This is a genomic window from Micromonospora sp. NPDC002411, from assembly GCF_053592955.1.
This window is the reverse complement of record NZ_JBSFBM010000011.1, coordinates 1-44,702: the sequence shown is the minus strand read 5'-3', so window position 1 is coordinate 44,702 and position 44,702 is coordinate 1. Positions and strand designations below refer to the sequence as shown.

The window sequence follows — 44,702 nt, the reverse complement described above, 5'->3', positions numbered from 1 at the left end:
GTCGTTCCCGGCACGGTGGCGATCAGGGTCGAGGTGTACCAGCCGTCGAACCGGTAGACGTTGTATCCGAGGACGCCGACGTTGTCGGTCGACGGCGACCAGGACAGCGTGCCGGTCGAGGCGGTCACCTCGCCGACGGTCAGGCTCTGCGGGGCGCTCGGTGGCGTGGTGTCAGGGCCGGTGTCCGTCACCGGAGTGACCACGATCAGCGGGTCCGTCGAGCGGGAGCGGTGTCCGAGGCTGTCCCGAGCGGCCACCTGGAACGAGTACTGCCTGCCCGGCTGGACGTAGGTGGTGATCGTGGTGGTGGTGACGGCTCCGACGCTGGCGCTGTAGTAGACGTCGTTGAACACCTGGTAGTACGTGATGTCGTACCCGGTGATGGCGCAACAACCGGGCGTGGCGGCGGTCCAGGTGAGGGTAATCGACCCGGTCCTGACCTCGCTCGCGGTCAGGTTCGTGGGCGTACCCGGTGGGAAGGGTGAGGTGCCCGGCGTGCTCGGGGCCGTGGTCGGCGCGGCTGACGCGCTGCCGGCATCGGCCGCCGGTGCGGCGCTCAACACGGTGCCCAGCACCACCGTCGCCAGCACGGCGGCGGCCAGCGAAGCCAGCCCCATCCGGCGGACCAGCGAGAACGAGTGAACGCCTGTCATACCTCGACGATGCCGCCATGACATCGATGATCGCCAACGTGTCTCACCACCCGGTCAGCGCGGCACGTCCACGAATGCCTCGTCTAGCAATCCGGGACGGAGACGTGGGCGGTGACGATCCGCCAGCCGACGGGCAGGCGTACCCAGGTCTGGGTCTGCCGCCCGGTTGCGGCGGCGCCGGCGTACCCGAATCGGGTTGTCACGAACGCCAGGTCCGGGCCGAAGGTGGTGATGACGGGGTCCACCAGCCGGCGACCGGGCGGCAGTGGTGGCTGCGCGGCCCGCCACTTGCGCTGCTCGTCCAGCCCGTACTGATGGTCGGCGAGGCCGAACCGCACGGTCCGCTCGGAATCCCAGAAGTACCCGCAGATCCGGTCGGCATCGCCATCGGCCAGAGCCCGCTCGTAGTCGGCGAAGGCCGCCGTCACCTCGGCGACGACGTCGGCTCGGTCGATGTCCATGCCTCTCGTACCTCCGATCCGTCGTCCTCGTCAGGGTCGGGTTCACGGGGATCGGGGCGACCGAGCGCGAAGACCGCGCAGATCGCCGCGACGAAGAGGTAGCCGAGCGCCACCTGGCCGTTGGCGTTCCACTCGATCCGCTCGCCGTGGATCAGCCCGACGAACGACAGCAGCGCGCCCGAGCCGGCGAAGATGGCGGCTCGGACGAACCGCTTGTCGATGATGAAGACCACCACCGCGCCGAGCACCAGGCCGGCGAGGATCGCGCCCTGACCGAGCACCAGCAGCCCGTCGTAGACCACGCCGGCACCGTTGAGCGCCTCGTCGCCGACCGCGGCGGCCGTCGTACCGGCCGCTGCCAACGCGTTGTCGATCTGCCCGGTCGCCCAGGCCGCGATGTTCGGGATCAGCGCGGCGACCACCGCGGCGGCGTGCGCCCGGGGCGTCGCCTGGAACGCCTGTGCCCCGATCAGCAGGCCGATGTACAGCAGGATCGGCACGATGGCCGCCGTCGGGAAGATCGCGCCGAGCAGGCCGAACATGCCCAGGAAGCAGAGCACCGCGATCACCACGCCGGTCGCCATCGAGTAGCCGCTGCGCCCACCCGCCGCCTTCCAGCCCGGGTGTCCGACGTAGACCGCCGGTGGGAACGGCGAGCCGAGAGCCGCGCCGACCACCGCGCCCGCGCCGTCGGCGAGCAGCACGCTGCGCAGGTTGTAGTTGTCCCCCGCAGTGGCGGCGCTCTCCACGTTGGTCATGCCCTCGGTGAAGTTGTAGACGCCGAGCGGGATCGCCGTCGCCAACAGCGGCGCCATGTCGGCCAGCCCGGCGAGGAGCAGGTCGATCTTGAACGAGGGTACAGCGATGGCGATGTCCCGGGCTGCCGCCGTGACGTCCGGCACCGACATCGCTCCGCCGGCCCAGCCGATCGCGGTGCCGAGCAGCAGCGCGGCGAGCCCGATCGGAAAGTTGAACGGCAGCTTCACGTCGGTGAGCAGGCCGATCAGCAGCAGGGCGAAGACGGGCAGGGCGACCCAGGCCAGCCGCCACATCTGCCCGGCCGGGTTCATCGAGATGAACGTGATGGAGATCCCCGCGAGGGTGCCGAGCAGCGCGGCCCGGGGCGCGTACCGGCGGATGTAGGGCCCCACGAACGCGCCGATCAACACGATCACGCCGATGATGAAGGCCCACGCCAGCCCGGCCTCCCAGGCCCGCACGGGGTCCTGGGTACGCAGGTAGATCGGGAGCATGATGACGAAGATGACGATGAACATGTGCGGCACGCTCGGCCCGTACGGCAGGGCCGTCACATCGCTGCGGTTCTCCCGTCGGGCCAGCCGGCGGGCCAGGTAGGTGTAGTAGATGTTCCCGGCGACCAGGGCGATGCCGAGCGCCGGAAGGATGGTGCCGAACACCTCCCCCTCGGGGAGGTTCACCACGGCGAGGCAGAGCCCGGTCAGGGTGAGCACGTTGACCAGGACGTTGACGCCGAAGCCGAAGAACGCGTTGGTGTCGCCGCGTACCCAGTAGGGCAGCGGGGCGACTGAGGGTCTGGTGGAGGCCATGACTGCTCCCGGTCAGGAGGAGGGCTGCAACACGGGGGTGGTGGGCAGCGCGGCGCGCACCTGCGCCGAGTCGGCGACCCAGCCGAAGATCCCGCCCTGGGCGGCGATCATGTCGAGCCCGACCCGCTGGAACTCCGGGAAGTAGGACCCGACGCAGTCGGCGAGCACGAGGCACTCGTACCCGCGGTCGTTGGCCTCCCGGACGGTCGTGTGCACACACACTTCGGTGGTGACCCCGGTGACCAGGAGACTACGGATGCCCCGCTCGGCGAGCAGGGCGTCCAGGTCGGTGGCGTGGAAGGCGCCCTTGCCCGGCTTGTCGACCACCGGCTCGCCGGGCAGGGGCGTCAGCTCGTCGACGATGTCGTGGCCGTACTCGCCTCGGATCAGGATCCGACCGTTCGGCCCGGGGTCACCGATCCGTTTGCTGGGCGTACCGCGACTCAGCTTGGCCGGCGGGCAGTCGGACAGGTCCGGCAGGTGCCCCTCGCGGGTGTGCACGACAGTCAGGCCGGCGGCGCGGGCGTCGGCCAGCAGCGCCGTGAGGGGGGCGATGGTGCGGCGAAGCTGACCGACGTCGTTGCCCAGGCTCTCCCCGAACCCGCCGGGTTCCAGGAAGTCACGCTGCATGTCGATGACGAGCAACGCCGTGGTCGAGAGGTCGAAGGTGTACGGGGTGGGCCGCGCGGCGGCGATGGTCAGCATGGGCACCTCACGTGGTCGTGGCGGCGATGACGTCGTCGGAGGTGGTGACGCAACCGAAGACGCCGCCCTGCATGGTGACCATGTGCAGCGCCGCGTCGTGGTTGGCCTTGTCGGTGGCGCCGGTGCAGTCGGAGAGGATCAGGCACTCGTACCCCCGGTCGTTCGCCTCGCGCATGGTGGTGTGCACGCAGACGTCGGTGGTGATGCCGGTGAGGATCAGGTGGGTGATGCCCCGGGTACGCAGCACCAGGTCGAGGTTGGTGGCGTAGAAGGCGCCCTTGCCAGGCTTGTCGATGACCACCTCGCCGGGGGCCGGTGCGACCTCGGGCACGATCTCCCATCCCGGCTCGCCGCGAACCAGGATCCGACCGGCCGGCCCGGGCGCGCCGATCTCGGCACCGATGCGCGCCGACCGCCACCGCTTGTTCGCCGGAAGGTCGGACAACTCCGGGTCGTGTCCCTCCCGGGTGTGTACGACGAGCATCCCGAGTGAACGGGCGTGCTCCAACAGTCGGGCGGTGGCCGGTAGGCCGGCCCGGGTGAGGCCGATGTCGTAGCCCATCGCGTCCACGTAGCCGCCCGGTCCGCAGAAGTCGGTCTGCCAGTCGATGCAGAGCAGTGCGGTGTGCGCGGTGTCCGCCGTACCGTCGTACGGCCACGGGTAGGGGTTGGCCGGTACCGGCCCGATGCTGCCCATCTTCTCGCCTCCTGTCGTTCTCGCTGGTGCCTGCCGCCCTACCTCCCGGCGGCGGCCTGACGGTAGGCCCGCCACCCACCGGCGGCGCTGATGTCCACAGCCGGCGGGCCGGCGGCGTACGCCTCGCACAGAAAGCCGAGCACGTCCCGCCCGTCGTGCAGCCGGACCCAGCCGAGCGACAGCGGAGCCGGCACTCCGGCCAGCAGCTCACCGACGGTGGACGACGGCAGACTCCAGAGCTCGACGTCGATCGGCTGACCCTGCGGGTCGTCCGGCGTCACCCGGACCAGGCCGGGCAGCCCCTCACCGTCCGGAGTCTCCATCCGGTACAGCCGATACAGCGGTGCGGTCCGTGCCGCGCCGACGAGAGTGGCCCCACGTCCGGTGAGCTCACCGTTGCGGGACTCGCCGCTCAGATGCCGGCCCACGACGGCGATCAGCGTCTGGGCCGCTGCCGGCGGCGCGTCGCCCGCCGCCACCACCGGTGGCGCCTCAGCGCCGGCGGTGAGAGCGGCGGCGAGCCGGGCCAGGGTGAGGTCGCTGAACGCCGGGCCGAGCAGGGTCAGGCTCGCCGGTCGGCCGCCGTCGGTGAAACCATTGGGTACGGTCACCGCGGCCAGGTCGAGGAGGTTCGCGAACTGGGTGTAGCGGCCGAGCATGGCGTTGCGCCCGATGGGATCCTCGGCGATCTCGTCGAGAGTGAACGTGGTGCCGACGGTGGGCACCACCAGCACGTCGATCTCGCGCCAGAGCCGGTCGACCCGGGCGCGCAGTTCGCGCAGCCGATGCTGACCCCGGAAGGCGTCGACCGCGTCGTAGCGCCACCCGGTCTCCAGCACGGTCCGGGTGACCGGGAGCACTGAGTCGGGGTGTCCTCGCAGGAACTCGCCCAGTCCGACGAGCCGCTCGGCCACCCAGGGGCCCTGGTAGAGCAGGTCCCCCGCGGCGAAGAAGTCGTCGAGCGGCACTGGCAGCGCGGTGGCGACCAGCGTGGTCAGTCGTCGTACGCCGGCGTCGAACCGCTCGCTCTGCCCCTCGTCGCCGAAGAACTCGAGATCCTCGGCGCGAGGCACCCCGAGGCGTAGCGTCCCCGGTGCGCCACCGCTCGCGCGTTCGGCCGGCAGCGCGCGCCCCAACGGGTCGGCCGTCGAGACACCCCGGGCGGCGTGCAGCACCTCGACGGCATCCGCGACGTCGGTGGCGAAGACCGACACGCAGTCCAGCGAGCGGCAGGCCGGGACCACACCGGCCGTGCTGAGCAGGCCCCGGGTGGGTTTGAGGCCGACGATCCCGTTCAGCGCCGCCGGGACGCGACCGGAGCCGGCGGTGTCCGTACCCAGGGCGAAGCTGACCTGGCCCGAGGCCACGGCGACCGCCGAGCCGGAGCTGGACCCGCCGGAGACGAGCCCGCCGCCGAAGACGCTCTCGCAGCTGCCGTACGGCGAGCGGGCGCCGGTCAGGCCGGTGGCGAACTGGTCGAGGTTGGTCTTGCCGACGAGGAGAGCACCGGCGTCGAGAAGTCGGCGTACCACCGGAGCGTCCTCGGCGGCGCGATACGCGAAGTCGGGGCAGCCAGCCGTGGTGGCCATGCCGGCGACGTCGATGTTGTCCTTGACCGCGAAGGGGATCCCGTACAGCGGCAGGTCGGCGGGGTCGCGGTGGCGGGCGAGCCAGGCGGCGTGGGCCCGTAGGTCGTCGGCCGCGACGGTGCTGATCCAGACCGGCCCGCCGTCCCGGCCGGCCAGCTCGGCCATCACACGTTCGGCCTGCTCGACGGGGGTCGTCGCGCCGCTGAGGTACGCCGACCGCAGCGCCGAGAAGGGGCCACCTGGCTTTGACATACTGTCGATTGTCGACAGTTCTGTTACGAGCGACGGCGCGATTCGTAACGAGCCCATGTCGGGCCGCCCGTGGTGGCTACCCGAGGTACGAGCGCGCGCCGTGCGCGGAGAGCACTGTCAACACCTCCTCCGGGTCTCCCCCTGCGACGGCCTCGAACAGCCGCTCGTGCCGGTGGACGCCGTCCAGCGGCTGCGCCAACTCCGCCTCCCGACGCAGGTTGATCGCCATGTAGAGCTGCAACTTCACCAGAATCGAGTCGTACACCGCGGACAACTGACGGTTGTCGGCGAGCGCCACCAGCGCGACGTGGAACGCGCGGTGCGATTCGGCGACCGCCATCCGATCGCCGAGGCGGACCGCCTCCACCATCCGGTCCAGGGCCGCCCGCAGGCCGACCAGGTCGCTTTCCCGGCCCACCGGGATGCCCGCGCGCACTGCGAAACGCTCCAACACGTCCCGCAACTCGTACAGCTCCCGCACGTCCCGCTCGGAGAGCGTGGCGACGCGGACCCCCCGCCGTGGCACGTGCTCGACCAGCCCTCGCTGGGCCAGCAGCCGCAGCGCCTCGCGCAACGGTGCCCTACTGATCCCCAACCGCCGGGTCAGCTGCTCCTCCACCAGGCGTTCACCTGGGTCGCTCCTGCCGCTGAGGATCTCCCGGGTGAGCCGGGTGACGGCGAGGTCCACCAGGCTGACACTCTCCAGCTCACCATCCATCGGCGATGCGGCCACGTCGTTCACCCCGCCGAGTCTGCCACCTGCCCCACGACGACCGGCGTGGACGCGGTCCCCTCGGCCCGGCGCGGACGGGCCGCGCGGTCCCCGGTTCCCGTGACGCAGCCGGGGATCGCGCGGCGCCCGACCACCCCCGCCCTGTTGATCATGAGGTTATCGCGCCGACGCGCCGCCTGTGGCAACAACTTCATGATCGACGGGGGTCGCATCCGAGGTTGGCTGAACCGATTCCGGGTGGGGTCCGTGTGGATGCCGAACGGCCTCCGGACGTGCGGGGGCCGGGATAGGAACTGGGAGACCCCGAGATGATGCGCAAGTACGTAGTGCCCTTCGTTGCACTGATGACTGCCAGCGCGGTGGCGTTGACCGCGTGCAGTTCGACAGCGGAGGCACCCGCGCCGGCGAGGGCGTCCGCCCCGGCCGGCGGGGAGGCCACCGCGCCCACCGACGGCGCGGCGGGCGGCGACTTCGCGCTGCTCTCGGGCACCGCGAAGTCGAACAGGTCGGAGCCCAACACCGGAGACTGGGCGGTGCCGAACGGTGGCGTCGCGTCCGCGGCGGCCCGTCAGTCGTCGCAGCGGTGGGTCCAGTTGACCGCCAGCAAGGCCGGCGACCTCGATCCCGTGGTCGTGAACGGCGCGGGGCTGACGCTCTACCGCTTTGACAAGGACAGCAACAACCCGCCCACAGCGACCTGCAACGGCGAGTGCGCGCAGACCTGGCCGGCGGTCACCGTCGCGCCGCGCGGCAAGGTCTTCATCGCGGGGGTCAAGAAGTCGGCGGTCGGCACGGTCAAGCGCGCCGACGGCACCCTCCAGGTCACCATCGGCGGCTGGCCGGTGTACCGGTTCGCCAAGGACACCAAGCGGGGCGACACCCTGGGCCAGGGCGTCGGGGGTACGTGGTTCGGCGTGACCCCGACCGGCGGCAAGGCCGGCGCGCCGCAGGGTGGTCAGGACGACAACAACCCGGACACCGGTGACGCGACCGCTCCGCCCGCCACCAGTGCCGTCTTCTTCGACGAGGCCAACTTCAGCGACAACGGCGCCTCCCAGGGTGTGTCCGGCAGCGGTTGTCAGAACCTGCCCCGCCCGGGCGCACCCTCCTCGGTCGCGGCCCCCGGCTCGCTGAAGATCTGGGCGGGCGCGAACTGCACCGGCCGGGTGCAGGTCATCAACGGTGACGTGGCCGACCTCGCGACGATCGGTTTCGACAACGCCGTCGTCTCGGTCCGCTTCAGCTGACCGTCCGATCCCGACCAACGGGTGTGTCGGTCCGGCTTCCGCCGGGCCGACACACCCGTTTTCGTGTCGGCCGCGCTGTGGCCCGACACGCCCCGGTCGGCCTGCGCCGATCGGACGTCGACGCCGAGAAGGTGATGAATGACTACTCCCAACCGGCGGATGGCACCGACCGGACGGGCGCTGGCCGGCGGAGTGTTGGCCCTCGGGGTGGCGGCACTGCTCGGCGGCTGCGTCCGCCCCGTGGAGGGTGCCGGCGCCGCCGAACGCTGGAGCGCCACCCGGATCGCCGGTCTGGAGATCACCACGGGACCGAGCGGCCCCCGGGCGGATGTGACCGACGCACGCCTGGTCGTCGCCGGCGGTGACGGCGGCGAGGCGGACCGGCTCGCCCGCAACGCCGTGGACGACGTACAGAGGTACTGGGCGGATGAGCTGCCGGCCACCTTCGGCCGAGGGTTCGACCCGGTCGCGCGGCTCATGTCGTACGACTCCACCGGCCCGGGCGGCACCGTCTGCGGCAGCGACACGAGAGGGGCAGTGAACGCCTTCTACTGCCCGGCCGACGACACGGTCGCCTGGGACCGGGGGCGACTGCTCCCCATGCTCGACGACTCGTTCGGACCGATGGCGGTGGTGGCCGTCCTCGCCCACGAGGTGGGGCACGCCGTGCAGTTCCGCCTTCGCACTGTCGACGGACGCACCAGTTCGATCGTGAAGGAGCAGCAGGCCGACTGCTTCGCAGGTGCCTTCTTCCGGTGGGTGGCCGAGGGCAACGCCCCGCACTTTCAGCTGTCCACCGGCCCCGGCCTCAACCAGATCCTCGCCACGCTGTTCTTCATCCGCGACAGCACGGAGACCGGCTTCGAGGCGGAGGGCGCGCACGGCAACGCGTTCGACCGGGTGTCCGCGTTCCAGTTCGGCTTCGGCGACGGCCCGGTCCGGTGTGCCCGCATCGACGATGCGGAGGTACGGCGGCGGATCACGCAGCCAGCCGGCGGACGACGATCGGCCAGCGGGGAGGCGACCGGCAACCTACCGGTGATCGACCGGGGTGCCCTGGCCGCTCTGGAAGCGACGCTGCGTGCGGCCTTCGACCGTGGTGGCGTCACCCGGCCGACGATCGACCTGTCCCCGCCGGCCTGCCCGGAGGTGACCGTCACCGCGCCCGCCACCTACTGCCCGGCCACCAACACGATCGGACTCGACCTGGCTGAGCTGGCCCGCCTCGGGACCTCCCCGGAGCAGGGGCAGGGCGGCATCGGCGACTTCGGCGCGTTCGCGGAGGTCGCCTCCCGGTACGCGCTCGCGACGCAGCACGGAGCTGGCTTCCCGCTCACCGGGCTGGCCACGGCGCAGCGTACGGCGTGCCTCAGCGGGGTCTGGGCGGCGACTGTCCGGGCTGGGCGGGGCGCGGTCCTCCAGCTCTCCCCCGGCGATCTGGACGAGGCCGTCGCCGAGATGTTGGCGCCGCGGAGCCTCATCGCCGCCGACGTCAACGGGGCTGGTGTCCCCTCCGGGTTCGCCCGCGTCGAAGCGTTCCGGGACGGCTTCACCGCCGACACGCCGGCCCTCTGCCTGAGCAAGTATCGGTAGGAAGCCTGCCGCACCGACCAGGACGGCCGGTGCGGCGACGCCCTACAGCCTCGCGGTGACGAACACCTTGCCGTCGGTGTTCTCCACGCGGACCTCGCCGACCTGCGCGGGGTCGATCAGGGCACTGCCGTCCAGCGTGGTGCCGTCGGCCGCCCCGCGCTCGGACACCAGCCAACTGCCACTCAGCACGGCGTTGCCGTCCTTGCCGACGACCAGCAGACGGCAGCGCTCCCCCCGGGGGATCCCGGACACCGCCGCGTTGACCCGTACCCAGCCGGGGGCCGGGGTCACCGCGACGGTGAGCCGGGCACCAGTCCCCGGGTCGGTCGTGGTGGCGTTGCGGGTAGCCGGGTCGGCGGCGGTCACCGTGGTCGACGGAGCCGGCAGGGCGCGTGTGTCGGGTGCGTCGTCAGTGGTGCGACCCAGCAGGACACCGCCGGAGACGGCGGCGGCGAGAGCCACCACCGCGGCGGCGCTCAGGATCACCCGGCGGCGTTGGCGATGCCCGGACGATTCGCTGCGAACCTGGCGCAGGGTGCGCTGCAACAGCAGGTCGCCGCCCTCCGGAGGGCCGTCGAGCAACATCGCCTCGGGTACGGCCTCGAGCGCGTGCTTCCACTCCTGGAGTGACTCGACCTCGGTGCGGCACTCCGCACAACTCGCCAGGTGCTCCTCCACCCGTCGGAGCTGCTCCTGGTCGAGTTCGCCCATCAGATAGCCGCCGATGTCCACGTGGTCACCGGCCGGTACCGAGCTGTCCGATTTCATGAGGCAGACCGTTCCACTCGGTTCAGTGCGCCGCGATGTCGCGTAGCGCCCGGAGTGCGTAGTAGGAGCGTGACTTGACCGTTCCCGGCGGGATACCCAGGGCTTTCGCGGCTTCCGCGACTGTACTCCCGAGTAGATAGACCTGCTCAAGGACCTCGCGGTGCTCCTGCGAGAGGCGATTGAGGGCGTCCACCACCACCATCGAGTTGACCACCTGGTCGGCGTGGTCTCGCTCGACGGCGACGTCCGTCGGGCTCTCCGGCACCTCGGGCGGTCGCGCCATTCGGGCGCGCACCGTGTCGGTGATGAGGTTACGTACCACGGTGAGCAGCCACCCCCGCACCGATCCCTTGCCGTTGACCAGGCTGTCCGGGTGGCGCCAGGCGCGTACCAAGGCCTCCTGGACGATGTCCTCGGCGATGGCCCGGTCGCGGGTCAGTTGCGTCGCGTACGCGAGCATCGCGCGGCCGTGTTCCTCGTACAGGGATCGGATCAGGGCCTCGTCCGCTACGTTCTGCCGACGATCGGGCCGCAAACCCGCCATGAGTACCGTCCTCCGTTGACCCCGGCCCGGCGGTCGCCACCGGTGCATCCGGGTACCCAGGATGCCTGCCGCACTGCCGAATGCCGGCAATGCGGAACCAATGTGTTTGTAGGCTCACCTGGGTGAACTTTCGGGCTTTTGGCCGATCGGCGCTGCGGCTTTGCCTCCGTCCGGAGCGACCACGAACCAGAGCCCGTCGGCCCCCTGACCGGCGGCCTGGCCGGGCACCCGGTCGTCCACGAAGCGGTAGACCGGCCGCCCACCCACTGTCACCTGGCGGGTCCCGTCTGAGCGGGGCACCGCGCCGAGCCGGGAGGGATCAAGGTCCTTGAACTTGACCTTCTCGTTCACCAGGACCGGCAGCCACGCGGTCAGACACTGTTCCGTGCAGTTCGACTGCGGGGGCGCGGCGCTGTCCTGGTCGAACCGATAGAGCGTGAAGCCCTGCCCGTCGAGCACCACCGGGCCGAGTTCCGGGTGTTCTCCAAGCTGGACCGACGCGGGCCAGTAGCCCCCGTCCGGGCTGCGCTGCCCCAGGTCGTTCTGGGCATTGGCGGTGCCCGGCCGCTGCGGGGCACCCGTTCGCGTGTTGGCGGCGACGTCGGGGGCGGGCAACGCGACCGGGTCGCGCACCACTGTGGTGCACCCGCTGACGAGCAGCGCTCCGGCCAGCGTCAGTGCGCCGAGCAGTCGGTGGGGAACGGGCGCTTTCATCGGCACACCAATCGTTTGCGAGGTTCGGGCAGGAGGATCAGCGGCCGAGGGCCGGGATGAGCCGACCGCGCGGGGTGGGACGGTCGAGGTGCAGGCCGAGCACCCCGACGTCGAGGGCCCCGTTCGCGTCGATGTCGAACCGCCAGACGGTGTTCGGCGCGTCGCCGACGACCACCACGGCCGCCGTGCCGTCGGAGGCCGCCGCCAGCGCGCCGAGGCGCTCCCACTCCTCCGGCGGAAGCGGGGCGGTGACCACCACCAGGTGGTCGCGAAGCGCCGAGGACCCGTGGACGTCCTCGGCGTCGTCGCCGGGCAACGTCAGGACGGAACGCAGGTCGACGACGACCCGAACCCGTTCCGGGACCGGCCAGGGCGGCGGTGGTGGGCCGACGACACTGATCGCCACCGACGTCGCGGCGTAGCGGCTGATCTCGTCGAGGAACGCGCCCGCCAGGCGGTACGCGGCTGCCGGCTCCCCGGTGAGCGCGACGATTCCGGGCGCTCGTCCCAGGTTGACGACTGTCAGTTCACCGCCGACGGTGCCGACGGTGGCGAGCATCGGCAGCCCGCCGCCGTCAGCGGTCACCTGCTGGTCGAGGTCCCAACTCGGCGCCTCCCAGATCGCACCCTGCTGCCGTGCCCGCCACGGGGGCGGCGGGTCCGGCAGCGCCGGCGACAGCCGGAGCGACACCCGGTCCGCACCGACCATCGCCGCGTACACCGGGGGCTGGGATGCCGATGCGGCGATCTGCCGCAGGGCGCGGTCCAACGCTTGTCGTGAGCCCGGCGCGGGTCGCGGCGGCTCAGCCGCGCGGCGGCGTCGGACCAACCGGATCAGCACCGGTACGACGACCGCCAGCACCACCGCGCCGATGCCCAGCAGCGTCACAACGACCGGTCGGAGCCCGAAGGTCCCGCCGCCGCCGACCGGAGGAGCCGGGGGCGCCGCTGCCGGCCCTTGCTCCGGTTGGTCGACCGGCGGAGCTTCTGGTTGCTGGCCCAGGTCCGGCGTGGCCGACGGCGGCGGGCCGACGCGGATCTCACCGGAGGTCGCGCCCTCGGGGAGGACGAAGACCCAGCCGGCGCGGATCGGCTGCGCCGGATCCGTCAGCGTGCCGCCGTCCGGCTGGGTACGCCCCTGGTTCAGCTCGAAGATCTCCGGCCAGCGCCGGCTGTCGCCGAGCACCCGGTCGGCGACCCCGGGCAGCGTCAGCTCGCTCTCCGCGCCCGGTTGCCCGGGTACCACCCAGTACGGCACCGACGGTTCGACGGCGTCCGCCCCGGTCGGGGCCGCCAGCAGGAACGCGGTCACCACCGCCAGCACCAGTCCGGCGTACGCCCTGGTCAGGGACATCTCACTCGGCTCCGTCGGCGTCGACCGAGTCGCGCAGGGCGGTCGCCTGCAGGCGCATGGCCCGTGGCCCGCCCGGGTTGACCAGCACGTCGAGCCCGTCCGGGAGCAGCTCCAGCAGTTCGGTCAGACCGACCTGCCGCCACTGTGGCGCGTCGACGCGCGCCTGGTCGAGAGCGCCGGAGGCGACCACCACGCAGGCCACCCCGTCCGGGGCGGACGTCACGGCCGCCTCGCCCGCCTCGTCGAGCGCCACCGCCACCAGGCTGTCCCGCAGCGTCCGCAGCACCAGGCCGACGTCGGCCCGGTCGGTGGCGACCAGCTTCGCCGCCGCGTCCACGGCGCTGGTCGGTGAGTCGGCGTTGCGCGGCTGGTACAGCGGGTTCGCCTCGAACCGTCCGATGGTCCCGTCGTCCTCGACCAGCCAACCGCCGACGATCGTCTCCACCGGAGGAGCCTCGGTCGGCTCCTCGTCGTCGCTGTCCAGCAGCAGCATCCAGTTGCGCTGCACGTCGGACTCGTCGTGCTCGTTCATCAAGCCCTTCCCCTCGGCGTCGGAGTGATCTTTCGGAATTCGCCCCTGCCGTCCTTCGGGTCGTCAGTGCTCTCCACGGCCAGGGACGCGATGGTCTCACCGGGATTGGTGAGCAGGCCGACTTCATCAACGCCCCGGGCCGCGTGCACGGTGTTGTTCGCCGCGAAGATCTGCCGCCTGTTGCCGAGGTCGCGCATGACGTCCGCGAACTGCTGCCCGGCCTCACCCTTGATGTTGGCGAAGTTGCAGGAGATCATGGCGATCGCGGCCTTCGGGTTGGCCTCGGCGAGCGCCTTGAAGTTCGAATCGTTGCTGAGGATCTTGGCCATGCTGGCGCCGGGGACGCTCACCACCTTGCCGCTGGACAGGGTCACCGCGGCGCTGTCCGGGCTGCCGTGGGCGAAGATGAACATCGGGTCGCTCCTCAGATTGCTCCACGGAGCCGGCAGGAACTGGTTGCCGGCGAGGGTGGGCTCATTGCCGGGCAGCTGTCGGATGACCTTCAGACCCTCGATGTCCATCGAACCGCCCAGGTTCTTACCGGTGGCGAGGTTGGCCTTCTGCGCTCCCCAGTCGGTGAAGTTGTCGACGTCGGTCGACCTGCTGGGGAAGATGACGCCGATCTGCTTGCCGTCGCTGTCGCGCAGGGGCACGGACTGGACGTCCTCGGGACGGAACGTCTTCAGGCGGCCCTTGTCGGTCATCCCGGCCAGGAGGCTGGGGTCGGCGGCGCGCCTCTCGTTGGAGATCCTGAGGTCGCGCGCGAAACGCATGTCATCGATCTTGTTGCCGATCGACGTGAACACGCCCTTGATGGTCTTGCCGAGGCCGACACTGGTGACTGCGGTGTCGATCCCCGCCCCCGGCGTGGGAGCCTTGCCCACGCTCCGGGTACTCCCCGGCGCGCCGCCGAGGCCCTTGATGCTGTTCTTGATCCCCTCCGAGACGCTGCCCGGCAGCTTGTTGCCAGCACTCCCGGCGATCTTGACGATGCGACTGACGAGCCGCCCGCCCGGCACCAGACCGAGCAGCAGGCCTCCGGCGGCCAACCCGATCGCGGCGGGATCACCGGTGAGCGCCGCCGCCGCGAGGTCGATCGCACCGGAGAGGAAGCCGATCGCCTGGCCCAACGGCGGGAAGATGAACGAAGCGATCACCGACAGCGCGTCCAGGATCAAGGTGATCCACTGGATGACCGTGCTGCGGAGGAAGTCGATGAACGCCTGGAACGCCTCGACGATCTTCTCCCAGAGCGAGCGCTGCGGCGCGTCCTTCGCCAACCCCCGCAACGTCTGCGCCGCCGTCCGGGCAGCCTGATCACGTAACGCCGTCGCCTGGCCCAGCAGCGCCTTCGCCTGGTCGAGCGCCTGCTGGGCGTCGGCCGCGCGGTTCTGTGCGGCGGCGTCGTCGTCACTGGCCTTGTCCTTGGCGGCCTGGTCCGCCGCCGGATCGCCGCCCAACGCGGTGATCGCCGCCTGCGCCGAAGCGACCGCCGCCTGCGCGGCGGCCTGGTCGCCGGACGCCTGTCGGGCCTGGTCGAGGGCCCGCAGCGACATCGCCTGCGCCTCCTCCAGCGACGGCAGGTACCGCACGTACGCGTCGGCCGCCGCGGCGTAGGAGTTCGCCATCCGATCCAGCCGCCCGGGCAGCTTGCCGATCAGGTCACGGAACGCCTCCATCGCCTTGCCCTGACCCAGCTGGACCTGGCCACCGGAGGCGAGCAGGTCGTGCGCCTCCCGCGTGGTGGTGGACAGCTCCTGGTAGGCCCGCGTGATCTCGTCGAAGGACTCCGGATCACCGGGTACCGGGTCGGAGTCCACCTGCAACACCGACCACTCGGCGTCTCCCGGACGCGTCATGACCAACCTCCCCCATCGCACCGACCGCTTCCCGCTCCGGCCAATGCCGTGAGCCGACTCGCACACGTAGCGATCGTGGAAACGGTTCAGCCGGACTGAACCGATCCGACCGGTCGTCCGTGTACGGCGCGGAGTCATTGACCGGACCGGGGAGGAGAGCGGGGATGGGCAAGCGGAGCAGGCTCGACGCCGGGGTGGCGCGATGAGCGTGATCGACGTACCCGGCACGGAGCTGATGCGGGTGCACGACCTGTTGCAGCGCACCAAGGAGCTGATGGACAGCTCACCGATCAGGTCGATGGGTCCGGTCGTCGACACGCTGGGGCAGCGTGAGTTGGAAGGGGCCGCCCGCGAGTTCGAGAAGCGCTGGGGCGACGGCCGGTACGTCGTGGCCAAGGACCTCGAAGGGGTCCGCGATGCCGCGAAGGCGGTGGCCGACGCGTTCCGGGAGACCGACGACCAGACGGCGGCCTCACTCGAGTCGGACGGAGCGACGAGTTGACCAGCGCAGGGGGCACTGCGGTAGCTGTCCCGACCGGATTCGAGCTGCGTACGCCGCACGACTGGGTCGACTTCTCGGTCGCCGACGAGGCGAGCGAGAACCGCGTCGCCGACGACGTGTGGACCCGGGCCCGCGATGGTGGGTTCACCGAGGAGCAGGCGGGACAGTACGCCGAGCAGCTGCGCCGGTCGGTGCGGCAGGCCCGCAACGCCGGCGCGGTGCACGCCGCCGGCACGTTCCAGGTGTACGAGGACGGCGCGCTCATCGCCACGGTGCTCGTCTCCGTGGTCGCCCCGCCCGCGACCGGGGACATCATCGGGGCGTTGACCGCGGTGGCGCAGCCCGCCCACGCCGACGGCACCTGGCGTCGGGTGAGCACCGCACAGATCCCGGCGATCGGCACCGTCGGTCGGGTGCACGGCATCCAGAACGTCAGCCAGGACGGCGTCACCATGCGCTGCGCCGTGATGCACACTGTCGTACCGCTGCCGGGGGCAACGAACGTGCTGGTGGTCACCGGTTCGAGCCCGAATCTCGCGGAGGCGGAGGAGATCTTCGAGCTCTTCGCCACGATCACCGCGACATTGACCTTCTCGTATGAGGGGGAGGCTTCCGCGCTCACGCCGCCGGCGGCCTCCCCGGGGGAGGTCGGCAGCTAGGGGTAACTGCCGACCTGCGTTGGGGGGACACCGTTGGGGGGTGTCCCCCCAACGTCGTTTGCGTACCCGGCGGGGTCTGGGCATTGTCGTGTCCGGCCCCCGAATGGGAGCCGGACTCCGTCGTCGCGGTCGTGCCTACCGGGCGTCGCCGGTCCCGGCCAGCAGCTCCCGCAGCCCGGCCGGTTCGGTGCGGGGCACCTGCACCAGGTGCAGCTTGCCGTCGCCGAAGTGGGCGTGCACCCGGCCCGGCCGACCGCCGCCGAGCTGGCTGCGGGACAGCTTCACGCCGATCAGCTCACCGTCGCCGAGGCCCTGCGGGCTGAGCAGCGCGCCCTGCCGGTTGCGGCGAGCGTCGACGTGCCAGCCGCCGAAGCCACCGGAGAGACCGTCGATGGAACCGCCCATGATCAACCCGAGGCCCTGCTCCGCCCCGACCCGGGCGATCTCACCGAGGTCGCTGCCGGCGTCGCACTTGAGCAGCTGCTCGGCGTCGTCCAGGACGACCACGGCGGGTCCGGAGCGCCCGGCGAGGGCCGCGGCGAGCCCGGCGGAGGTGAAGTTCTCGCTCGTCACCAGGTCGAGCACCCCGGGCACCCCGGCCAACTCCCGCAGCGGCGATCGGCGGGGTGCCGCGATCACCACGGGTGTCCCCTTCTCCAGCAGACCGGCGACCATCGTCAGCAGGGTGGTGCTCCGCCCCGATCGGGGCGGTCCCGCCAGGATGAAGGAGGGGTTGGTCTCGAGGTCCGGGCCGATGGCCGAGAGCTCGTCCCCGCCGACTCCGAGCATCGTCCACAGCGGACCGTTCGGCCGCGCCAGGACGCTCGCCTGCGCCAGGGTCAGCTCGTCCGGCAGCACGTCGATCCGGAACGGGCGCCCGGCGGTACCGACCGCGGCGTCCCGCAGCCGCGCCGCCTCGGCGATCGCGGCGAGCGCGCGGGCCTGACCCTGCCCGGAGCTGTCCTGCGTGAGCAGGGCGATCTGCGCCTCCGCGCCGTCGACCGCCCGGATCGCCCGGCCCGTGCCGATCTCGTCCGGCAGCTGCCGGTAGTTGATGCCGACCATGCTGTAGTCGCTGCGTTCGGTCAGTCGGAGCACCAGTTTGTCGTCGGTCGTCGACGAGATCCGGGTGGTGAACATGCTCCGGTCGCCGGCCATCACCACGTGGATTCCGGCCCCGGCGCCTTCGCGTAACAGGGTCAGCAGGGCCGCCATGACGCTGCCGTTGTCGTAGTCGGCGAACGTCTTGTCGAAGACCTCGAACCGGTCGAGCAGCACCAGGATGTGCGGCGGACGGTCGGACTCGGCCGCCCCGGCCCGGTACTCCACCATCCCGGCCGAACCGGTGGAGGCGAGCACCTGCTGGCGACGCCCCAGCTCCGCGACGAGGCGGGTGAACAGGCGACCGAGCCGTTCGGCCTCGGTCCGCTGCACCACAGCGCCGCAGTGCGGCAGCTCGGTGAGGGCGAGCAGGGCGCCGTTGCCGCAGTCCACGCCGTAGAGATGGACGTCGGCGGTCGAGTGCGCGCCGGCCACGGTGCCGGCGATCGTCCGCAACGCCTGTGAACGGCCGCTGCGCGACGAGCCGATGATGTGCAGGTGCCCCAGCGTCCCCAGGTCCAGCTCCAACGGCGCCTGCTCCTGCTCGGCCGGCAGGTCGACCAGGCCGTACGCCACCGGGGGCAGGTGGTAGCCGCTGCCGCGCGGCGCGGGAAGTTCGTCGACGGTGAGGGTGTCCGGGAGGGCCGGCAGCCACGGGCTGTGCGGCGGCTCGATGGCGAGCTGCTCACTGGCACCCCGGACGGCCTCCACCAGCACGGCGAGGTCGGTGAGTTCGGCCGATGGCGCGGCCTTCACACCCGGACGGCTGGGCCTGGGCCGACCCAGGTCCTTCCAGGAGACCGGCGCGAGCCAGGGTGCCTGCCGGGCCTCGGTGCGAGCGCCCGGACGGAACCCACCGACCCGCCCGGCCTGGAACGGCACCAACGACGACTGGGCGAGGCGTACGAAGGCCCGGCCCGGCGTCGACTTCAGGATCGAGGCGGCATCCGGGGCGTTCAACACGTCCTGGCTCTCGCTGGTGTCGGTCACCCGCAGAGCGATCCGCAGGTTGGTGTTCGCCCGGATCTCGGGTGACACCACTCCACCCGGACGTTGGGTGGCCAGCACCAGGTGGATGCCGAGCGACCGTCCCCGCTGCGCGATGTTCACCAGACCGGTCACGAAGTCCGGCAGGTCCCGGATCATCGACGCGAACTCGTCGATCACGATCAGCAGTCGTGGCATCGAGGTCCGGGTCGGCTCCCGACGCAGCAGGTCGACATAGTCGTCGATGTCCTTGGCACCCGCCTCGGCGAGGATGTGCTCCCGCCGCTTCAGCTCGGCCGTGAGCGAGGTCAACGCCCGACCCACCAGGTGGGTGTCGAGGTCGGTGACCATGCCGACGGTGTGCGGCAGCCGGACGCAGTCCTTGAACGCGCTGCCACCCTTGTAGTCCACCAGCACGAACGTCATCGCGTCCGGCCGGTTGGCGACGGCGAGCGAGGCGACCAGGGTCTGCAACAGCTCCGACTTGCCCGATCCGGTGGTGCCGGCGACCAGCGCGTGCGGACCGTCCCGCTTGAGGTCCAGGGCGAACGGCCCGTCCAGCGAGACACCGAGCACCGCCTCGGTGGTCCGGCCTCCGGTGGTCCACCTGGCCGCGACCGCGTCCGGCTCCGGCGGTTCCATGCCCAGCACGTCGAGCAGCCGACTCGCGTCCGGCAGTGCGGCGCCGTCGTCCGCGCCGCCGGTGTCGCGCAGCGGCGCGAGTGCACGCGCCACCGTCCGCAGCCACTGCGTCGAGAGCAGGTCCGGGTGCACAGCGGAGATCGGCGCGGCGAGCGTCCGGGTCACCAGCAGCGACCCGTCGGACTGCTCGGCGACGACGGCCTGGCACTCCTCCGGCAGCAGCTTCTCCTCGGCGTCGACGCAGATCGCGTACACCCCGACGGCGGGTCCTTCCCGCAGAATCTGCGTCACCCCGGGCAGGGACCGCAGCCGGCGTGCCCCGTCGAGCACCACGAGGATGTCGCGGAACGTCCCGTCGGTCCGCTCGGCGGAGCGGGCCGCGATCACCGCACTCAGTTCGGCCACGCGGCGGGCCATGGTCTGGGTGTCGGCACCAACGGTGGCGACGGTGTCCTGGCCGTCGCGCGGTGCCGCGTGCGGCAGCCAGCCGACCCACGACCAGCCCTCCTCGTCTCCCGCGCCGGCGAGCAGGTAGATCTGCAGGTCCTCGGGGCTGTGCAGGGTGGCGGCCTGCGCGACCATCCACCGGGCGGTCACCCGGGCGACGGCGACGCCGGCGATGCCGACCACTCCGTGCTTGCGCACCGACACGGTCGCCGGCACGTCGAGGGCACTCCACCGGACCTCCCGTCGATGCTCGTCCTGGCTCGGATCCCGGAGCACCACCTCGGACGGTAGGTCGGCGCTGCCGGCCCGCAGTTCGAGGAAGTCGGGGTCGGTGCGGCGCCGTTCCCAGAGGCGGCGCTCCGGTCCGACAGCGATCAGCCGTACGGCGGCGGGGTCGGGGAAGTTGTCACGCCGGGCCAGCCGCTCGGCGGTCAGCGCCGCCTGCGCCTCGGCGCTGATCCGCGTCCGTTTCGCCTCGTACTCGGCGAGGCGGGTGCGGTGGCTGGCCTTGCCCAGCCGTCGGGAGCTGATCTGACCGGCGATCAACGCCACGGGCGACAGGATGGCGAAGAGCAGGGTCAGCGGGTTGCCGGTGATGAGGTACGCGGCTCCGGAGACCACCAGCGGGGCCAGCACGGTGATCAGGACGAGCGGTCGTCGCTCCGGCGGGGACGGCGGCGACGGCAGAGTGAACTGGGTCAGGCGCACCTCCGGCAGCAGCCGTGGTGGACGGTTGTAGTCCAGCCCGGTGCGGTCCTCAGAGATCTGCAGCGCGGCCTCGGCCCGGACCGGAACGCGGAGTTCCAGCAGGGACGAGCCGACCGCGAGTTGTCCACCGGGGGGCCACGCCTGTTCCCCGTCGAGCTCGACCCGGTCGAGCAGGAGGCCCTGTTGCTCCGGCCGCACCCGGCATCTGCCGTCCGGAAGGACCCGGACCGACGCCATCACCGGGGCGAGCGAGGGGTCCGTGAGGCCGACCCGGCTGACGCTCGCGGTGCCGATGGTGTGCTCACCGAGGTCGAGCTGATAGGTCGCACCGGCGTCGGTGCCGCTGACCACCCGCACCTGCACCAGTCCCGGCGGCTGCGTCGGGGGCTCGGGCACGGGCCGATCCAGCCCGAGCACCGTGCCCTGGCGCAGCGGGGCCTCGGCGAGGGTGAGCAGTGGGTCCAGTGGTGCCCCGGCGACGAAGATGGCCGGTGGTGTGCCGGCGGGCTCCGGCCGACGCGCGGCGAGCGCCTCGGCGAGTTCCCCCACGGTGTTCTCGGGGGCCGCCTCGACCTGGTATTCGATGACGGCGGTGGACGGATCCGCAACGGTGAGCTGCAGGCGCACGAGGGTCTCCTGGTCGGGTGGTCCGTCGGGAAAGACGGGCGGGGCCGCGCGGTGATTCGCTCACCACGCGGCCCCGGCCCGTCCGGTCGTTCAGCGGCCGAGGCTGGCCCCGGTCTGGTTGTCCGTCTCGGAGAACGCGTCGCTGACCTGCGAGAGGTACTGGCTGATGCCCTCCATGCCGTTCAGGGTCTGGTCGACGCTGCCCTTGTACTCGTCGAAGTACGGGCCGAACTTCTGCTGGGCGGCCGGGGTGTTGTAGCCACCCTGGATCAGGGTGTCGATCTTGCTCTTGGCCTGGTTCATCCCGTCCAGCAGCGTCTGCATGTTCTGCTTCAGCCAGGTCGAAGACTCCTGCATGTCCTCGCTGACGATGTGGTAGGTGGCCACGTTCCGCTCCTTCAGGTCGTCGGTCGTTTCCGGCTCCGGGGGGCGGCCCCTCCTGGGTCGCCTTCCGCCGTCGCCGCCACCCACACGGACGGTTGCCCGAAACGGTTCAGCGCGAGATTCGACGTCGTGACCGGGGACTCGTCCGACCTCGACGGTGAACCAGTTCGCCGACCGCTTCGTGTGGATGCCGGACCGCGCGGATGGGCGTGGTCCTCCCCGAACACGAGGTGGAGCAGAGATGCTTGTGCACAGCCGGGTCGCGCTGAGCGCGATCGCACTGGCCAGCCTGGCGGCCCTGGGCGCGTGCGGCGACGAGGTGACCGGGCCGGCAGCGCCGGCCACGGCGGCCGCCCCGACGACGGCCCCCACGGCCGCGCAGCCGACGCCGAGTTCGACAGCCGAGGCCGGCACCCCGCCGGAGGTGATCGAGGCTCCGGCGACGCCGCTCGCCGCGCCGACGGTGGCGAAGACCCAGGGTCGCGTACGGATCTACAGCGGCCCGTCCGACGTCGCGCTCTCACCCGCGCCGGACACGGGACGGGGCAGCACCGTCGTCCAGCTCAACGGGACCGCGTCCGCCGAGATCGGCACGTACGTCGCCGACGGGCAGGGTCGGACGCTGTACCGGTTCGACAAGGACAGGGCCAAGCCGTCGACGTCGAACTGCAACGGTGAGTGCGCGACGATGTGGCCTCCGCTGCTCGTCAGGTCGCCGGGGCAGATCTACCCGAGCGGGATCAACCCGAAGCTCGTCGGTTACGTGGAGCGGGCCGACGGCACCTGCCAGGTGACCATCGGCGGCTGGCCGGTCTACCTGTTCGCGCAGGACGCCGCGCCGGGTGACGTCAAGGGTCAGGGGGTCGGAGGCACCTGGTTCGCGATCAGCCCGACCGGCGAGCGCACCAGGCCGCTGCCCGGTACCCCCACCACGGCCGCCAGCTGAGCCCGGAGGAGACGACGATGACGAACCCGTACGCGGGCGCCGACGGCGACTTCCCGACTCCCGCCCCTCGGTGGGCGCCGGCACCTCCGGCGCAGTGGGGGCCGGACTCCACCGGGTCACGCCCACCCGTCGAACGTCGACGGTGGGTCTCCCGGAGACTCCTGATCGCCGTCGTCGGCCCGGTGGTGGCCGTGGTGGCGCTGGTCGCGGTACTCGGACTGGTCTGGCCCGGCTTCTTCGTCACGAAGGTCTTCGACACGGCGGCCCTGCAGCAGGGGGTGCTGTCGGTGCTGCGCGACGACTACCAGCTCGACGCGGACCTCGTCGCCTGCCCACCGGGCCGGTCGGTCGAGGTGGGCAGCCGCTTCTCCTGCTCCGCCCAGGTGGCCGGCGTGCCAAAGACCGTCACCGTCACGGTGTTGTCCTCCGACGGCCGGTTCGAGGTCGGCCGGCCGCAGTGAGGTGTGCCCGGGTCAGTCCTGGCAGGTCCGTCCATTGTTGAGGCAGTCGACGACAGTCGCCATCAGCGGCTCCGGCATCAGGTTGACGAAGAATGCGTGATCGGTCAGCGGGCTGTTGCGCTGGCCGTCGAAGGCGTCGATCCGGAACGCGGCAGCCGGCGGAATGTCGTACCCGAGGGTCAGTCGGAGCCGGGGCACCGGGAAGGTGTTGCGCGGGCACGAGCCGTCCGGGGACGGGAAGACGAGGTGCGCACGGTGGCTCTCGCTGTCCGTCCGCAGGCCGTCCCAACAGCTCGGAAAGTCGTACATCCGCTGCACCCGGTCGCCGGCGGGGCATCGGGGGTACTCCGTGGTGCGCCGCTCCGCGGTGCTTGAGCACGTCCAGGTCGCCGCCACGTTCCGGCCCCCGTTGGTGATGGCCACGGCGTCCCCGACCGTGCCGGCCAGCTGCTGCGGCATCGGCACGACGGTTCCCCGGGGGTTGCCGGAGAAGGTGAGGGTCACCTCGACCGGCACCTGAATCGGGCCGTCGTGGCCGGTGTGGCCGGTGGTGCGCAGCACCGGCCAGAAGTACGTCGACAGGTCACCGTTGCGGCAGGTCGAGAGTGCCGCTGCGAGGGTCTGCGGCGTCGAGCCGACGGCGGTGGAGAGGTTGCCGACGTAGTCGTGTACGTGGTGCGGCTGCCCGGGAAAGCCGGGTGCCATCACGATGTTCGCGGTGTTGCGGTGGCCGTTCTCGTTTCGGCCACAGTCCCAGGTGTAAGTGCCGGTTGCCGCGCCCGGTGCGGCGGGGCCGGGCGGGACGAGGTTCATGTCGACGAGGTTGGTGGCCGTCGTCGGTCGCCTTCCGCCGCCAGTCTCGCTCTGCCATGCCAGGCCGCAGCCGAGCGCGACCAGCACCAGTTCCAGTGTCAGCGTCACGGTGAGGGCGCGCCGCCGCGCCGTCACGCGCTCGCCACCCGCTCGAACGTCCTGCGGCACAGTTCACACTCCCGTCGCCCAACTCGGTGGGCCGTGGTCAGGTTGGGCCAGTCGCTCCGCCGGACGCGCCCGGTTCAGCGGTCGACACGGTTGGCGAGGGGTTCTCCGGCGAGGTACCTGTCGACCTGGTCGCGCACCAGCCGGTACACGCGGTCGGTGAGCCCTTCGGTGATCGCGCCGACATGTGGGGTGATCAGAGCGTTCGCCTCCCGCCAGAGGGGGTGGCCGTCCGGAAGGGGCTCGGGATCGGTCACGTCGAGCGCGGCGCGCAGCCGGCCCGACGACAGTTCCCCGAGCAGCGCCGTGGTGTCCACCACCGGGCCACGCGAGGCGTTCACCAGAAGCGCCCCGTCAGGCAGGGCAGCCAGGAACTCGCTGTCGACCAGGTGCCGGGTCGCGGCGGTCAACGGCACCACGACGATCACCACATCGGCCCGGGGAAGCAGCACGGGCAGGTCGGCGACGCCGCGTACGCCCTCCGCCGGCCGCGCTGTCCGTGCCACGACGGTCAGGTCGACCTCGAAGGGTTCCAAGCGCCGGGCGACGGCTGCGCCCACCGAGCCCGCGCCGATCAGCAGTACGCGCCGGCCGCTCAGGTCGACACCCGGCTGCGGCTTCCAGACGCCGTCGAGCTGCGCCGAGTGCAGGGAGGGCAGGTGACGGAGCTGCGCCAGGGTGGCTGCCAGCACCCACTCGGCGGTCGCCGCGCTGTGCAGCCCACGGGCGTCGCAGATCACCGTTGTCGGTGGTGTCAGGTGGAGCCACCCGTCGGAGCCCGCGCTCGGCAGCTGCAGGACCTCCAGTGCGCGCATCCGTGGCACGACGTCGTGGAACTGCGGCTGGTCCAGCAGTGTCGGAACGAAGAAGGTGACCGTTTCGGGGTCCGAGGGCAGGGCGGCCGGGTCGTCCGCCACCTCGATCTCGACCTCCGCCGGCAGGTCGTGCAGGTAGGTCAGGCCGAGCTTGTGTGGGAGCCAAATCTTCACCGGGCGTCTCCGATCGTGCGGGTGGCCGCGCGCGTGTACCGCCGCTCATCAGGTACAACGTCATCCCGCAGCCCGTGTTCGACGCCGCGGCGCAGGTCACATCGGGCCGGGGACGGCTGGGGCGGATGAGGCGGTCGTGGCGGACCGGAGACGCTTTACTCCGAGGGCGCCTCGCACTCGAAGAGCGGATCCAGGCTGAGCCAATTGTCCCGGGCGGCCACTGCGGCTCGCTCCACCTCGTGGGCCTCACACAAATCGATGATGCGTTGGTGCTGTGCCACGGAATCGCGCCCGTGCACTGACGAGAAGCGGAGGCGTTCGAGCCGTCGCAGCATCGGCGTGAACTGCTCCAGCACGGAACGGATGGCCGAATTGGCGGCGGCCGTTACCGCGACGCCGTGGAATTCGTCGTCCGAGGCGATGGCGGCGTCGACATCGCCCGCCTGCAGAGCTGCCGCGAACCGTCGGTTGGCCGCCCGCATGGCTTCGATCTCGTCCGCGGACAGATTGGGCACCGCCTGGCGTACGGCCAGCTCGTGCATCGCTGCGGTGACCGACTGGGCAGCCCTCGCGGCCTGGACGTCCAACGGGGTGACCATGGTGTAACGGCCGGGTTTGGTCTGGACGAGGCTGGCCTCCTCGAGCCGGGCGAGCGCCTCGCGCACCGGAGTGCGGCTCACACCCAGCCACTGAGCCAGATCCGCGTCGTTGAGTCGTTCCCCCGGCGCCAGAGTGCCGTCGACAATTGCGTCACGGATCGACACGTATGCGTTTTCCCTCAACAGGGCTCGCGGGATGACACCCTGACGCTCGGGAATCGGCATGCAACATATTACACACCGCGTCGAAGCCACTGTCAACGAGTCACACGCCATACCCCACCGGGCACGATTGCACCCCTGTCACTCGTGCATCACACATATGTCAGTCAGCTCTACCAAGGTTCGGTGACGAGCCGCGCGAGTGGTTCGTCACCGACGGAGGGGAAAGCGCTGTTCCATGTCACCCACGGCGCAACCCGGCGACAGCGACGCGCAGATGCGGCACCTGGTGGCCACGCACTGCGCGCCGCTGACCCGTTTCGTGTCGAGGATGACCCTCGACGTCGACCAGAGCACCGAAGATCTGGTCCAGGAAACGATGATCCGGGCCTGGCGGAGCAACCCGACCGCCCTCACGGCGAACGAACAGACCGGCCGACGATGGTTGTTCACGGTGGCCCGGCACCTGGTCATCGACCACTACCGCCGCACGCGCGCACGACCCCTCGAAGCGACACCGTCAGCCGACGGCGTGACCGCGGACGACTCGACCGCCTCCGAGGCCCTCGCGAACGTCGCGCTGAGCGAGGCCGTGCAAAATCTCAGCCGGGAGCACCACGAAGTACTGATGGAGGTTCTCATCGAGAACCGTCCCGCCCCGGAGGTCGCCGCGCGTCTCGGGATACCAGTAGGAACGGTCCGCTCGCGGCTTCACTACGCCGTCCGATCCCTGCGGGAAGCGGTCCTCGACTGAGTGCTCATGACCGATCGTCCTGGTACAGCAGTCGAGCGACCTGGGCCGGGTGTTCCAGGTGTGGCAGGTGACCACCGGGCAGCACCGTGACGACGGCCGTCGGCAGGGCCGCGGTCAACCACTCGACATAGGGAGCTGGCGGCTGCGCGCCGGTCACCCACCGGTAACCGACGCCCCGGTCGGCGATCGTCCGCAGATCCGCCTCGCGATCGACGGCGATCTGCCCGTCGTCGCCGTGCAGAAGCTCGTTCCAGTAACCCAGCAGCAGATCGCGCCTCGGTGCGGTGGCGGTCTCCGCGAGGTGCCGCGCCTCGCCTCGTAGCGACTCGATCCCCATGCCGGCCACCATGCGCTCCCAGACGGCGCGCCATTCGGGGCCACGCAGCTCCGGCTCCGCCGCCCGTACGACGTCGCCGAAGGGGCCCGGCAGCAGGAACTGGTCCAGGTTGACGACGGCGCTCGTGGGATAGCGAGCGGCGTAGATCGTGGCGATCACACCGCCCACGGAGTGACCCACCACCGTCGGCGGCCGGGTCAGACCCGCCGAGGTGATCTGACTGTGCAGGAGCTCGGCAACCTCGCGCAGGTCGTACGACGCGCGGGGTGGCGCGTCGCCATGGCCCGGCAGGTCCAGGGCGAGGACCTTGCGGTCCGGTTGCAGGACCGCAAGTTCGCGACGCAGCGGGTCCCAGTGCCGCCGATCGAAGGTGAGTCCGTGAAGCAGAACGATTGGAGATGACATACCCGTTCGGCGTAACCACGCACTGAACGAATCGTGCGTGGCCCCGGTCACAGCTGCCAGCGCGCCGGCCCACCGGCTGCGGGCTGATAGCGGAAGTAGCTGCCGGTGTGTACCGACGCCCGCAGGTGCGCCGCCACGATGGGAGCGACCGGCTCCAGCCTGGTGAGCACCGCCCGCAGGGCACGTGTCGCGTTGACCCGGGCTCGTTCCGCTTCGGCGCTGTGCGAGCGGGTCCGACCCCCCAGGCCGGCAGCCCGCCGCAGTTCAGCCAGCAGCGCGCTCCTCTCCGCCGCGAACGTCGCGGCGAGTTCGACGTCGCCGGTGCGGTCTGCCACGTCCATCTGACGCGCGAGGTCGTCGAGCCGTTTGCGGTACGCCGCGCGGGCTGCGGTGTCGAGCACCGGTTCGGGCGCGGGCGCCACGAGGCCGGCGCCGCCGGCGGCCAGATCCAGCGCGGCGATCTCCTGGCCGGGTGCGGCCAGGAGGGCACGCAGGAAGTGCAGACCCCTGACGTCACGAAGGCGGGCATGCTCCGTACCGGCGTCGATGATCCAGTCGTCGCCGTCGCGTCCCAGTCTCCACACGTCGGCGCTCGGCTCGGCGTCGGCGGCCGGTGAGCCGTCCGCCGCCTTCGGGGGCGCTGTCTCGTCGGACAACCCCGGCGGGCCGGCGGGTACCGGCAGGCCGAGCCCTTCCGCTATCGATGCCGCCTGCGCCCGATCCCCACGGGCTGCGAGGGTGGCCGCCAGCCACGGCAGGGCACCGAGCCTCTCCTCCTGGGCGACAGCCCTGTCGAAGTGCGCCCGCGCTTGGTCGGACCGCCCGAGCCGGGCGGCCAGACGCCCCAGATAGTCGTCGACCGGCCCCGCGATCGTGTTTGCCCCGCCCCAGACCACCAGGCGACCGGCGTAGGGAAGGAGAGCATCGTAGAGGGCCTCAGCGGCAGTCGGCGCTGCGCCGAACGAGGCGACGAAGGCCAGGTCGGCCACCGCGCCGAGCCAGCGGGGACCCGCGCCCGCCAGCACCGACGGCAGCAGGCGATCCACTTCCAGCAGGGCCTCGGTGACCTCTCCTGACTCCGCCAGAGCACGGGCGGCGGTCACCTCGAAGAAGTGTCCGGGCAGTCGCCGCGCGAGCGCGCGCAACGTCTCGACCTCGCCTGCCGCGTCGCCGCGCAGAAGGGCCAGTCGACCCCGCACCGACGCGGTCAGCCGGTAGGCGTCTGCCAGGCCGACCCGCCGCCCCGTCTCGGTCACCTCGACGGCAAGCGCCTCCGCAAGCGCGAAGCGGCCCCGGACCAGCGCCAGAACGGCGTGCCGGGACAGGGCGATGACCGCGGCCTCGGGGTCGCCGTCCCGCTCCCCCGCCCGGGCGTACGCCACCAGAGCGGCTTCGGCCGCGTCCAGGTCGCCGAGTTCGGCCAGCGCGACGAAACGCCAGAACAGCCCTCGCCGTTCGAGGACGGCATCCCCGGCCCGGCGGGACAGGTCGATGATCTGGGACGCCGTGGACAGACGCTCGTCGGCGGCGGCCGGATCCCACAACGCGTGCAGTCGCCCGTCCAACACCTCGGCGAGGGTCCCCGGGTCGTCGGAGTCCCTGGCGAGCCGAACCGCCTCGTCGACGAGTTCCCGCCGTCGGGCCGGGGCGGACGGGTCGCCGAGCATCTCTCCGGCAAGCCGCGCCAGCACGCGAGCCCGGGTGGCCGGCGGCAGCGCACGCGACGCAGCGTCCTCAAGCAGCCGGATCAGCCCCGTGTCGAGGGCGAGGAACTGACCTCGCGAAGGCGAGGTGAGGGCAAACTCGACGACGGCGTCCTCGCCGGCTCCGGGCGGCACGGCCGCCGCGAGGTCGAGAGCCGGCCCGGGCCAGCCGGCGGTGAGCAACCAGACCGCGTGCACAGTGCCGATCGGCATCCCCGGCAGGGCGGCAGCCAGTTCCGCTTCGGTCAGTGGGGCGAGATACAGGTGCTGGCAGGGGTGCCTCGCCTCGACCGTGGTGGCCAGGACCGTGGTGGCCAGGACCGCTGCGCCGCCGCGTACCAACCGGTCGAGGTCGGCCTCCGTCGCGGTCTGGCCGAGGTCGTCCAGGATCACCAGCCGGGGGCCGGCTCCGTCGGCTGTCGCCGTCCGATCCACCGGCAGGCCACGCTGCCGGGCGAGCTCCGCCGCCGCGTCGCCGAGCGCGGTCTTTCCCGACCCCGGCGGTCCGACGACGATCAGGCACCCGCCCCTACCGGCGACCGCGCCGTCCAGCAGCCGTCGGACGGCGGCGAGCTCACGGCGACGACCGATCATCTCCTGAGGGTAGGTGCTGCTGCTGGGCCTGCCCTGTCGACTCTTCTCGCCACCAGACGACTGAGGCATCGGGACAAGGTCCGCAATCGGAGGATTGGACGTACGGTCGGCTTTCCGATTATGTTTGCAGCACATTCTCCACCGTCTTTGATATGGCAGGGAAGTAACTCCTCAAATTCGACGTAACTAGCAATGAAGTAGATTTCCACTCCCTCTCTGTACGCTCTGATCTGACCTGCTGGACTTCTACCGGGAAGAATCATGACCAGAGCGGCGAGCACCATTGGGCCCGAGCTTCGCACGCACGACGAATCTGCCACGCCACATCCGACCTGCCGCGTCGAGGAACATATGCGCGACATTCACCGGAACAACGGCAGCGCCCTGCTCTACTTTCTGCGCGGATTCGTGTCCCCCGGCGTCGGCCACACCGCCGAGGATCTGCTTCAGGAGACCATGCTGCGTGCCTGGCGCAAGCTCGACACGGTGCCGACCGAGCCCGAGTCGCAGCGGCGCTGGTTGTTCGCTGTGGCCCGGCGGCTGGCCATCGACGCGCACCGCAAGCGACAGGCCCGACCGGCCGAGGTGAGCCTCCTCGACACCGAACCCGCAGGCTTCGGGAGCGAGGCGGCGAACACGGCCATCGCCACGGTCACGATGCGACGCGCCATCGGTCGACTCAGCACCGACCACCGGTCCGTGCTCACGGAGTTGTACGTCAAGGGGCACACCCTCGATGAGACCGCCGCTCGGCTGCGCGTTCCGGTCGGCACCGTCAAGTCCCGCGCGCACTACGCCACGCAGTACCTTCGCAACGCCCTCATCAACGAGTGAGCCGGCTCGCCAGGGTGCGGGCACCCGGACGAGCCGGCGGACTACCAGGATGGCTCAGGAGCCCAGCGGGCGGTCGAACATGTACGCGCGGAACGACTGGTACTTCCCGGCCTTGAAGGTTCGGAACGTGCCGAGATTCCACTGGTCACCCGTGCAATTGGGACCGGTGAACGCGCTGACCTGTTCGATGGTGCGCTCGCCGGTGAGTGAGTCCGCCGTCGGCGGCATCGCCAGGCAACTACCGTCGGGTTCGGCCACGTAGAGGACCGAGCGAGCGAAGGTGCCCTCGAAAATGCTCAGCCCCGTTTCCGGTACGTCGACGGCCAGTGCCGGCTGAGCCTGCATTCCGACCATCGCCGCGACACTGGCCACGGTCAAACCCGCGACGACACGAATCCTCTTACCCATGGTGGCACCCTCCCGAGTTGAGTCCATGCGGGGAAACGGGGCCGAAAGCCCGTCCCGCACGCCACCAACAGCGTCACTCGCGGGGCCGTGGGGAACAACCATTCGATGCCGTGACTAGACAGACAGAAAATTACCGATGTCGGATTGAATTTCGGCGCGCCCCATCCGTAGCAGCTGTGGACCTGCGGTCAGGTCGCGGCGAGACGGTCGAGGGCACGTCGGGCGAGTTCGGCGAGGACGAATGACGCGTCGGCCAGGACCGAGTCGTCGAAGACGGCGTGTGGGCTGTGGTTGGTCGCGGCGGTCGCCGGGTCGGCGGCGGCGCTCGCTCCGAGGTGGAGGTAGCACCCCGGCACCTGGTTCAGCACGCGGGAGAAGTCCTCCGCAGCGGCGATGGGCGTGGCCATCGGCTGGAACCGGTCGGGGCCCAGCGCGTCCCGTACCACCGCGGCGGCAAACTCGTACTCGTCGGCGTCGTTCACCGTCACCGGGTACCCGTCCTCGTAGGCGGCCTCGGCTGTCGTCCCGTACGCCTGGGCCACCGACTCGCACAACCGGTTGAGTTCGGCTCTGACCCGCGCGCGGTTCGCTTCCGAGAACGTGCGGATCGTGCCGGTGAGCTCGGCCTGCTCGGGAATGATGTTCGACCCGGCGCTCGCCTGCATCGTCGTGATCGTGACGACGACCGGATCGAACGGGTCGAAGGTGCGGGTGAGCATCGCGGGGATGGACGTGATGATCTGCGCGGCCACCGGGATCGGATCGTTGGCCAGGTGCGGCATCGACGCGTGGCCGCCCTTTCCGTTCACCGTCACGGTGAGCGCGTCGACGCCGCCCATGAGGGTGCCTGGTCGGCTGCGGAAGACGCCCCGAGAGGTCCCGTAGGAGCGCACGTGCAGGCCGTATGCCGCCCGTACCCGGGAACCGGCGGCATCGAGCACCCCCTCGTCGATCATCCGGGCGGCGCCGTCCCACCCCTCCTCGCCGGGCTGGAACATGAACACGACGTCGCCGGCCAGCAGGTCGCGGTGCTCAGCGAGGGTGCGGGCCGCACCGACCAGGGCGGCGGTGTGCAGGTCGTGCCCGCACGCGTGCATCGTGCCGGGCGTGCGGCTCGCGTACTCCAGGCCGGTCGCCTCGGTCTGCGGCAGCGCGTCCATGTCCGCGCGCAGCAGGACCGCCGGGCCGGGTCGGCCGCCGCGCAGGACCGCCGTCACCGATGTCAGCCCGGCGCCGCGGGACACTTCCAGCCCCAGGCCGTCGATCGACTCGATGACGGCCGCCTGCGTACGCGGCAGGTGGAGACCGGTCTCGGGGTACGCGTGCAGGTCCCGTCGCAGACGGACCAGCTCTGGTTGGAGCCTGTGTGCGGTCTCGCGCAGGACGTTGACGTGGTCTTGGTTGGTCACGGCGGGTCGGTCTCCTGGTCGGTGGCCGGTGAGTCGGTCACTCAGCGGGTGTCTTCACGGGTTGAGGGCGTCGCGGGCGTACCGCGCGCTGCTCGGGGAACGTCCAGCCGAAGCGGACGGCGGCCAGACGGACGGACGTGGTCACGACCACGCAGACGAGACCCGCGACCAGAATCGGTGTGCCGAAGGCGGTGAGCAGGACGAGTGCACCGGCACCGGCCCCGGCGGCGACGGCATAGAGGGTGCCGACCTGGAGGAAGGAGATCGGCAGGCTCAGGATGACGTCGCGCAGCATGCCGCCCCCGATGGCTCCGATGACTCCCACGACCAGCGCCCCGGCTTCGCCGACGCCGAGAGACAACGCCTTCGAGGCCCCGATCGCGCCGAACAGCCCCATGACGACCGCGTCCAGCACGGTGATCAGCCAGTCGGCTCGCGCCAGCGCCGGCTGTGGCAGCATGCCCAGGACCGCCGAGGCCCCGGCCACCAGCAGGTACCAGTTCTTCCAGATCACGACGGGCGGCTGGTTGAGCACGACGTCACGCAGGAGGCTTCCTCCGAGCGCGACGGCGAGCCCGATGACGATGACGCCGAGCAGGTCGATGCGGCGATGCCTCTCTCCCGCGGCGAACAGGGCGCCCTGAAGGCCGCCGAGGCCCGCGGCGAGGAGTTCGATCCACAGTGCCACCTGGAACGTCGTGCTGGACATGCGGCGTCACGCTCCGGGTAGCTCGGGGGCCGGCTCGCGGTGGTGCGGTACGTGCGAGCCGGCCCTGGGTCAGGGGTGGTGGTGCGTCAGCGAGCGCCGCCGGCGTTCTGCGCGGCGGTGACGATCACGTCGGAGACGACGCCGGGCTGCGTCGCGAAGAGGGCGTGGCTGGCCGCGACGTTGGTGATCTTCGCCTTGATGCGCGTGGCCATGTGCTGCAGCATCGCCTGGTCGAAGGCCCGGTCGTCGGACGCGATGACGGCCCAGCTCGGCTTGTCGCGCCAGGCGGCGTTCTTCACCGGCGTCGAGAAGGCCGCCATGTTGACCGGCACCTGCGAGTCACGCAGGAAGGCGGCGTCGGTGTCGCTGGCGTCCGCGGCGAACCCGGCCTTGAACGTGTCGGGGTTGAGGAACCCGTATCCGTCCTCGGCGACGTCGATGACGAAGTCGGGTGTCGGGCCGAATCCCTCGTACTGCTGGGCGGTGGTCTCACCCGCGTCCGGTGCCAGCGCGGACACGTAGACCAGTCCAGCGACGTTCGGGTGAACTCCCGCCTCGGTGATGACCGTGCCGCCCCAGGAGTGGCCGACGAGAATCGTCGGGCCGTTCTGCCTGTCGAGCACCCTCGTGGTCGCCGCGACGTCGTCCTCCAGCGAGGTGAGCGGGTTCTGCACGATCGTGACCCGGTAGCCCAGGGTCGTCAGCTTGTCGTACACACCGCGCCAGCCCGAACCGTCGGCGAACGCGCCGTGCACCAGCACGACGTTCTCGATTCCTCGACCGTTGGTGCTCATGAGGTTTCCCCTTCCGTCGCCGCGCCGGCTCACCCCGGGCGGGGTCCTGTACGAACCGGCAACCACCGGCTCCAGTGTGCAGTATATTGCATGCGGAGTATCGCAACAAGGATGCTCGGACCTGTGATCGGCCGCTCGTTCGACCGAGTAACGGCTGAAAGCGCCAGCAAGACTCCGGCCCCTTCGCCTGGCGGCGTCGAATTGGAAGGTCAGGATGTCCGCCATGGGGAGGATCGTCCGGGTCATGCCGGTTGCCGGTGCCGTTCCGTTCCAGAACGACGGGAGTACGGCGATCCCCTGGTCGGAACGCAACGCCGCCACGTCCTCCCGCCACCGCGGCCACAACAGGCCGTCGTAGAAGTGCGGCAGTTCACCGGACACCGACCAGGTCAGCCACTCGCGGTGGGACAGCCTCATCCTGGTCCAGTCCAAGGACCGTGGATCGAAGTAGATGACCTCGCCGGGCACACCGGGCCGCCCTGCGGCCGGCCGTAGGCCGTTGAGGAAGAAGACGCCACCCAGCACGTCGTTCGCCACGATCAGACCCTCGGTCGGCGTCCACGTCCAGTCCACGTCGACCGGGAAGGCGTTGACCTGACCGATGCTGGGAAGGCTGACCTCCGCGGACGGTGAACCACCGAAGATGCCCAACCACCCGTCGTAGAGCAGGATGCCGCCGCGGGGTCGTCGAGGTCGAGTATCACCGGTCACCCCTTCCATCCATACCTCGAACGGAATCGCGGCCGTGAAGTTCAGCGCCGGACCAGGGCTCGGGCCGCCGTATCCGCATCAAGGCGGTCCAGGCGATCGCGGATGTCGGCCACCTGCGGCACGCTGAGATGGCGAACCAGATCGAGTGCCTCCTGCCACGCCTCGCGGGCGCCGACCCGGTCGTCCACTGCCAGCGCGACGTCGCCGAGGTGCACCAGACACCCGACCCTGTTCATGCGCGACCCGGCCTGCCGGTACACGGCAGCCGCGCGCTTCATGCCCACCAGCGCGCCCGACAGGTCACCTCCGACCCGGCGGCCGTGGGCCAGGGTCTCGTGACACAGCCCCTGGCCGTCGAGGTCACCGAGCGCCTCGGCGATCGACAGGGCCCGTCCGACCAGGTCCGCGCTGGCGTCGTGCCGACCGAGACCGGAGTAGGCGGTGGCGAGACAACACAAAACGGACACCTGGTTGGGCAAATCCTCCAACGACTCGACGAGGCGCAGAGCCCGCTCGTGGTAGGCCACGGCATCGCGGTAGTTCTCCTGCGTGGAGCTGACCTGACCGAGATCGCGGTACACCAGCGCCTGCTCCGACCGATACCCCAGCCCGTTGTAGAGGTCCAGCGCCTGCCGCAGGAGACGCGCCGCGGTGTCGTCGTCACCGAGCGCATGCTCGGCGCCGGCGAGGCTCCACACCATGTGCGCACGGCCGATGGCGTCACCGGCGGTGGTGACCGCCCGCAGACATGCCCGTGCGACAGTGACCCAGTCCTGCCACCAGCCCTCGCGCTGATAGAAAATCTGCAGGCTCATCGCCAACTGCCAGGCCGACGCCACATCCCCGTCTTCGATCTGGCGGTGGACCACTGCCTTGAGGACGTGTCGGTCGGCGTTCAGCCAGGCGACTGCCTCCGTGGCGCCGGCCAACTGTCCGACGGCCACCGTGTCCATCGCCTTCGGCGGGTCCAACGCCTGCCCGGGGGCCAGTAGCCGGCTGGCCGCGTACGCCGTCTGCTGGTAGTGCTGGACGAGCCGGCGCGATGCCTGCTCCCTGGCCTCGTCGTCCTCGTGCAGGTGGACCAGCTCTCGCGCGTAGGCCCAGACGAGGTCGTGCGTGGTGAAGCGGCCCGGTGTGTGTTCGACGATCAGCCCGGTCCCCACCAGTTCGCAGACGAGCAGCCGCGCCTCGCCCACTGGCACGCCGGCGAGACTGGCCATCGCGGGGACAGTGACGTCCGGAACGGGCTGGAGCGACAGCAGCCGGAACATGCGGGCCGCGCGGGCACCGAGCATCCGGTACGACCACGAGAAGATCGCCCGGATGTCGTCGCTCATGTCGGAGAAGCCGTCCAGGCTGCCCTGGGCGTCTCGTAGTTCCCGGGCGATGGCGGTCAGCGAGTGATCCGGATGGGACAGGGCCCGGCCGGCGACCACAGCGAGCGCCAGCGGGAGCCGCCCGCAGCGCTCGATGATCTCGTCCAGGGCCGGCAGGTCCGCAGATGTTCGCGCCGTCCCGATCCGAGCGGTCAGGAAGCTTCGCGCGTCCTCCTGCGACAGGACGTCGAGCGTCATCAGGTGGGCGCCGTGCGCCGTGGCCAGCCCGGTGAGGCGCTTACGGCTGGTGACGAGCACCAGGCAGCCGGGAGCGCCCGGCAGCAGGGAACGTACCTGCTCGACGCTGTGGGCGTTGTCCAGCACGACGAGGATTCGGCGGCTGGCCAGGACACTGCGATACAGGCCGGACCGGGCGTGCTGGCTCGCCGGCATGTCGGCGTCCGCGACGCCGAGGGCATTGAGGAAGCCCTGAAGGGCTTCGGCGGGATGCAGCAGGGACTGCTCGGGGTCGAAGCCCTGGAGATCGACGTACAACTGCCCATCCGGGTACGCGTCGGCCAACTGGTGGGCGAGGTGGATGGCGAGGGAGGTCTTCCCGATGCCGGGGATCCCGTCGATGGCGAGCACCGGCATCGACGCCTGCGTCAACACGTGACCATTGACCAGGCTGAGGGTGCGGCGCTGCGCGTCGTCCCGGCCGGTGAAGTGCGGAAGGTCGGCCGGCAACTGGGCGGGCAGCACTTCGGTGAGCGACGGCGCACGGGCGATCTGCACTCGGCCCGAGTGTGGGCTCGGGGACGAGGGCTCGTCGGCGACCGACGCAGTGGTTCCGGCGGCGTTCTGCCGCAGCACCACCTGGTACGCCTCGCGCAACTCCTCCCCCGGATCCACGCCCAACTCCTCGGCGAGTCGACGGCGGACATTCTGGAACAGCGCGATGGCCTCGGCCTGCTGCCCGTCGGCGGACAACGCGAGGAGGAGCTGGGCCTGCAGTGCCTCGTCCCACGGACGGTGGTCCGCCACGCAGCGCAACACGGGAAGGACTGATCGGGCTCGTTCCAGCCGCAGTGCCAGCGAGGTGGCCTCGCGGGCCAGGTCCGCGCACTCATGGTCGACGACGCTGAACGCGAGGTGATCGTTGGCGCCGAGCTTCGACGCCCCGCCGCACGGACCACGCCACAGGCCGAGCGCCTCCTCGTAGGCCGACATCGCCTCGGCGAACCGTCCGGCGCCCCCGTCCGACCTGGCTTGGTCGGCCAGGGAACGCAGTCTCAGCAGGTCCAGGTTGCCGGCGTCGACCTGCATCCGATATCCGGCGGCGTCGCCCAGCAGCCATCGTCCAGCGGATCTCGCCGGAAGACCGGGCTCGAACAGACGCCGCAGTGCGCCTACGTACCGGTGCACGACGTTCACGGCGCTCTGCGGCGGATGCTGCCCCCACACCACCTCGATGATCTCGCCGACGCTGACGGGTTGTCCGGCGTTGGCCAGCAGCAGACCCAGGATCAGACGTTGTTGGCGAGGACCGAGATCCACCTGCTCGCCCTTGCGCCAGACCCGCACGGGCCCGAGCACGCCGAAACACAGTGGTGTCTCGTCGTCATGGGTGACGGTCACGATCCCAACCCTCCTTCGTCCACCTGGGAACTGTCGTGAGATCTTCCGGTGCCGCCCGGCACACCGACGTCTGGCGTCGTTCGACGGTGCGCGCCCAGTCCGCCGTTCGGCGTGACACACATTCGGGAGGCGTAACCCCGGGCTGAACGGGCTGTTCATGGCGTGGGTCACATCGCGACGCGTCCCTGTCCGGGCCGCATCGCCCACTCCCTCTCCCCGGACCGGCTTCCCTTACCAAAATCCAGCCCGCATCGTGCAATATATTGCATAATGGCGTCGCCGCCAATCAGAAGCATCGCGGCTGTGGCCGTCACCACGGTCTTCCACGAACCGGTGTCGCGCGGACAGTCCTCGGCGAGGGCGACCAGGCCACACCAACACTGACGCTCGTCGATGTTGCCAGAACGCCTTCAGACGTGTTGGAATGGCTCATATCGCCGCAGCGCGGGGGCAACCGTGCTGGGAACGGCATGCACGGGAGCATCGCAGTGCCGGCAGCGCGCCGTTTGGGCAGGCGCTCGCTTGCCGCACCGCCGGGCCATCTCCACGACGACGGGCGTCCTGCCGGCTGGCGACCCCGCCCGTCGTCAGAACCCCCGGTACGTGTCCCCGGCGGCCGACGCGCTCGACGTCCGATCCGCCGGCCGCATCCGATTCGGCCTGCCAGCGCATCAGAACCGGCGACGAGGTGAGAAGCAGTCATGATTTCCCGACAGAGTTTCGCGGGGTGGTACCGACACCGCCTGGTGTGGGTGGCGGTGATCCTGTTGGCGACGTCGGCCGGCACGGCCGTACTGGTCAACCGCTCCGACTCGAAGGCGGAGCCGGCGGATCTGCAGGCGCAGATCGTGGCCCGGATGCGTACGACGCTCGAACGGGTGGACCCGGGGCAGCACAACCACGCCGGGCACAGCGCCCAGCAGGTGACCGCCGGGGAGGAGAAGCCGCCAGTGATCTGCGGCGTCCGCGTCTACGGCTACGAGCCGGCCGAGGTGACCACACTCGCCGACGTGCAGACGGTCTACGGCTTCCACCTCTGCGGGGTCGCCGAGCGGAAGCGCCCCTGGGACGTGGCCGTCAAACTGGCCGGTCCGGTGATCATGGACATGTCCTCCGACCCTCCGGGCATCCAGGTGGTCGAGGCGACCGAGGACGTCAGGTTCATCGACCGGCTGCGGCAGATGTTCCCGCCCAAGTACGCGACGGTGGCGCAGGAGGAGGCGCTGACGGCCGCGGAGATGGCCGACCAGCGTCGCCGGTACGACGCGGCAGCCGGACTCTGACCACGCCGCGCAGGGCGTCGCTCCCACACACGACCGGCCGCCGGGCGCGGAGCCGCCAAGCCGTGAGCTGACTTTCCGGGCACCGCGGTGGATGCCTGCGCGGGCGATGCCGCAGCTGCGGACCTCGTGCACAGACCCGCCATTGATCCGACGATTACGGACAGCTCGATCCACATCCGACTATAGGTAGATCAACATTGATATTTACATCTATTAATGCAACAGTGGCCTTGGGAGCGTTCCCACCCCCACCCCCCGCACCAACGAACGGAGGATGAACAGTGCGTTCACACCAGTTAGGTCAATCCGGCGGACCGTCCCGGTCAACCATCCGTCGGTCGCTCCAAGCGCTCGTCCTGCTGTTCGCGATGGTGGTCGGCACGCTGCCGTTCACCGGGGCCGCCCAGGCTCACGGCACGATCATCAACCCGGCGAGTCGGGCCTATCAGTGCTGGAAGACCTGGGGCAACCAGCACATGAACCCGGCCATGCAGCAGCAGGACCCGATGTGTTACCAGGCCTTCCAGTCCAACCCCGACACCATGTGGAACTGGATGAGCCAGCTGCGCGATGGCCTCGCCGGCCAGTTCCAGGCCCGCACCCCGGACGGACAGCTGTGCAGCAACGGCCTCTCCCGGAACAACTCCCTCAACCAGTTGGGAGCCTGGAAGGCGACGACCGTCAGCAGCAACTTCACTGTCCAGCTGTACGACCAGGCCAGCCACGGAGCTGACTACTTCCGGGTGTACGTCACCAAGCAGGGCTTCAACCCGGCCACGCAGCAGCTCGGCTGGGGCAACCTCGACCTGGTCGCGACGACCGGGCGGTACGCGCCGGCGCAGAACATCTCGTTCAACGTCTCGGCGTCCGGACGCAGCGGGAACCACATCCTGTTCGTGATCTGGAAGGCGTCCCACATGGACCAGACCTACATGTGGTGCAGCGACATCAGAATCGCCTGATCAGCGACGCGGCAACACTCCGGCCCAGGGCGTTTGGCGTCCTGGGCCGGAGCGCATCCGGCGTCGCAGCACCCGAGCAGGGCCGACGCCTGACCACATCTTGAGGTCAGGCGTCCTTGTCGTTGCGCGGCCAGAGATCCGCAGCCCAGCCGCCAGATCGCAACAGGCCCGAAACTACCGGTTGATATCCCTGGAATTTTCTGCCAGCCTGAAGGCCATCGATGAGTGTGAACGTTAACATGATCATTTTCCCGCTGGAGGTGCCACACCGACCACCGAGCCACCCACCGTCCCGTGGCAACACCCACCGTGCAGCCGCGCCCAGCGCCCGCCACCACATCGGCCAGGCGACCGGGCCCACCCATCGCAACCCTCTATCCGCTGGTCAGGTCGCTCCAACCGACTCAGCCAAGGTGAACGCCCGATGTCACGCCCAGCCCGGTCAGACGAGCTCGACATCGGCACCGCCACCGTCCGAAGAGGCCGTTCCACCCGACCAGCGACAGATGTTCCCCATCCCACCACTGGAGGATCACCATGGCTCCCCGGACCCGTCCCACCCGACGTTTCCGAGCAAGAACGCTCGTACTTTCCGGAACTGCTGCGATAGTTGCGGCCCTGGTCGTATCGCTGCTGCCCAACCTCGCCCAGGCCGCCGAGACCACCCTCGGAGCCGCCGCGGCCCAGTCCGGCCGGTACTTCGGTGCCGCCGTCGCCGCGAACAAGCTCAACGACAGCGCGTACACGACGATCCTGAATCGGGAGTTCAACAGCATCACTCCCGAGAACGAAATGAAGATCGACGCGACCGAGCCGCAGCAGAACAACTTCACCTTCGGCAACGCGGACCGGATCGTGAACCACGCGCTCTCCCGAGGCTGGAAGGTCCGCGGCCACACCCTGGCCTGGTATTCGCAGCAGCCCGGCTGGATGCAGAGCATGGAAGGCTCCGCGCTGCGCAGCGCGATGCTCAACCACGTCAGCCGCGTGGCCGGCTACTACAAGGGCAAGATCTACTCGTGGGACGTGGTGAACGAGGCGTTCGAGGACGGCAACAGCGGGGCCCGTCGTAACTCGAACCTCCAGCGCACCGGCAACGACTGGATCGAGGCGGCTTTCCGTGCCGCCGACGCGGCGGACCCGGACGCGAAGCTCTGCTACAACGACTACAACACCGACAACTGGACCTGGGCCAAGACCCAGGCCGTGTACAACATGGTGCGCGACTTCAAGTCGCGTGGCGTGCCGATCGACTGCGTCGGGTTCCAGTCGCACTTCAACGCCAACTCGCCGTACAACAGCAACTACCGCACGACGCTGTCGAGCTTCGCCGCCCTCGGGGTGGACGTGCAGATCACCGAGTTGGACATCGAGGGCTCGGGCACGACGCAGGCCAACACCTACCGCAGCGTGGTCAACGACTGTCTCGCCGTGGCTCGCTGCAACGGGCTCACGGTCTGGGGCGTGCGGGACTGCGACTCGTGGCGCTCCGGTGGCACCCCGCTGCTCTTCGAGTGCAACGGCAACAAAAAGGCCGCCTACACGGCCACCCTGGAGGCGCTGAACAGCGCGGGCCCCGGCACCACCCCCACGCCCACCACGCCGGGCCCCACCCCCACCGTCCCACCGGGCTCGGCCAGCGAGATCGTCGGCGCGCAGTCCGGCCGGTGCGTCGACGTGCCGAACGCGGCCACCACCAACGGCACCAGAGTGCAGCTCTACGACTGCAACAAGCAGACCAACCAGGCCTGGACCTACACCTCGGGCAAACAACTCCAGGTGTACGGCAACATGTGCCTCGACGCGGCAGGCACCGGCAACGGGGCAGCGGTGCAGATCTACAGCTGCCACAGCCAGACCAACCAACAGTGGAACGTCAACTCCAACGGCACCATCAGCAACGTGCAGTCCGGTCGATGCCTGGACGTCTGGAGCACGGCCAACGGCGCCCAGATCCAGCTCTACGACTGCCACAGCCAGACCAACCAGCAATTCCGGGTCACGCCTCTCGCATGACGACCATGCCGCGCCCGGCGAACGACGTGTCCGAGGGCGTGCAGGTCGGCACGTTCGAGGACGAGATCCCTGAACAGGCGCACTGAAGTGGGCGGGCTCGGCGTGAACGCCGGGTCCGCCCGCTCGTACCGCTGAACCACGGCTTCGACGGTGACCGCACTCTGCTTGACGCTCCGGTCGTCTGATCACCGCACGGCGTCGTCACGACCGCCCGCCGTCCTTGCGATCGACGAGGTGATCGAGAAGGGCACCTAGCCGGCGGTCGCGCGGGCGGCGGTGTCGATGAGGTCGGCGACCTGGCCTGGTTGAGAGACCGCCACGGCGTGGGACCCGTCGACCTCGATCGTGGTGGACCCGGCCCGGTCGGCCATGAACCGTTGCAGGTCCGGCGGAATGCCCTTGTCCTGCTTGCTGATCAGGGTCCACGACGGGATGGACTTCCAGGCAGTCTTGGTCACGGATCCCGTCTGGGCGCTCTGCGCGGCGGGCCGCTGCGTGACCGCCATCAGCGCAGCGAGGTCGGGGTCGACGTCGGCGGCGAACACCGCCGGGAACTTGTCCGTTTCGATGTACTGCTCCATGGACGTCGACCCGTCGGGAAGACGGAACGGAACCATCTTGATGGAGGTACCGAGTTCACTCCCGGGATACTTCGAGATCAGGTCGAGCACGCTTTCGCCGACGTCCGGGCTGACGCTGGCGACGTACACCAGAGCCTTCACGTTCGCGGCACCATCCGCAGCCTCGGTTATCACGATTCCGCCATAGGAATGAGCGACCATGACGACCGGACCCTCGATGCTGTCCACGACGGAACGAACATAGGCGGCGTCCTGCTGCACGTCACGCAGCGGGTTGGCGACGGCCATGGCCGGGTAGCCTCGACGCTTGAGGTTGGCGATCACCCCGTTCCAGCTCGACGAATCGGCGAACGCCCCATGGACGAACACAACAGTGGGCAGCCCTGCCTTCTGGCCGGGCGAGTCAGGTGCAGCGGTCATTCGGCATCACCTTTCGGAAGCCCCCTGCCGCTGACGTCACCACACGTGCGTAGGCGGCGTGGACGTTCGACGGGGTGTCTCACTCGCAGCCCCGTGACGGCCCGGGATCCGGGCCTCGGAGGGCGGTACAGCACCAATATCCAGCACGGATGAGACCTCTGTCAGCGAAATCCGAAAGCCGCTCGGCGGGCCGCTACCCAGGGGCGGAGAGCTAACCCTGCGACGAACCGTCGCCAGCGGTGGCGGCGCGCATCTCCTTGAGCACGTAGGTGGCGGCCTGCTCGACGACGCGGATGCCCTCCTTCTGACTGACGTGGTGGTCGGAGAGTACGGCGATCAGCCAGTCATGACGGGCCTCGACGATCCGTCCGATGCTGTTGACGAGCCAGCGACCACCGTCGACGTCAGCGGTGTCCCAACCGTTCTTGACGTACACGGAAGCACTGCCCGGCTCCCGCCCGGCGGTGACTCCCCATCGCTGCTCGGGGATCACCTTTTTCATGAGGCCCATGACGAAGGTACGGTCCTGCGGGGTCAACGGTCCCGTCGGCGATGTCAACGCGGTCAGCAGACGGAGCTGGTCGGCAGCCGTGGTCGTGGTGAGGCCCCAGTGTGAACTGGGCCTGGTCTCCCGCAGACCGAGTGCGCGGTTCGCGGCGGTGAGGCCGCGCGAGCCGTCGATCCGCTGCCACAGCGCCACCGCCGCATCGTTGTCACTGGACACGATCATGGCTTCGGCCAGTCGCCTGGTGTCGGAACTCAGGGCCTTGCCCGCCGGTTTCTGGCGCAGCAGCAGGGCCGCGAGGATGTCGACCTTGACGATGCTGGCCGTCTCGAACCGTTTGGCACCGACCGCCACCGCAGCCGTGCCCTGTCGATCCAGTGCCGCCACCGCCAGGTGACCGTCGTACCGCTCCACGTAGGCCTCGATACGCGTCCGCGCCTCGGCGACCCGGTCGATGGCCGGTGTCGTGGGGATCGGACTGGCCGGAGAAGGACCGTGCGACGGGCCGGCTCCCCCGCCGTCGCGAGCGCGTGTGGCACCGAAGGCAGCCGTCGCGACACCCGCCAGAGACATGGTGACCGCGGAGAGGACCCAACGGCGTGGCAGCTGCCGACCTCCCCGCTCAGCCAAGACGGGCCACCGCCTTCGCCGCGATCGAATCCAGCGCAGCCTGGCTCCCCAGCTCGGGCACCCGGACCGTCGAGACCGTCTCGCCTCGTCTCAGCATCACGACGTACGTGACGGTATTCGGCCTGCCGGCGCGCTCGATGCGGCCGCGGATGAGGATGCCGGCGTCCCCCAGATAGCGGGGATCGACGACCTCGAAGGAAACGCGCGCCCCTTGGACCAGGTAACTCGCGCACCGCTGCAGGACCCGACGAACGTCATCGACATTCCGCTCGGCCCACCCCGGTTCGTACGTCTCCACCACGTGGTGGGCCAACGACGAGCCGTCCGACGGCCGGTAGTAGCGCTCCGAGGCGGCGAGTCGGTGCGACTTCGCCGCGTAGTCGCTGCTCTGATAGTCGGGGCAGTCGTTCTGTTCCCACGGCCAGGGCGGCAGACCGGCACGAACGTCGTCCTCGTGCCAGTTCGAACCCAAATCCCCCGCCCCCAGCAGCATGCCCGGACCGCCCGGCTCAGCGCTCGCGGTGTGTCGCTCGTCGGGGTCGGCGCCGGGCTCCGACCGTTGACACCCGGTGGCCATCACCACCAACGCCGACAGGACCACCGGTACGACAGCGATCGAGCCGCGACCTCTGCCGCGACTCCGGCCTCGGCACGCCCCGCTGCTCGATACGGACACGGAACCTCCCCAACGCAGATAGTTGCCACCGCAGGTCACGCCTCGGACGGCGACGAGTGGCACGCTCGCCGCCGCTTCACCGAAGCGGCGGGTGCCGTTCGACCCCGGAGCCCTCGGAGCCGTCGCACCCCGGCCGCAGACGGGACCGGTCAATGGCGTTCCTCGGCGAACAACTCGGAACGGGTCTCGCCGAGCAACTGGCGCAGGCGGTCGAGGGAGCGCATGCTCTGGCTCTTGACGACGGCGGTGGAGACGCCCACCACCTCGGCAGTTGCCTCCACGCTCAGGTCGTCCCAGTAGCGCAGGACGATGATCGCCCGATCCCGTAACGGCAGGGTGGCGACCGCGTCCAGCAACGTCATACGCAGCTCGGCCGGATGTTCCTCGCCCCGATCCGGCGGCGCCGACATCGCCAACTCGCGGCTGGAACGACGCCGCTGCTGGTCGATCATGCAGCGCAGCAGTACCTTGCGGGCGTACGCGTGGGGGTCGTCGGCCCGGCGGACCCGGCTCCAGTTGGCGTACACCTTGGCCAGCGTCGTCTGGGTGAGGTCCT

Annotated in this window: 40 protein-coding genes; 11 read left to right on the top strand and 29 right to left on the bottom strand. The window is 70.4% G+C overall.

Going from position 1 to position 44,702, the window contains the following annotated elements:
• The 7 genes from ACWCO3_RS03050 to ACWCO3_RS03020 all read right to left on the bottom strand — a co-directional run.
• Positions 1-653, bottom strand: a 653-nt coding sequence (locus tag ACWCO3_RS03050) for a fibronectin type III domain-containing protein (RefSeq protein WP_450008216.1), incomplete at its 3' end; no start/stop codon positions are given.
• An 83-nt stretch (positions 654-736) separates the two neighbouring features.
• Complete coding sequence (locus tag ACWCO3_RS03045; RefSeq protein WP_450008214.1) at positions 737-1,114, bottom strand: AtzH-like domain-containing protein; 378 nt, start codon at positions 1,112-1,114, stop codon at positions 737-739.
• The gene (locus ACWCO3_RS03040; RefSeq protein WP_145780130.1) at positions 1,078-2,682 is read right to left on the bottom strand and encodes a SulP family inorganic anion transporter; all 1,605 of its coding nucleotides are present in this window, start codon (positions 2,680-2,682) and stop codon (positions 1,078-1,080) included. Before ACWCO3_RS03040 ends, ACWCO3_RS03045 begins: the two co-directional genes overlap by 37 nt.
• A gap of 12 nt (positions 2,683-2,694) precedes the next feature.
• A complete protein-coding gene (locus ACWCO3_RS03035) occupies positions 2,695-3,387 on the bottom strand; it encodes a cysteine hydrolase family protein (RefSeq protein WP_145780129.1) in 693 nt (230 codons plus the stop codon).
• 7 nt (positions 3,388-3,394) lie between these two features.
• Entirely contained in the window at positions 3,395-4,084 is a 690-nt protein-coding gene (gene biuH, locus ACWCO3_RS03030; protein ID WP_145780128.1) for a biuret amidohydrolase, read from the bottom strand.
• 38 nt (positions 4,085-4,122) lie between these two features.
• Positions 4,123-5,925, bottom strand: a complete 1,803-nt coding sequence (atzF, locus tag ACWCO3_RS03025) for an allophanate hydrolase (protein WP_450008211.1) — start codon at positions 5,923-5,925, stop codon at positions 4,123-4,125.
• Between the two features lie 76 nt (positions 5,926-6,001).
• Positions 6,002-6,667, bottom strand: a complete 666-nt coding sequence (locus ACWCO3_RS03020) for a GntR family transcriptional regulator (protein ID WP_145780126.1) — start codon at positions 6,665-6,667, stop codon at positions 6,002-6,004.
• Between the two features lie 335 nt (positions 6,668-7,002).
• On the opposite strand from ACWCO3_RS03020, the gene ACWCO3_RS03015 reads away from it, so the two are divergent.
• Both ACWCO3_RS03015 and ACWCO3_RS03010 read left to right on the top strand, forming a co-directional pair.
• The gene (locus tag ACWCO3_RS03015) at positions 7,003-7,905 is read left to right on the top strand and encodes a hypothetical protein (protein WP_450008209.1); all 903 of its coding nucleotides are present in this window, start codon (positions 7,003-7,005) and stop codon (positions 7,903-7,905) included.
• A 138-nt stretch (positions 7,906-8,043) separates the two neighbouring features.
• The gene (locus ACWCO3_RS03010) at positions 8,044-9,498 is read left to right on the top strand and encodes a neutral zinc metallopeptidase (protein ID WP_450008207.1); all 1,455 of its coding nucleotides are present in this window, start codon (positions 8,044-8,046) and stop codon (positions 9,496-9,498) included.
• A gap of 42 nt (positions 9,499-9,540) precedes the next feature.
• Here the strand turns inward: ACWCO3_RS03010 and ACWCO3_RS03005 are convergent, their stop codons facing one another.
• The 6 genes from ACWCO3_RS03005 to ACWCO3_RS02980 all read right to left on the bottom strand — a co-directional run bounded on the left by ACWCO3_RS03005 (position 9,541) and on the right by ACWCO3_RS02980 (position 15,269).
• Complete coding sequence (locus tag ACWCO3_RS03005) at positions 9,541-10,266, bottom strand: anti-sigma factor family protein (RefSeq protein WP_450008205.1); 726 nt, start codon at positions 10,264-10,266, stop codon at positions 9,541-9,543.
• A gap of 22 nt (positions 10,267-10,288) precedes the next feature.
• Complete coding sequence (locus ACWCO3_RS03000) at positions 10,289-10,810, bottom strand: sigma-70 family RNA polymerase sigma factor (protein ID WP_088988846.1); 522 nt, start codon at positions 10,808-10,810, stop codon at positions 10,289-10,291.
• A gap of 114 nt (positions 10,811-10,924) precedes the next feature.
• Entirely contained in the window at positions 10,925-11,524 is a 600-nt protein-coding gene (locus ACWCO3_RS02995; RefSeq protein WP_450008203.1) for a COG4315 family predicted lipoprotein, read from the bottom strand.
• Between the two features lie 37 nt (positions 11,525-11,561).
• Positions 11,562-12,878, bottom strand: a complete 1,317-nt coding sequence (locus tag ACWCO3_RS02990; protein WP_145780122.1) for a hypothetical protein — start codon at positions 12,876-12,878, stop codon at positions 11,562-11,564.
• Between the two features lies 1 nt (position 12,879).
• Complete coding sequence (locus tag ACWCO3_RS02985) at positions 12,880-13,410, bottom strand: type VII secretion system-associated protein (RefSeq protein ID WP_450008201.1); 531 nt, start codon at positions 13,408-13,410, stop codon at positions 12,880-12,882.
• Positions 13,410-15,269 (bottom strand): hypothetical protein, encoded by a 1,860-nt coding sequence (locus ACWCO3_RS02980; protein WP_450008199.1) that lies wholly within the window; start codon positions 15,267-15,269, stop codon positions 13,410-13,412. Before ACWCO3_RS02980 ends, ACWCO3_RS02985 begins: the two co-directional genes overlap by 1 nt.
• Positions 15,270-15,471: 202 nt before the next feature.
• On the opposite strand from ACWCO3_RS02980, the gene ACWCO3_RS02975 reads away from it, so the two are divergent.
• Together ACWCO3_RS02975 and ACWCO3_RS02970 are read left to right on the top strand one after the other, a co-directional pair.
• Positions 15,472-15,771: a hypothetical protein gene (locus tag ACWCO3_RS02975; protein WP_088988841.1), complete on the top strand. Its 300-nt coding sequence runs from the start codon at positions 15,472-15,474 to the stop codon at positions 15,769-15,771.
• Positions 15,768-16,430, top strand: coding sequence for a hypothetical protein (locus tag ACWCO3_RS02970; protein WP_450008196.1), 663 nt, complete (start codon positions 15,768-15,770; stop codon positions 16,428-16,430). The genes ACWCO3_RS02975 and ACWCO3_RS02970 overlap by 4 nt, the downstream gene beginning before the upstream one ends.
• A 135-nt stretch (positions 16,431-16,565) precedes the next feature.
• Here ACWCO3_RS02970 and ACWCO3_RS02965 read toward each other — a convergent pair whose 3' ends face one another.
• On the bottom strand, positions 16,566-20,942 hold the full coding sequence (locus tag ACWCO3_RS02965) for an FtsK/SpoIIIE domain-containing protein (RefSeq protein ID WP_145780118.1): 4,377 nt from the start codon (positions 20,940-20,942) through the stop codon (positions 16,566-16,568).
• Positions 20,943-21,032: 90 nt separating this feature from the next.
• Complete coding sequence (locus ACWCO3_RS02960) at positions 21,033-21,329, bottom strand: WXG100 family type VII secretion target (RefSeq protein ID WP_145780117.1); 297 nt, start codon at positions 21,327-21,329, stop codon at positions 21,033-21,035.
• 238 nt (positions 21,330-21,567) lie between these two features.
• On the opposite strand from ACWCO3_RS02960, the gene ACWCO3_RS02955 reads away from it, so the two are divergent.
• Positions 21,568-22,272, top strand: coding sequence for a COG4315 family predicted lipoprotein (locus ACWCO3_RS02955; RefSeq protein WP_244311641.1), 705 nt, complete (start codon positions 21,568-21,570; stop codon positions 22,270-22,272).
• Positions 22,273-22,289: 17 nt separating this feature from the next.
• Complete coding sequence (locus ACWCO3_RS02950) at positions 22,290-22,733, top strand: DUF4333 domain-containing protein (protein WP_357928770.1); 444 nt, start codon at positions 22,290-22,292, stop codon at positions 22,731-22,733.
• A gap of 12 nt (positions 22,734-22,745) precedes the next feature.
• On the opposite strand, the gene ACWCO3_RS02945 is transcribed toward ACWCO3_RS02950, so the two are convergent.
• From ACWCO3_RS02945 to ACWCO3_RS02935, 3 genes are all read right to left on the bottom strand, one after another.
• Positions 22,746-23,681 (bottom strand): DUF1996 domain-containing protein, encoded by a 936-nt coding sequence (locus tag ACWCO3_RS02945; RefSeq protein ID WP_145780115.1) that lies wholly within the window; start codon positions 23,679-23,681, stop codon positions 22,746-22,748.
• A gap of 107 nt (positions 23,682-23,788) precedes the next feature.
• A complete protein-coding gene (locus ACWCO3_RS02940; protein WP_145780114.1) occupies positions 23,789-24,700 on the bottom strand; it encodes a 2-hydroxyacid dehydrogenase in 912 nt (303 codons plus the stop codon).
• Positions 24,701-24,855: 155 nt separating this feature from the next.
• Positions 24,856-25,524 (bottom strand): GntR family transcriptional regulator, encoded by a 669-nt coding sequence (locus ACWCO3_RS02935; RefSeq protein WP_450008192.1) that lies wholly within the window; start codon positions 25,522-25,524, stop codon positions 24,856-24,858.
• A gap of 175 nt (positions 25,525-25,699) precedes the next feature.
• On the opposite strand from ACWCO3_RS02935, the gene ACWCO3_RS02930 reads away from it, so the two are divergent.
• Positions 25,700-26,215, top strand: a complete 516-nt coding sequence (locus ACWCO3_RS02930; protein ID WP_145780112.1) for a sigma-70 family RNA polymerase sigma factor — start codon at positions 25,700-25,702, stop codon at positions 26,213-26,215.
• A 4-nt stretch (positions 26,216-26,219) separates the two neighbouring features.
• Here ACWCO3_RS02930 and ACWCO3_RS02925 read toward each other — a convergent pair whose 3' ends face one another.
• The gene (locus tag ACWCO3_RS02925; protein WP_145780111.1) at positions 26,220-26,957 is read right to left on the bottom strand and encodes an alpha/beta fold hydrolase; all 738 of its coding nucleotides are present in this window, start codon (positions 26,955-26,957) and stop codon (positions 26,220-26,222) included.
• 47 nt (positions 26,958-27,004) lie between these two features.
• The gene (locus ACWCO3_RS02920; protein ID WP_450008190.1) at positions 27,005-29,254 is read right to left on the bottom strand and encodes an AAA family ATPase; all 2,250 of its coding nucleotides are present in this window, start codon (positions 29,252-29,254) and stop codon (positions 27,005-27,007) included.
• Between the two features lie 351 nt (positions 29,255-29,605).
• Here ACWCO3_RS02920 and ACWCO3_RS02915 point away from each other — a divergent pair, with 351 nt between their 5' ends.
• Positions 29,606-30,088 (top strand): sigma-70 family RNA polymerase sigma factor, encoded by a 483-nt coding sequence (locus ACWCO3_RS02915; RefSeq protein ID WP_167524813.1) that lies wholly within the window; start codon positions 29,606-29,608, stop codon positions 30,086-30,088.
• A 54-nt stretch (positions 30,089-30,142) separates the two neighbouring features.
• On the opposite strand, the gene ACWCO3_RS02910 is transcribed toward ACWCO3_RS02915, so the two are convergent.
• From ACWCO3_RS02910 to ACWCO3_RS02890, 5 genes are all read right to left on the bottom strand, one after another.
• Positions 30,143-30,496 carry a hypothetical protein gene (locus tag ACWCO3_RS02910; protein ID WP_145780108.1) on the bottom strand — a complete coding sequence of 118 codons (354 nt, stop codon included), beginning with the start codon at positions 30,494-30,496 and terminating at the stop codon, positions 30,143-30,145.
• A 188-nt stretch (positions 30,497-30,684) separates the two neighbouring features.
• On the bottom strand, positions 30,685-31,905 hold the full coding sequence (locus ACWCO3_RS02905) for a M20 metallopeptidase family protein (RefSeq protein ID WP_450008187.1): 1,221 nt from the start codon (positions 31,903-31,905) through the stop codon (positions 30,685-30,687).
• Between the two features lie 37 nt (positions 31,906-31,942).
• Positions 31,943-32,614: a trimeric intracellular cation channel family protein gene (locus ACWCO3_RS02900; RefSeq protein WP_450008185.1), complete on the bottom strand. Its 672-nt coding sequence runs from the start codon at positions 32,612-32,614 to the stop codon at positions 31,943-31,945.
• 86 nt (positions 32,615-32,700) lie between these two features.
• Positions 32,701-34,119: an alpha/beta fold hydrolase gene (locus ACWCO3_RS02895; protein ID WP_450008183.1), complete on the bottom strand. Its 1,419-nt coding sequence runs from the start codon at positions 34,117-34,119 to the stop codon at positions 32,701-32,703.
• A 41-nt stretch (positions 34,120-34,160) separates the two neighbouring features.
• On the bottom strand, positions 34,161-37,073 hold the full coding sequence (locus ACWCO3_RS02890) for an AfsR/SARP family transcriptional regulator (protein WP_450008181.1): 2,913 nt from the start codon (positions 37,071-37,073) through the stop codon (positions 34,161-34,163).
• Positions 37,074-37,774: 701 nt separating this feature from the next.
• Here ACWCO3_RS02890 and ACWCO3_RS02885 point away from each other — a divergent pair.
• The 3 genes from ACWCO3_RS02885 (at position 37,775) to ACWCO3_RS02875 (ending at position 41,334) form a co-directional block, all read left to right on the top strand.
• Positions 37,775-38,356, top strand: coding sequence for a hypothetical protein (locus ACWCO3_RS02885; RefSeq protein WP_450008179.1), 582 nt, complete (start codon positions 37,775-37,777; stop codon positions 38,354-38,356).
• 368 nt (positions 38,357-38,724) lie between these two features.
• Positions 38,725-39,318, top strand: coding sequence for a lytic polysaccharide monooxygenase auxiliary activity family 9 protein (locus ACWCO3_RS02880; protein ID WP_145780103.1), 594 nt, complete (start codon positions 38,725-38,727; stop codon positions 39,316-39,318).
• Positions 39,319-39,855: 537 nt separating this feature from the next.
• On the top strand, positions 39,856-41,334 hold the full coding sequence (locus tag ACWCO3_RS02875; RefSeq protein ID WP_450008177.1) for an endo-1,4-beta-xylanase: 1,479 nt from the start codon (positions 39,856-39,858) through the stop codon (positions 41,332-41,334).
• A gap of 251 nt (positions 41,335-41,585) precedes the next feature.
• Here ACWCO3_RS02875 and ACWCO3_RS02870 read toward each other — a convergent pair whose 3' ends face one another.
• The 4 genes from ACWCO3_RS02870 to ACWCO3_RS02855 form a co-directional block, all read right to left on the bottom strand.
• A complete protein-coding gene (locus ACWCO3_RS02870; protein WP_145780100.1) occupies positions 41,586-42,335 on the bottom strand; it encodes an alpha/beta fold hydrolase in 750 nt (249 codons plus the stop codon).
• A gap of 211 nt (positions 42,336-42,546) precedes the next feature.
• Positions 42,547-43,470, bottom strand: coding sequence for a serine hydrolase (locus tag ACWCO3_RS02865; protein ID WP_145780099.1), 924 nt, complete (start codon positions 43,468-43,470; stop codon positions 42,547-42,549).
• A complete protein-coding gene (locus tag ACWCO3_RS02860; RefSeq protein ID WP_145780098.1) occupies positions 43,463-44,053 on the bottom strand; it encodes a hypothetical protein in 591 nt (196 codons plus the stop codon). The genes ACWCO3_RS02865 and ACWCO3_RS02860 overlap by 8 nt, the downstream gene beginning before the upstream one ends.
• A 242-nt stretch (positions 44,054-44,295) precedes the next feature.
• A partial coding sequence (locus ACWCO3_RS02855) for a sigma-70 family RNA polymerase sigma factor (protein WP_450008174.1) occupies positions 44,296-44,702 on the bottom strand: 407 nt, incomplete at its 5' end.

Excerpts from the sequence above, each read along its gene's own strand:
- ACWCO3_RS03045 (WP_450008214.1), bottom strand. The coding sequence starts at position 1,114 with ATGGACATCGACCGAGCCGACGTCGTCGCCGAGGTGACGGCGGCCTTC.
- ACWCO3_RS03040 (WP_145780130.1), bottom strand. The coding sequence starts at position 2,682 with ATGGCCTCCACCAGACCCTCAGTCGCCCCGCTGCCCTACTGGGTACGC.
- ACWCO3_RS03035 (WP_145780129.1), bottom strand. The coding sequence starts at position 3,387 with ATGCTGACCATCGCCGCCGCGCGGCCCACCCCGTACACCTTCGACCTC.
- biuH (WP_145780128.1), bottom strand. The coding sequence starts at position 4,084 with ATGGGCAGCATCGGGCCGGTACCGGCCAACCCCTACCCGTGGCCGTAC.
- atzF (WP_450008211.1), bottom strand. The coding sequence starts at position 5,925 with ATGTCAAAGCCAGGTGGCCCCTTCTCGGCGCTGCGGTCGGCGTACCTC.
- ACWCO3_RS03015 (WP_450008209.1), top strand. The coding sequence starts at position 7,003 with ATGACTGCCAGCGCGGTGGCGTTGACCGCGTGCAGTTCGACAGCGGAG.
- ACWCO3_RS03010 (WP_450008207.1), top strand. The coding sequence starts at position 8,044 with ATGACTACTCCCAACCGGCGGATGGCACCGACCGGACGGGCGCTGGCC.
- ACWCO3_RS03005 (WP_450008205.1), bottom strand. The coding sequence starts at position 10,266 with ATGAAATCGGACAGCTCGGTACCGGCCGGTGACCACGTGGACATCGGC.
- ACWCO3_RS03000 (WP_088988846.1), bottom strand. The coding sequence starts at position 10,810 with ATGGCGGGTTTGCGGCCCGATCGTCGGCAGAACGTAGCGGACGAGGCC.
- ACWCO3_RS02995 (WP_450008203.1), bottom strand. The coding sequence starts at position 11,524 with ATGAAAGCGCCCGTTCCCCACCGACTGCTCGGCGCACTGACGCTGGCC.
- ACWCO3_RS02990 (WP_145780122.1), bottom strand. The coding sequence starts at position 12,878 with ATGTCCCTGACCAGGGCGTACGCCGGACTGGTGCTGGCGGTGGTGACC.
- ACWCO3_RS02985 (WP_450008201.1), bottom strand. The coding sequence starts at position 13,410 with ATGAACGAGCACGACGAGTCCGACGTGCAGCGCAACTGGATGCTGCTG.
- ACWCO3_RS02980 (WP_450008199.1), bottom strand. The coding sequence starts at position 15,269 with ATGACGCGTCCGGGAGACGCCGAGTGGTCGGTGTTGCAGGTGGACTCC.
- ACWCO3_RS02975 (WP_088988841.1), top strand. The coding sequence starts at position 15,472 with ATGAGCGTGATCGACGTACCCGGCACGGAGCTGATGCGGGTGCACGAC.
- ACWCO3_RS02955 (WP_244311641.1), top strand. The coding sequence starts at position 21,568 with ATGCTTGTGCACAGCCGGGTCGCGCTGAGCGCGATCGCACTGGCCAGC.
- ACWCO3_RS02950 (WP_357928770.1), top strand. The coding sequence starts at position 22,290 with ATGACGAACCCGTACGCGGGCGCCGACGGCGACTTCCCGACTCCCGCC.
- ACWCO3_RS02935 (WP_450008192.1), bottom strand. The coding sequence starts at position 25,524 with ATGCCGATTCCCGAGCGTCAGGGTGTCATCCCGCGAGCCCTGTTGAGG.
- ACWCO3_RS02930 (WP_145780112.1), top strand. The coding sequence starts at position 25,700 with ATGTCACCCACGGCGCAACCCGGCGACAGCGACGCGCAGATGCGGCAC.
- ACWCO3_RS02925 (WP_145780111.1), bottom strand. The coding sequence starts at position 26,957 with ATGTCATCTCCAATCGTTCTGCTTCACGGACTCACCTTCGATCGGCGG.
- ACWCO3_RS02920 (WP_450008190.1), bottom strand. The coding sequence starts at position 29,254 with ATGATCGGTCGTCGCCGTGAGCTCGCCGCCGTCCGACGGCTGCTGGAC.
- ACWCO3_RS02915 (WP_167524813.1), top strand. The coding sequence starts at position 29,606 with ATGCGCGACATTCACCGGAACAACGGCAGCGCCCTGCTCTACTTTCTG.
- ACWCO3_RS02910 (WP_145780108.1), bottom strand. The coding sequence starts at position 30,496 with ATGGGTAAGAGGATTCGTGTCGTCGCGGGTTTGACCGTGGCCAGTGTC.
- ACWCO3_RS02900 (WP_450008185.1), bottom strand. The coding sequence starts at position 32,614 with ATGTCCAGCACGACGTTCCAGGTGGCACTGTGGATCGAACTCCTCGCC.
- ACWCO3_RS02885 (WP_450008179.1), top strand. The coding sequence starts at position 37,775 with ATGATTTCCCGACAGAGTTTCGCGGGGTGGTACCGACACCGCCTGGTG.
- ACWCO3_RS02880 (WP_145780103.1), top strand. The coding sequence starts at position 38,725 with ATGGTGGTCGGCACGCTGCCGTTCACCGGGGCCGCCCAGGCTCACGGC.
- ACWCO3_RS02875 (WP_450008177.1), top strand. The coding sequence starts at position 39,856 with ATGGCTCCCCGGACCCGTCCCACCCGACGTTTCCGAGCAAGAACGCTC.
- ACWCO3_RS02870 (WP_145780100.1), bottom strand. The coding sequence starts at position 42,335 with ATGACCGCTGCACCTGACTCGCCCGGCCAGAAGGCAGGGCTGCCCACT.